Origin of the sequence: Gordonia sp. 852002-10350_SCH5691597 (assembly GCF_001665715.1) — a bacterium.
GTDB classification, from domain to species: domain Bacteria; phylum Actinomycetota; class Actinomycetes; order Mycobacteriales; family Mycobacteriaceae; genus Gordonia; species Gordonia sputi.
The window spans coordinates 1-48,612 of record NZ_LZMO01000113.1 but is presented as its reverse complement, the minus strand read 5'-3'; the positions used below and the strand labels follow the sequence as shown (position 1 = coordinate 48,612).

The window sequence follows — 48,612 nt, the reverse complement described above, 5'->3', positions numbered from 1 at the left end:
GGGCATTCCCGGAGGACCGATGGACTGCTGGAGCGACCTCTCCGGCCCCGCGGAGCATCTCGAGAGAGCAAAGTGGGTCGTCGACACCTTCGTCCCGTGGGAGTCCGAGCGCACCGCGAACATCGAACTGACCGACCCCAACGGCGTTCTCGCCGGCCGCTTCCCGCCCACGGTGCGCCATCCTGTCGCCACCCTGCCCTCGGGTGCACCGGTACTGGGAATGGCCGACGTCGTCGTGCTCAACGATCCCCTCACCGGTCAGGGCAGCAACAACGCGAGCAAGTGTTCGTCGTCGTATCTGGCCAGCATCCTCGAACACGGTGACGCACCCTTCGACACCTCCTTCATGCAGTCGACATTCGAAAAGTATTGGGACTACGCCAAATATCCTACCGCGTGGACCAATGCGCTGCTCTCGCCACCGCCCGAGCACGTGCTGGCGCTGCTGGGCGGTGCCGTCGACGAGCCCCGCATCGCCCGCCGCTTCGCCAACGGCTTCGACGATCCGCGCGACTTCTTCCACTGGTTCATGGACCCCTCGCTCGCGGCGACGGAGTACCTGCAACCGGTTGCGTCATGAGTCGCCGTGTGGCCGTCGTCGGCGCGGGTCAATCGGGCGCGCTACTCGCACTCGCCCTGCGGCGCGACGGATACGATGTCACGCTTGCCACCGACCGCACCGCCGACCAGGTCCGGCACGGTCCGGTGTTGTCGAGCCAGTGCATGTTCGCCTCAGCGCTCGCCGTCGAGAGCGATCTCGGGCTGACCCACTGGCGGGGCGAGGTGCCGGTGATCGACACGATGTCGATCACCGTGTGCCCGCCGGGGAACACCCACCTGGCAGATCAGAACACGCTGAGACTTCTCGGCGCACTCGACGACCCTGCCGCCTCGGTCGACCAACGCCTCAAATGCGCGCTGTGGATGGACGAGTTCGTCGAGCTCGGCGGACGACTCGAGGTCTGCGAGGTCGACGCCGCGCGGCTCACTGATCTGCAGTCAACACACGACCTGACAGTGGTCGCCACCGGAAAGGGTCAACTGGCCGAACTGTTCGCCGTCGATCACGGACGCACAGTCTTCGACACTCCACAGCGAGTGTCGACGATGGCCTACGTCACCGGGATGTCACCGAGTCCCGACGGGGCGGAGCTGACCATGACCGTCGTGCCGGGCGTCGGAGAGTGTCTGACGATGCCCGCACTCACCGACAGCGGTCAGTGCCACATCGTCCTGATCGAGGCCGTCGTCGGCGGACCACTCGATCCGGCGCACGGATCAGGTGACAGCACAGACCATCTCGCCTACGTCCACTCGGCACTGACCGGCCACTTCCCCGAGATCGCAGCCCGTGCGGAGAAGGTCGAGATCACCGATCCGCACGGTTCGTTGCGCGGCGCACTGACGCCGACGGTTCGTCGACCCGTCGCCTCACTCAGCTGCGGCGGGCGTGTCCTCGGCATGGCCGATGTCGTGGTCCTCAACGATCCGATCACCGGGCAGGGCAGTAACAACGCGGTGCAATCGGCCCACATCTACCATCAGGCGATCGTCGCACGCGGCGAGCGCGCGTTCGACGAGGCGTGGATGCACCGGACATTCGAAAAGTATTGGCGCGGTTGGGGACAATGGTCGGTCGCCTGGACCAACAGCATGCTGTCCGGCATGCCGGCCCACGTCGAGAAGGTGTTTGCCGAGGCAACCGCGCTGCCCGCCGTGGCCACCGCGATCGTGCGTGCGTTCGACGATCCGCGCACCGCTGCGGACTGGTGGTTTCACCCAGACGATGCCACACGTCTTCTCGATTCGGCCCGCCGAGACGCCCAGTCGGTGGTCGACCGTCGCGAACTGCGGCGTGCGCTGGGACATTACGCCACCGGGGTCACGGTGATCACGGCAACGACACCTGAGGGCCGCAAGGTGGGGATCACAGCCAACTCGTTCACATCCGTGTCGCTCGATCCACCACTGGTCTCGTTCTGTCCCGCGCGCACGGCGCCGAGCCTGCCGGACTTCCATGCGGCAGGACGATTCGCGGTGAACATCCTCGCCGCCGACCAACATGACCTGTCTCGCCAGTTCGCCACCCCCTCACCCGACAAGTTCGCTGGCGTCGAACACAGTCTCAGCGAGCACGGCACTCCATTGCTCGACCGCGTCGTCGCCCGATTCGAATGCCGCACCGTGCAACATGTCGATGCCGGCGACCACGTGATCGTCCTCGGCGAGGTAGAGGATTTCAGCGCGTGCGGTGGCGAACCGCTGGTATTTCATTCCGGCGGTTATCGACTCGTCACCACCCATCCCGACTACTCGTGAGGGCGACACCTCGTCGCCGAACGAGGGACGTTACGACGCCGTAAAACGTTCTCTATCGCTATTGCGACGATGGTCAAATAACCGCAATATAGACGCATGCCCGACACCCCCGGAGAACGACCATGACAACAGCCACCCCGTTCTGGAATCCCAAAACCGAACTGCTCCAACGTGATCAGCTCAACGCCCTGAAACTGACAAAGCTACGACGACTCACCGAATGGGCCCAGGCTCGCAGCCCCTATTATCGTCGCTCGTTCGCCGCAGCGGGGTTCAGCCCGGAGCAACTGCAGACGCTGGCCGACATCGAACGCATCCCCTTCCTCACCCGCGAGGACTGGATGCGCAGCCAGGAGAAGTTCCCGCCGTACGGCGAGCTTCCCGTCACCGACCACGTCGGAGCGATCCGCATGCACACCACGAGCGGCACGAGCGGAAAGACCCCACTGCGGGCACTCGACAGCCGCAAGGACTGGGCGTGGTCGGCCGAAATGTGGTGCTACGCACTATGGGGAGCAGGTGTCCGCCCGTCCGACATCGGCTATGTGGCGTTCGGCTACGGCTCGTTCATCGGCTTCTGGGGTCTGCACAACGGGCTGGAGAAGATCGGTGCGCTCACCATTCCCGGCGGGGCGCAGAACACCACCCAGCGGGTCCGGCAGATCATCGACTTCGGCGCAACGGTCGTCGCCTCGACACCGACCTACGCGCTTCGGCTCGCCCAGGAGGCGAACGAACTCGGGATCGATCTACCCAACAGCTCCGTCCACACGGTGATCCTCTCCGGAGAGCCGGCAGGATCGATCCCCGAGACCAAGTCGCTTATCGAAAAACAATGGGGCGCGAAGTGTTTCGACACCGCGGGGATGACGGAGATCTCCACCATCTTCATGTTCGAACCGGCGGAGCAACCCGGTGGGTGCCACATCATCGAAGACCACTTCATCGAGGAGGTCATCGATCCCGAGACGGGAGCACCGCTACCCTACGGCGAACGCGGAGAACGTGTCTGCACGTCGTTCGGACGCTCGGCGATCCCGCTGATCCGGTATCGCACCGCCGACATGGTAGTCAAGGTGCCACACACCGCGACCTCGAGTGGTCGTACGTGGGATCTGTACCAGGGCGGCATCCTCGGTCGGGTCGACGACATGAAACTCGTTCGGGGCACCAACGTCTACGCCCGTGCAGTGGAATCGATTGTGCGCTCGTTCGACGAGATCGACGAGTTCCAGATCCGCATCGAGCGACAGGGTATCCGTGACGAGATCACTCTCGCAGCAGAACCCCACGGTCACGTCACCGACGACGTATGGTGCAGCGTTGCAGGCGAACTCGCGCGAGAGCTGGCCGACGCCCACGAAGGCCTGCGGTTCCGCATTCGTCGCGCCGACCCCGGCAGCCTGCCGCGTTTCGAGCTGAAGGCCAAGCGCCTCGTCGACACCCGCTGACCGACCCACATGAGAGGCATCATCACCATGTCCGCGACCACCGACCTAACCGTCACCAATCCCTCATCGATCACCGATCTGCTCGGTAGCACGTTGACTCCCGCCGAGGCGGCACTGCTCGACACCTATCGAGCACTCAAAGCCATTGCCGCACAGGATCTGCCACCAAGCACCGCAGCCAACGTGCGAGTAGCCCTGTCGGCACTGGGCATCGCACTGACCGATGCCGTGATCGACTTCGAGCACCTCACCGACCTCGGCTGCTGAAAGGATTCCGCGTGAAATACTCGATCATCGGCGGTGGTCCCGGTGGCCTCATGTCCGCCATACTGCTCAAGCGCGACAACCCCGCCCACGAGATCACCGTCTACGAGCGCAACGCCGAGGACGACACCTTCGGCTTCGGCGTCGTCTTCTCCGACGACACACTGGGCAACCTCCGCGACGCGGATCCCGTTCTATTGGAACGGATGAGTGAGCACTATCGGCATTGGTCGCCCATCGACGTCGACTACCTCGGTCATCTCGACCGATCCGACGGGCACTCGTTCGCCGCCATGGCACGCAAGAACCTACTGCTGCTTCTGACAGCACGTGCGCGTGAGCTCGACGTCGACCTCCGGCACCGCACCGCCGCGCCGCCGTTGGCGGACCTGCAGGCTGATTCTGACGTCGTGATCGCCTCCGACGGCGTGCGTTCGGCCACTCGGGCCGCTCTGGTCGACGTGCTCGGGTCGAGCCTCGACGTTCGCCCGTCGAAGTACGTGTGGTTCGCGACCACACGCCCGGTTGACTGCTTCCGCTTCGTCTTCCGCGAGACAGAGCACGGATTATTCTGGGCCCACATCTATCCGTTCGATGAGCACACCTCGACCTTCATCGTCGAGTGTTCACCGCAGACGTGGCACAACGCGGGTCTCGACGCCTACGCCGCACAGCCCCGCAAGCCCGGGCAGAACGACGAGGCGTCGCTCAAATTCTGCACAGAGGTCTTCGCCGACTATCTCGACGGACATCCGTTGTTGGGCAACAACTCCGGATGGCTGAACTTCACCGTTGTGCGCAACAATCGGTGGCACAGCGCCAATACTGTGCTGATCGGCGATGCCGCCCACACCGCGCACTTCTCGATCGGCTCGGGCACGAAGATGGCTCTCGAGGATGCCATTGCACTGACCACCGCACTCCGCGGTGTCGACGATCCCACGCAGGTGACCGCGGCATTCGAGCAGTACGAATCCGAGCGCAAGCCCGTCGCGGCGTCGTTGCAGAGGTCGGCGCAGACGTCGATGGAGTGGTTCGAGGGCATCGAGCGTTATCGCGACATCCCGGCCGAACAGTTCGTATTCCAACTCCTCACACGCAGCCAGCGGATCACCTACGACAACCTCAAGATGCGCGACGCCGAATTCGTCGGTCGGCTCGACGAGTGGTTCGCTCACTCGGACAACCACGCGGGTGGCGACGTCGACGCGGCGACACCGCCGATGTTCTATCCGTTCACGGTGCGCGGGATGAGCCTGGCCAACCGCATCGTCGTGTCACCGATGGCGCAGTACAGCGCGGTCGACGGCGTTCCCGGCGAGTGGCACCTCGTCCACCTCGGTTCCCGCGCGGTCGGCGGTGCCGGATTGGTGATCACCGAGATGACATCCCCGACACCCGAGGGCCGTATCACGCCCGGCTGCCCGGGACTGTGGAACGACGAGCAGATGCTGTCCTGGCGGCGCATCACCGACTTCGTCCACGCGAACTCGGCGTCGAAGATCGGCCTCCAGCTAGGCCATTCGGGACCGAAGGGTGCGACGAAGGTCATCTGGGAGGGGATCGACGACCCGTTGGAGGAGGGCGCCTGGGAGATCCTCGCCCCGTCGCCGCTTCCCTACCGCCCCGACAGTCAGGTGCCGACGGAGATGTCCGTCGACGACATCGGTGCGACGGTCGGGCACTACCGACACTCCGCGGAACTTGCCGTCGATGCTGGATTCGACCTTCTCGAACTGCATTTCGCACACGGATATCTGCTGTCGGCCTTTCTTTCGCCGCTCACCAACCAGCGCACCGACGAGTTCGGCGGGAGTATCGAGAATCGGGCACGCTTCGGCGCCATGATCCTCGACGCCGTCCGCGAGGTGTGGGGGGATCGTCCGGTCAGTGTGCGCATCAGTGCAACCGATTGGGTCGACGGCGGTATCACCGACGCCGACGTGCTCACGATGTCGAAGATCTTCGTCGACCACGGCGCCGATTTGATCGACGTCTCCACCGGCCAGACGTCGATCAAGGCCCAACCCGCCTACGGTCGGCTCTATCAGACGCCGTTCAGCGACCGCATCCGCAACGAGGTAGGTGTTCCCACGATCACCGTCGGCGCGGTGTCGTCGGTTGACGACGTGAACACCATCGTGCTCAGCGGTCGCGCCGACCTGTGTGCCATCGCGCGACCGCATCTCGTCGACCCGTACTGGACACTCAACGCAGCACTCGACCTCGGCCATCGACCGGTCCCACTGCCCCGCCAGTACGGCTCTGGACGGTCGGCGCGGCGTCGGGCACAGGTCCCGTGACGAGCACCGACATCGTCGCCGACACCCTCGGCTACCCCTCGGGTGCGCTCGCGGCGACGATGGGCATCACGGTCACCGAACTGCGAGCCGACCACAGCAGTGCGCACATGCGGGTGGCAGGTAACACACAGGTCACCGGTCGAGTACACGGCGGCGCGTATGCCGTGCTCGCCGAGACGCTCGCGTCCCTCTCTGCGAATGTGCATGCGGGCGAGGGGCGCGTCGCGCTCGGCATCGAACTGTCGGCGAGTCACGTCGGCGGAGCTGCGTCGGGCGATGTGCACGCCGAGTGCACCGCGGTGTCGCTGGGCGCCAGGATCACCGTTCATCAGGTGACTCTGACCGACGACGACGGCAGACTGTTGTCGACGGTGCGCGTCACAAACTATCTCTCCTCGTCATCGAAAGGCCGCCACCATGAACCCGACCAGCATCTCTGATTCGTCGACCACCACTGCCATCGGCGCGTTACTCGGCTCCCTGGCGTCAGGGGCCCTCGAGGTGGTCGACCTCACCACGAGGCTCAGCAGTTCGACACCCGCGCTGCGCCTACCCGAACCGTTTGCAAACCTGATCGACTTCAGCCTCGAGGAGGTCAGCGCCTACGACGAGCCGGGTCCGTTCTGGCGGCACAACAACATTCACACGGGCGAGCACATCGGTACGCACGTCGACGCCCCGATCCACTGGGTGACCGGACGTGACGGCGACGACGTCTCGCAGATCCCGGTGTCCCGATTGATCGGCGCTGCCGCAGTTCTCGACCTGCGCGACAAAGTCGCCGCCAACCCCGACTACCTGCTGACCGTCGCAGACATCGAGGACTGGGAGAACACACACGGCCCCCTGACCGCGGGCACCTGGTTGCTACTGCGTACGGGCTGGGAGACCCGAGGAGGTTCAGAGGCAGAATTCCTCAATGCCGACGAGACCGGTTCCCACACACCGGGAGTCGACGTCGAGTGTGCGCGGTGGCTGGCCACTGAGCGCCCGATCGCAGGCCTCGGCGTCGAGACCGTCGGTGTCGACGCGGGCCTCGCAGGCGGATTCGATCCCGCCTTCCCGGTCCACAACTTCTTCCTCGGCAACGACAAGTACGGACTCACCTCGCTGCGCAATCTCGGCGCGTTGCCCGCCACCGGAGCCATGATCGTGGTGTCACCACTGCCCATCGTCGGCGGAACAGGCAGCCCTGCAAGAGTTCTCGCGGTCGTCGACACGACACCTGGAGCAGGACGGTGAGCAGCCGAAGTGATGTGGTGGTTATCGGCTCGGGTATCAACGGGTTGGTCGCCGCAGCAGAACTCGCACTCTCCGGTAGATCCGTCACGATCGTCGAACGCAACCAGACGCTGGGCGGGTTCATCGATTCCGGGGAACGGACCGTCAAGGGCTTCACCCACGACACCTTCTCGTCGTGGCATCCGCTGTTCGTCTCCGGCGCGGCCTACGAAGTGCTCGGCGACGAGCTCGCCAAGCGCGGACTCCGCTACTGCAACAGCGAGCACGTCGTGACGGCCGGTGTCGGCTCGAACGGTGCTGTGTCACTTGCCTATCGCGACGCCTCCCAGACGGCTGCGGGCTTCGCGGAGGCGCAGGACAAGGACGCATACCTGACGATGCTCGGCGATCTCGACGGTCACGCGCCCGCGGTCTTCGGTGCCCTGGGGAGCGAACTCGATCCGCGCGGCGTCGGCGCGCTCGCCCTCACCACGCTTCGGTCACAACGCCTCTCAGGCGTCGAGAGCCTCGTCCGAGAGGCGCTGACGTCGGGACGCAGCTACCTGCACAGCAGGTTCCGTGGGCACGAAACCGACCAGCTGTGGTCGCCCTGGCTACTGCACGCGGGTCTGACACCCGATTCGGCGACCGGCGGAGTGATGCTGCCGGTGATGGCCGCGACGATGCACCAGTTCGGCCTGCCAGTGGTCGAGGGCGGCGCGCGTCATTTCATCGACGCGTTCCAGCGACTCTTCGACGACACCGGCGTCGCGGTGGTGACAGGATCCGCTGTCACCGAGATCGTGCTCGACGACGGTCGCGCGGTCGGCGTCCGCACCGCTCACGAGGAGTGTCTCGCCGACATCGCAGTGATCGCCGGTGTCACCCCGCAGGCGCTCTACACCGAATTGCTCCCCGCTTGCGCCGTGTCGGCAGCCACGACAGAGTCCGCGAGGCACTATCGATACGGCCGCGGTGCCATGCAGATCCATCTCGCGCTCGACCGGCCCGTCTCGTGGTCGGATGATCGCCTCGACGCGGTGCCGCTCATCCACGTCTCCGACGGAGCGGCGTCGATCGCCGTCGCGTGTGCCGAGGCCAGCGCAGGACTCCTGCCCCGACGCCCGACGGTCGTCGTCGGACAGCAGAGCCTCCTCGACCCGTCCCGTGCCCCGGAGGGCAAGGCGACTCTGTGGATTCAACTGCAGGAGGTGCCCTACGCACCTGTGGGCGACTCCGCCGGCGAGATCGACATCACCAACGGTTGGGCAGGCCCGGCGCGCGCGGCGTACGCCGACCGGGTCATCGACCAGATTGCACAGTCCGCACCGGGACTCGTCGAGACGATTGTCGCTCGCGACATCATCGCCCCCAGCGATCTCGAGGCCCACAACTGCAATGCGGTGGACGGCGACCCGTACGCGGGCAGCGCCGAGATCGACCAGAACCTCCGGTGGCGGCCGGCGACATCGAACGGACGCCACCGCACATGCATCGACGGACTCTGGCACATCGGCGCATCGACACACCCCGGCCCAGGACTCGGCGGCGGATCGGGCCACCTCAGCGCGCAGCAGATCATCTCCCGCGGCACACGCCGTAGTCTGACGAGGTTCTTCTCATGACCATCGACACCCCCATGCCGCATGCCAGCTCGGCTCCCGGCACAACCAGTTCTGCTGCAGTGCAGGCACTCTCACCACGGCGTTACGGCCCCACCGTCGCCGACGTCGTCGGGCACACACTGGCAGATCTCGGCGTCGGCCACTGCTTCGGCGTTGTCGGCAGCGGCAACTTCGTCATGACCAACGCGCTCCGCGCAGGCGGTGTCGGCTTCACCGCCGCCAGGCACGAGGGTGGCGCCGCGACGATGGCCGACGCCTACGCACGTATGTCGGGTCTGGTCGGTGTGGTGTCGGTACATCAGGGCTGCGGACTGACCAACGCGATCACCGGGATCGGCGAGTCGGCGAAGAGCCGGACCCCGATGCTGGTCCTCGCCGCGGACTCTCCCGCCGCTGCGCTGCGCTCCAACTTCCGCATCGACCAGGAAGCGCTCGTCCGTAGCGTCGGCGCCCTCAGCTTCCGCGTGCACTCTGCGGAGACTGCAGTCGCCGATGTGACCCGCGCCGTGCGCGCAGCAGTCACCGGTCGACGAACGGTGGTGCTCAATGTGGCCATCGACGTCGCGGCGGCGCCTGCCGAGGTGTCCGGTCCGATCTCCGCCGACATCGAGAAGGCACGTACCCGTCCCACGTCGGAGTCCGTCACCGATCTCGTCGAACTCCTGCGCCGCGCCGATCGTCCGGTGTTCGTGGCCGGCCGAGGCGCGCGTGACGCGGGACCGGTTCTCGCCGAACTGGCCTCTGCTGCAGGTGCTCTCGTCGCCACCTCGGCGGTGGCCAATGGGCTGTTCGTCGGCGACGACTTCGATCTCGGTATCTCCGGCGGCTTTTCGTCGCCGACGACCGCCGAACTCATCGCAGAGGCCGATCTCATCGTCGGGTGGGGATGCGCGCTCAATATGTGGACGATGCGCCACGGGCGTCTGATCGGCGACGGGGCCACAGTGGTGCAGGTCGACGACGATGCCGACGCACTGGGGGCGCACCGGCACATCGACCTCGGCATCCTCGGCGACTGTGCCCTCACTGCGGCAGACGTTCTCGACGAGATCGGCCCCGCCCCCACAGGCGGGCGAACCGGGTACCGCACGCCCGAGATCGCCGAACGGATCCGTACCTCGGCGCGCTGGCGTGATGTACCCCTGGCCACCTCCACCGCACACGAGCGGATCGATCCGCGAGAACTCACCCTCGCACTCGACGGCATCCTTCCGAACCAGCGCATCGTCGCGATCGACTCGGGCAATTTCATGGGCTACCCGTCGACGCACCTTTCGGTTCCCGACGAATTCGGTTTCTGCTTCACCCAGGCATTCCAGTCGATCGGACTCGGCCTGTACACGGCGATCGGCTCGGCCCTGGCACAGCCGGACCGGATGCCGGTACTCGGAACCGGCGACGGCGGATTCCTCATGTCGATCTCGGAGTTGGAAACCGCAGTGCGCCTACACCTTCCGCTGCTCGTGATTGTGTACAACGACTCCGCCTACGGCGCAGAAGTCCACCACTTCGGCGACGCCGACATGACGACCGTGACGTTCCCCGACGTCGACATCGCCGCCATCGCCCGCGGATACGGCGCGACCGGCGTGACCGTTCGCTCGATCGCCGATCTCGAGCCCGTCCGTGCGTGGGTCGCAGCAGTGACATCAGGTACGGCGAGCACGCCGCTGGTGATCGACGCCAAGATCGCCGACGACGGTGGCGCGTGGTGGTTGGCAGAGGCCTTCGCCGGACACTGACCCGCCCCGCGCGATCCATTCGCGACGAGCAGGCGGATAAATCGCGAGGTGCGAACATGACGGTATGGTGTGAATATGACGACCGTCGCCACACAGCGGAGCGCCAACCTCACCGCTCCGGCGCCCCGCCATCTGATCGTGACGCTGTTCGCGATGTATGCACGGCCAGAAAGCAATTGGTTGTCAGTCGCATCCGTCGTGCGGCTGATGGACGAACTCGGCGTCGACGGCCCCTCGGTACGCTCGTCGATCTCGCGACTCAAGCGCAAGGACATCCTGTCCAGCGTCCGCCACGACGGCCAGGCCGGCTATTCGCTGTCGCAACCTGTCCTCGACACCATCAACGACGGTGACGACCGCATCTTCGGACGCCGTCGCGGCGCACTCGACGACGGCTGGGTGATCGCGGTCTTCTCCATTCCCGAATCCGAACGCGACAAGCGCCACGCACTCCGCACAGCACTCACTCGACTCGGGTTCGGCATCGCCGCTCCAGGCGTATGGATCGCCCCGGCCGTCATCCGTGACGAGGTTCAGAAAATGTTGCGCCGCAACGGGATGCAACAGTATGTCAGTCTCTTCGACCACTGCGAACTCGCCGAGGACGCCGCGGCGAAGGTCTCGACGTGGTGGAACCTCGATGAGCTGTCAGCCCAATACGACGAGTTCCTCGGCGCGTACTCGTCACTGACTGCCGAGATCTCAAAGCAGACCACTCCACGCAAGGCATTCGCAGAGTACGTACCCATGTTGACCACATGGCGACGTCTCCCGTACCTCGACCCGGGCCTGCCACTCGAGTTGCTTCCCGATCGCTGGCCCGGCGTCGACGCCGCATCGCTCTTCAGCGAACTCGATGCAGCGCTACAGCCTCTGGCCCAAGAGTACGTACAGACCATCGTGCACCCAGACTGAGTGAACGAGACTGGGCAAATCAGTCTGGGCAAATCAGTCTGGGCAAATCAGTCTGGGGCCGAACACATCAGCTCACGCCGCGGCAATCCCCGCGATCTCGATCATCGCCTCGCGCTGCCATAACGCGGTGACGCCGATCCCCGCCATCGCCGGATACTCCTCGACACCGGTCATCTCGCGCCAGATCCGTCCGATCTCTTTGCCGTGCGCCTGATAGCCAGGGATGTCGGTGAGGTAGATGGTCACCGACAACAGTCCGGCCGCGCTCCCACCAGCGGCCTCAAGCGCGGTCAGGAAGTTCGCGAAGGCCTGCCGGAACTGCTCGACTATTCCTCCCTCGACGATCGTGCCGTCTGTTGTGAGAGCAGTCTGACCCGCGAGAAAAATCAGATCGCCGTGACGAGTTGCGTGCGAAAAGCCGGAGGGCTTGAGCAATTCAGTGGGATTCACAAACGAGACGGACATGGACTTCTCCTCAACTGGTGCGGACCGGACGTGATTGCTATATCGTAGTTGTCACGGGCGTCAATTGCACGCTATATGCACTCCAGGAGATCCTGTGACCCGAACAACCACTCCCTTCGGTACCGGTTATGACAGTCCCGGTCATGATCAGGGCGAAAGCGCACCCCTCACCCTCGCAACCCTGCGCACGCCGTCGGGAACCCGTTGCGGGGTACGCACCGGTGCCTCGTACTCCCTGACCGAGGCCGACGACGTCGGGACGCTGCTGGCCCATCCCGACCGGACCGCACTCGTCGAGGACGCGGCGGCACATCCCGAACAGACCATTCCCGTGCGCGACGCAGACTACGCACCGCTGGTCACGGCGCCAACGAAGATCCTGTGCTGTGGCCATAACTATCGCGGCCACATCGCCGAAATGGGCAGGCCTACACCGCAATACCCCACTCTCTTCACCAAGTTCGCCGACACCTTGATCGGCGCGAATGACGACATCACGCTTGATGCATCCGTCGCTGAAGGACTCGATTGGGAAGCCGAACTCGCCGTTGTCGTCGGCGCCCCGATCAGAAACGCCGACCGCGCTACCGCCCACGCAGCCATCGCCGGATACTCCGTCGCCAACGACATCTCGGTGCGGCCCTGGCAACGACACACCGGACAGTGGTTGCCAGGCAAGGCATTCGACGCGACCACACCACTGGGGCCGGTCCTGGTGACATCGGAAGGGTTCAATCCTGCCGACGGACACGACATCCGATGCACCCTCAACTCCACCGTCGAGCAGAAGTCCGACGTCGCCGACCTCGTCTTCGACGCCGCCGACCTGCTCGGCTACATCTCCACTTTCACCACGCTACGTCCGGGCGACGTTGTCCTGACCGGAACACCCGCAGGCGTCGGCGCAGCATCGTCTCCTCCCCGCTACCTGAGTCACGGTGACATCGTTGTCACCGAGATCGACGGACTCGGACGGTGCGAGAACCGCATCGTCATCGCCTCCACAACCGAAAGGTAACCCCGTGTCACCGACCGAACCACTCACCGCGACAACCGAATTTCCCTGCGGTACCGTTCCCGTCGTCACCAAGCAGGGCTCCGAGTTTCAGGCGACCGCGCAGTCGGGCGGAGCCGTCCGCGTCTCGGGCGTGAGTCCGCAACATACTCCCGCCACCAAGATCTGGTATGGCAAGGTCTCCAATGAGCCGGGATACCGTTCGCTCCCACATCATCACGGTGAGGCCGAGACCGGCGGCTACGTGTTGACCGGCCACGGTCGAATCTACTTCGGCGACAACTATTCCGACTACGTCGACATGTACGCGGGCGACTTCGTCTTCGTGCCGCCCTACATGCCGCACGTCGAAGCGAACATGAGCACCACAGACGAACTCGTCTGGCTGACCGCACGCACCCCGGACAACATCGTGATCAATCTCGATGACGTCGACGACTCGACACTGGAAGGGTATTCACGCGCATGAGCACCTCGACATTCGGTTTGCTCGACGCCTTCGACCTGCAGCCCGGCGCAGTCACCGACGACGGCACAAGGACTTTCACGGCACGGCACCAGGTGATTCCGTCGGCACGCGCCTACGGCGGCGAGGTCGTGGCGCAAGCGGTGACCGCGGTGTCGACGACTGTCGGCGCGGACAAGGCCATCCACTCGTTCCACGGATACTTCCTCCGTCCTGGCGACGTCAACGAACCGACCACCTGGACAGTCGATCTCACACGTGACGGTCGCGGGTTCTCCGCACGCGCCGTCACCGGAGTCCAGAAGGGCAAAGAGATCTTCACCGGACTCGCGTCGTTTCACACCGGCGCGTCATCGCTGTCACATCAGGAGCCGGCGCCCGAACTGCCCGACCCGCTCTCGCTACCCACCTCCGCCGACCTACTCGCGGGCTCCGACGTCCGTGATGCACACTACTGGTCGTACGAGCGGCACTTCGATATCCGGCATCATCCCGGCGCGGTCTACACCAGCGTGGCTGGGCCGCGCGTCCATCGACAGGTGGTGTGGCTCAAGGCGTTTCAAGCACTACCCGACGATCCGGCGGTTCATCGTCAAGCTCTGGCCTACCTGTGCGACTACACCCTGCTCGAGCCGGCGCTGCGCCACCACGGCTTCGCCTGGGCCGACGAGGGAGTGCAGACCGCGAGCCTCGACCACGCGATGTGGTGGCACAACGACGGTCGGGCCGACGAGTGGATAGCGTTGGTCCAGGAGGTTCCGATCAGCGGCCACGGCCGAGCACTGACACAGGGACGCATCTACTCGGCCGACGGACTTCTACTGGCAAGCGTCGTCCAGGAGGGCCTGCTCGTACTACCGCGCTGAGATGCGACCCGTCGTCGACCGGTCGCGGGCCGAGGATCGGTGTGCCCGTATCGCCGCTGCGGGGTCCCACGCCTCGCCCCGACCGCGCGTGATCGGATACCACGCCAACCCGACCAGCGCGGCGCTCAGATGGCCGATGTTGGTGAAACTGAGATCGGTGATCACCGGAACGCCGTAGTAGATGAGCACTCCCGCGAGGTAGATCCACCGCCACGGGCGAGCGATCCGATAGGTGAGTACCCCGACCACCCCGGCGAAGAAGTAGCTGACACCGACGTCCTGCACATGGATCATGTCGGCGCTGCGGACGCCCTCGCGGATGGCGAGCCCGAGCACACCCTGACTGACAAAGGTCGCCATGATGTGCGCCGACGCACCGACGAGTAGCCAGCGCCACGACCCCAGCCACCGCTCGGCCGGCACATGGAAGACGCAGAAGGCCACCGCCCACGGCAGCCAGAACGCGCCGTCGATCCAGAACAGGCTCGTCCACAGGACGTGGATGGGATCGTGCGTCAGGTGTTCGAGGTTGGTCGACCGGGCGCCGAGTACTCGGTCGAGGTCGGCAGGGCTCATCAGGTGCTGTGCGATGCTCGTCGCCAACAGCACCGCGAGCCACAGAAACGTCAGGGGTGCGCTGCGCAGGCAGGACACCACGTGGGCGGCCACACGTCGTGTCAGCCCCCGCGTCCTCACATCACCGGTTGCCTGCGTCATCGTGGTCAAGTGTGACGCACCGACGGTTACCGCGCCCGCGATCGACGCCTGCCGGTCATCCTCCGAGGAGACTCACAGCTCCGACAGCCACTCGACGACCAGGCGAGGTGCGACCGCGTCGCGTGCCCAACGGTTGTGTCCGAGGGGCGCCCCGATATGTCGATGGTCGACGGCGCCACGCGTGAACTTCGCGGTCAACGCGCCCATGACGGGCGGCGGTGCGTCGGAGTCGGCGCCGATCGTCACCGCCAACACCGGGATGTCGATCTCGCCGAAAGCGGCCTCGTAGTCGATGTCGGCACCGCGGGGACTGAATCGGCCATGCCTGTTCAGGTACGTCCAATCGCGGATGAGCACGCGGGACTGCCTGCCGTAGCCCTCGACGACCGTCCCCGGCCAGAAGCCGACGGCGTGCGAGATGCGGTACATCGCCAGCGGCCCCAGTGAGGCCCGCAGACCCGAGCCGCCGCGGTAGAGCTTGTGGAACGGCACACCGGAGGCGATCAGGATGAGTCCACTCAGTCGGTGACTGTCGTCGGTGCCGAGTCGTCGGCCGCCTTCGGCGGCGCGGTGAGCCTGCCGCGCGGCATACAGCGACGTGATGTGCCCGCCCATCGAGTGGCCTGCGAGGTACAGCGGGCCGTCGGGAACGTGTCGTCGGGCAACGGCGATGGCCGACGGCACGTCGTCGACAACCATCTCCTGCTGGCCGAACACGCTGGCGCGTGACGGGCGTGGCCTGCTTGCGCCCTGCCCCCGCAGGTCGGCGCACGCGACCGACACCCCGGCGGCGGAACAGCGGGTGGCGAACAGGTCGAAGTAGCTTGCCGGAGTTCCCAATCCGGGAAACAGGACGACCAGCGGGTTCGGGGCGGCCGAGTCGGCGACAAAGACCCGCAGCGGTGTGCGGGTGCCGTCTGTCAACACGATCTCGTCGACGACGTCGGGGGGCCGCTGCGGGATGGTGAAGTCGGCGCCCTCGGTGCAGAAATTCAACGCGGTCCGCCGGAGGCGAGCATTCAACGCGGTCCGCCGGAGGCGAGCATTCAACGCCTGCCGCCGAAGGCGAGACGCACCACGACGCCGAACACGAGGATGCCCGCGCCCACGAGCATCGAGATCACGCCGGTCCACTGCAACTCGTGCGAGATGGTGTCGATGACGACGTCGGCAACTGGTTTGGCGTTGTTCTCCGACGAAGCGATGTCGTTCTTCAGGTAGGTCCCGTAGAGATTCGCGCCCGCCCAGCACACCACACCCGCGATGACCGTCGCGATGCCCAGCCACGCGATCACGGTCCCGCGTCGCCTCGCCACAAGCAGCGCGATGACCGCAGCGATGATCCCGACGATCACCGACACCTTGGCGATCGTCGTGATCTGCTCCCCGGCTCGGTGATACGCGCCCGCGTGCAGGCCGGTGTCGCCGCTGGACACCGGGATGGTGATCGACGCGGAGACTGTGACACCGACGCGCGCGCTCGCGAGTACGCGGTTGACCATGGCCGTGATGTCGAGTTCCATCGGCGCATTGGGGTCCGACGCCTCGTCGAACAGCCACTGATGTTGCTGCTTGGCGACGTCGGCGAAGTCGGCGGGGAACTGCGAGCTGTTGGTGTAGGCGTTCGCGAGCGGCCGCACAACGGTGTCGGCTCCGGAAATCGACGTGCGCGAAGCGATCTGGTCGGTGATCTCACCCGCGAGATAGTCCTTGACCGCCTGGTCGTGGCCGACCGGCTCGATCAGTGAGCTGAAGCCGGCGTCGTCGACGATTCGTTCGCTGATCCACACAGCGGGTACCGCAAGGATGATGGCCACGACCGCGACGATCGTCGCCAGACCGCTGAGGAAGGTTCGCACGGCTATGACGCTACCGCTCGAAGCTGACCTCTCGATGTGTGTTCCGTGGCCGTCACTCCCCGACCAGATCGCGGGCACGCCCGACGATCAGCGGATCCGGCCGGCCGACGATCTCTTCGTCTTTGCCCTCGTAGTCGAACAGTGACAGCACGTAGCGCATCGCATTGATGCGGGCACGCTTCTTGTCGTTGCTCTTCACGACAACCCACGGCGCATGGTCGGTGTCGGTGCGCTCGAACATGTTCTCCTTGGCCGCGGTGTACGCGTCCCACTTGTCCAGGGAGGCGAGATCCATCGGCGAGAGCTTCCACTGCCGCACGGGGTCGATCTGCCGGATCGCGAACCGGGTGCGCTGCTCGAGCGGCGTGACGGAGAACCAGAACTTCACCAGGCTGATGCCGTCGTCGACGAGCATCTTCTCGAACCCGGGGGCCTGTCGCATGAACTCGTCGTACTGCTCGTCGGTGCAGAATCCCATGACACGCTCGACGCCGGCCCTGTTGTACCAGGACCGGTCGAAGAAGATGATCTCGCCGCCCGCGGGCAGGTGCTGCACGTACCGCTGGAAGTACCACTGCGTCGACTCGCGCTCGCTGGGCTTCTCCAGTGCGACGGTGTGCGCGCCACGCGGGTTGAGGTGCTCGTTGAATCGTTTGATGGTGCCGCCCTTGCCCGCAGCGTCGCGGCCCTCGAAAAGCCACAGGTGACGCTGGCCGGTCTGCTTGGACCACTTCTGCATCTTCAACAGTTCGATCTGCAGGCGACGCTTCGTGATCTCGTACTCACGACGGCTCATGCGTTCGTCGTACGGATAGTCCTCGCGCCAGGTGTCGACGACGTTGCGCTCGGGAAGCGTGAGGAGGATCGGGTCGTCGTCATCATCGTCGTTCACCGTGAACTGCGTGGTGTCCTTGAGATCGACAAGCTGTTGAAGGGCTTCACGTCCGTTCAACTTGCTGAAATCGGGGCCGACGGCTTCGAGATCGTGTAACTCGGTCACTACCCAACGATATGCGTATCCGGCAAACGCTGCGTGGCAATGAGGTGAACTCGGCGTCGGCCAGAACGTGGGGTGGCTCCCAAAAAGCCGACTGCCGACGCTCCCTCGGGACGTCGGCAGTCGGCCGTGTGCGTGAAGTTCAGTAACGCGTGTTCAGTCGAGGCACACGCTTCAGTTGCGCAGGCTGATCGATCCCGAACGCAGGCATGCCTTGCCGCTGCCCGAATCAGCTGCCGCCGCGAACCCACCGGTGCACGAGACACCCTGCTGCGTCGCGACCGCCTGGCCACCCCATCCACCGACGGCGACCGAGTTGCTCCCGCGACGCGCCTGCGCGATCGCCATCGAGCCGGGGCCGGTGGTCACCGAGTAGGCGTTGCCGCCGGAGTTGGCTCCGGCCAGCGCCGTCGACCCCGGCTGCAGATTGTGTGCGCGGGCGTGCCCTCCGCCGTCTGCGACTGCCACTGCGGTGCCGCTCGACGAGGCATCACTCGCACTGGCCGTGCTACCTGCGCCCGCGCGTGCACCGCAACCGCTGGTGCCCGAAATGTGCTGCACCGAAGTGCCGTTGGCGGCACTACATTCTGTGGCCGCGTGCGCATCACCGCCGCCGAGCGTGAACCCGGCAACTAATCCCGCACCTCCGCAGACGACGGCGAAGACACGGACGGCAAAAGTGTTGATACGCAATTTGTTTGGCCTCCAGAAGACGATCGGGCGTCGCGCAGACGCGGACAGCCCCGTCAGCGTACCCCGCCACAGTCCTCACGAATACCGCGGAACCCACGTTCTCAGGTAACGGATAGGAAACGACGCCGGAACCCCCGAACGGGAGCTCCGGCGTCGTTGTCAGGAAGGACGAAAAGCTATGTGGCTCAGACCTTTGCGCGACGCTCAGCCTCGGCGGTCAAGCCTTTGCGCGCGGTGTCGACGGCGACCTTCTGTCCCCTCTTCACGATGAGTCCGGGCAGTTTGATCTTGAGGTCGACGAGCAACTCGAATTCGACGTGCGTGCTATCACCGTTCTCGGTCAACGTGTACTTGCCCTGCTGCTCCGAGAGCGTCGTCGACTTGATCAGCGTCCACTCGCAGGTGGTGTCGGTCCACGCGTAATTCACGGACTGGTCGTCGTTGATGCCTGCCGCGTTGACGGTCATCGAGACCTCGTCGGGCGTGCCGTCATCGTGGGTGCTGACGATTTGCGCTGCCTTGTGGGGGCCGGACCATTCCGGGAGTGACTCGATGTCCATCAGGACTTCCATCACCACCGATAACGGTGCGGCGATATCGAATTCGGTCTTTGCTGAGACGGCCATGATGAGCAACCTACCCTGTGCGTGTGATCGGGATGACGTCAATCCTCGCGGTCGACGAGATGGAGCGGCCATGCCTCGTCGGGGATGTCGCGCAGACCGCACGCGACGTCGACAGCGGTGAACCAACCGCGGAAGTGGATGACCTCACCGATGACGGGGTTGCGCACGGTGGCGTCGCAGCGAAAACGCTCGTGCTCGTCGTCCCACCCCTCGATGTACTTCATCTGCGTCGCGAACATGCCCTTCATTCCGACCTTGGGTCCGCGACCGAGCCAGCGCATCGGCCCGCTCTCGAGCAGCAGTTCGCCTGCCCGCGTCACCGACGGCTCGATGGGCCACAGCAGATCGGGGCCGTCGCCGAAGTAGTCGACGAGTCCCGACCTGCCGTCGACCAGAAGTGAGTTGAGCGCGCGGTCGCCGTTGCCGTACGAGAAGGTGCGCAGCACGGCCAGCGATTCCCGGCCGAGCTCGTCGACGTAGCAGTACTGATTCTGGGTGAACGGCACCATTCGACTCGACCGTGCCGGAAAAGCGTTGCGCTTGGCGTAGAACCAGACGAGCGGGGGCGGCAGCGCCGACGATACGTAGACCGACTCGTAGATTCCGCTGCCGAGTTGGGCGATACCCGACGTCGAGTCGATCGAGTACCGCCACGCGACATTGGGGTGCAGTTTGTCGAAGTCGGAACCCAGCGCCTCCCGATACACCGGCGTCACGATTCCACCTCCCCTGGCCGTACCGACGGCAACCCCTGCCCCGGACCTGTGGGAGAACCTACTATGTGGCGCACGACACCGTGTAGAGACCTCCGGCCCGAGTTCGGCGAGTGATGCCCGTGGCGCTCGAGAGAGCCGGTGGTTTCAGGCCACGACCACCGCGGATTCGCATAACCGCGAGAGCTCACCGATCACCAGATCAAGAGGTTCGACGCTGCGCTGGGTCATCGACAGCCCGACAGCCCCCTCGATACCCGCGATGATCAGATTGGCCAGCGAGCCGGCGCGCGCGTCGTCGACTCCCTCGTAGACGAGGCGCGCCGCGATCTGGTGGCTCCAGCGTCGAAAGATCTCGTCGGCCTCGTCGGCGGTCGCCGGCTCGGCCCGCCGCGCGAGTCCGCCCGCGAGCACCGGGCAGCCGCGCTGGAAATCGGTGCTGACCAGCATCTTGCGCCAGACGTCGCCGATTGAGACCACGGCATCGGCGGCAGAACCGGCGTGGGTGTCAGCGATTCGCGACGAGATGAACTCGCCCGCATACCGCACGGCCTCGGTCATCAACTCCGACTTCCCGCCCGGGAAGTGGTGATAGATCGAACCGCGTGGCGCCTTGCTGGCCGCGAGAACGTCGCCGATGGACGTTCCCGGCACGCCGTCTCGACCGATCAGGTCTGCCGCGTACACGATCATCCGGTCCCGGGGGCCGAGTTCGCCGTCATCGTGAGCCACCGTCACCCCGCCTTTCCCAGAACTCGACTATGTAGGCCTTCATAGTTGATCGCTTCTATGCAAGGATACATAGTCATGAAGCAATCCACTTCAGATACGGCAGCGCCGAGCGATCCGACAGCCATGTCAGGACTGCAGCTGCTCCGCGCCTGGGCCGACAATCCCGACGACGGACGCCCCAGCATCGGCCGACTACTCGGCATGCGCCCGGTCCGCGTAGACGAGGGTTCGGTCAGTTTTGCGGTCACCCCGCAACCCGACTTCGCCAATCCGCTCGGCACCGTCCACGGCGGTATCTGTGCGACGCTCCTCGACTCCGTGATGGGCTGCGCCATCCACACAACCCTTCCCGCGGGCGCCGGCTACACGACGCTGGAACTGAAGGTCAACTACATTCGCGCCGTGCAGACCGACGACGGCGAACTCACCGGCGTCGGCGAGATCATCCACGTCGGCGGGCGTACCGCCACCGCAGAGGGCAAGGTGTTCTCGTCCGACGGCAAGCTCGTCGCGCACGGCAGCACCACGTGCATCGTGTTCCGCTAGGTCCTGACGAGGTAGGTGTCGCGCAGCGTGGCGAGCGCGGCGTCGTCGAATCCGAGTCCGGTGAGGAAGTAACCCTCGATGTCGGAGAACTTCTGCCGTACCTCGTCGAACGCGCCGTCGAGGTAGGCGGGGTCGACGCCGAGGACCGGAAGTAGCACGTCCGGGTCGCCGCCCGCTGCCGCGAAGTCGTCGAAGATCGGCTTCAACGAGGGGATCAGGCGCTCGTTGGTGAGCAGATAGTCGTGATAGATGTCGTCTTTGTCGACGCCGAGCAGCGCCAGCAGCGACGCTGCCGCCCAGCCGGTGCGGTCTTTGCCTGTCGTGCAGTGGAACAGCGACGGACCGTCGTATTCGCCGAGGAGCCCCTGGAAGTAGCCGCGGTAGGAGCGCACAGCGCTCGGTAGCGAGACCATTCCGCGGTAGGTGGCCGCGATGGCTTCGGCGGCCTTACCGCCCGCGAGTTCACGTGAGGCCATCTTCACGGTCTCCGGGTCGGAGAAGAACCGCTGCAGATTTGCCGGTACCGCGGTCTCCGAATCGGCAAGGACGTCGAGGTGGATGTCTGCGACGTCGGGAAGCGCGGGATCGGGAAGTGCGGTCCGCTCAGCCGTCGACCGCAGGTCGTAGATCGTGCGGACACCGAGCTTCTCGAAGGACGGGAGATCGGCGGTGGCCATGGACCGGAAATCCGTCGAACGGTACAACCGATCGGATACGACGACCCTGCCATCGTGTCCTCGGTACCCACCGAGGTCGCGCAGGTTGGGCAGACTGGAGACGGGGCTCGGCGCACCGGGTCCAGAAGACGGCTCAGAGGACATGGCACCGAGTCTTCCAGATGAATGGTCGCACTTCAGTGAGGGCCGGGCCCCGCGGGCGGATTCGGATTGGCGGGCACGAGATACGGGAATGTGTCGCTCGCGCGGCGCGACGGCGAGTCGACGTGGTCGCTGATGCGCGGACCCTTCGCCGCGTTGACGAGATACGTGTACAGGGTGTCCATGCAGTCGTCGTTGAGTGAGCGCCCGCCCATCGTCTCGTGCGGACGCCCATCGCGGACAGCGCGCTCGATCTCGAGAAAAGTGTTGTCGCCAAACGGCTTCCACGCGTCGACGATCATGAAGTCGGCAAGAAGCATCTCGGCGAGCGGGTGGTTGCCGTCGGCGTCGACAGGCCAGTCGACGTTGCCGTCGAGACCATCCCAATAGGAGAGGTTTGCATTCAGTCGCGCGCGGTAGGCGCCGAGATAGTCGGGGCCGAGTGCAAACGCGTCCTCGGCGTTGAACAGGTCGCGGATCTCCAGATCGCGATTGACGGTGTCGTAGTTCTTCATCCCGAGAATCGCGTTCTCGAACTCGGGCCGACCGAACCGCTCCCACCGGACCGGGATCTTGCCGCCGATGACGCTCTCCCCGACGACCGCGACCGGTGTGCCTGCGCCGACGAGTGGCTCGAGGTCGATTTCGACGACGATGCTCATCACGTTCTTGCCGTCACCGAGGATGCTGCCGTGATCGGTGAACGACAGCTTTCCCGTCGAAATCGTGTTGACCAGCGCGGTTGCGTCGCTGAAGAACGGGTCCCACCGCGGACCTCCGAAGGCGCGTAGCCCGTCGGTCGCACCGCCGGCCTCGTCGTCGACCGCGAACGTGACCGACGTGCCCGTCTCGTTTCCTCCGACGGACACCGTGCAGGTGCCGGTCTGGGCGTCGTCCGGGTTGGTGAAGGTGCAGTCGATCGTGATCTCAGAGGCCGAATCGGCCGGCGAGAACAGAGCGGGTTCGGATGTGTCGACGGTGATCGGACGGATGCGGAACCGGTAGATCAGTGCATCAGAGAAGCGTCCATCCGGGGGCGTCCACGGTACGAGATTGAGGACGAGACCCAGTCGTCCCTCCGCCCCGGGGACCGTGAACGCATACATGTCGGTGATGTCGGCTTCGGGAAGTTGATGGGCCCGCGGCCCAGAATTGTGGTGCGACATGGGAATTCCCCTCGCTGGCTCCGCTGGCGGTTTCAGAGACCAACGCTACCGAGGAATATCGACGACGGCCCTGTGAGCAGCTCACCACACACAGGTTAGTAAGGCAAGGCTAAGCATGATTAGATGGCGCGCATGAGAATTCTGCGCCGCCTTACTGCGATCGTCGCCTTCACCGCTGCCGCCGCCGGCGTTGCAGCGGCAGCGCCGACGACCACCGCACATGCAGCAGCGCCCCGCGGGACGCTGCTCATCGTCCCCGGCCAGTCGTTCGGAGCCACTCCGTACACGCTGATGGCCGACGCGCTGCGCCGTGATGGCTACCGGGTGCGCGTCCTCGACCTCATGGGAACGCAACTCTTCTCCGACGCTCACGCCATCGGCAGGGCCGTCGATGCGGAGAAAGCGGCCAGGCCGTCGACGCCGGTGTCGCTCGTCGGACACAGCGTCGGTGGCGTGACGACGCGCTACTACGTGAAGAACCTCGGCGGCGCGTCGAAGGTGGCGAACGTAATCGCCGTCGGCACACCGGAATACGGCTCGCCGGGCGGATGCAACCAACCCGGCACAGACGGACAGTTGTGCCCGGGCAGTGCGTTCCTGCGCGATCTCAATGCAGGAGACGACACGCCAGGGCCCACCAAGTACTACCGCATCCGCAGTGCATACGAATGGGTGACCGGCGACCTCGACGGCGGTCAGTGCCGTGTCACGCCGTTGCCCGCATTCGTCGCGCCGACCGGCTACACCGAACACACCGCCGAGGCCGTCAATCCCACAGTCTTCCAAGCTGTTTCGCGTGCAGTGGCCGGACACTGCGACGGACAGTTCGTCGATCAACCCGACGGCCAGTTGACCGCCAAGAACTCACTTCGACCACAGCGCTGATTTGATTCAGCGCGGGCAATGACCGTGTAATCCCAGGCAGTCCCGCTCTGGGCCTCTCGGTCGGATTACATCAGGTTTCAGCGCGCTCGGAGAGAACCTGACCGATGGCTTGGGCAAGCACCTCCGGCGGTTGCGCTCCCGAGATCCCGTAGCGACCATCGATCACAAAGAACGGCACACCGCTGATCCCGTAGGCGCTAGCCTGGTCGAGATCGGCGTCGACCGCGTTCGCGTACGTCCCTGTGCGCAAGGCATTTTCGACGTCATCCCGGTCCAGGCCGATCTCGGCTGCGAGGTCGGTGAGTTCATTGACGTCGCCGAGGCGCTTGCCCTCGGTGAAGTGTGCGGCAAACAAACGCTCGGCCATATCAGCCTGCTGCCCAACGCTTTTAGCGTAATGCAGCAGCTCGTGAGCCTTGCGGGTGTTGGCGTGTCGGGCGATGTCGAAGTCGTAGTGCAGACCGGCATCGGCGGCGACCTGGGTGACGTGGGCAAACATCTGCCTGACCTGATCGGCAGGCATCCCCTTGCTCTGCACCAAGAAATCGATCTCGGGAGCGTCCGTCTCCGGCGGCGTGTCGGGCGCGAGTAGGTAGCTGTGGAAGTCCACGGAGACAGCGCTGGAGTCGACAGCGTCGGAGTCTTGGAGGAGCGCGAGCGCGGCGTCAAGGTTCCGCTTGCCGATATAGCACCACGGGCAAGCAATGTCCGACCACACGTCGATAGATAAAGTACTCATGCTCTGTGCAACGCCGGGTCGGCGGTGCCACATTCCGCTACGCAATGCGTACCGCCGAATGTGTAGGCAACGTGTGACCCTTCAGGCCACACCGACTCACGTCGCGTCGACGAATTCGTCGAGCGTTGCGTCCACCTTTTCCTGGACCGCCTTGATGCGTTCCTCGATAGGCTTCGCCGAATCCAAGCCTTCTTTTGCGTTGGCGGCTACTTCGCCGATCAGTTTCGCCTGCTCGACCGAAACTATATGGAACTTATGCTTCTCGAACTTGTGGGCCACATTGCCCGAAAGCCCATTCTCGACCGCGAGACCTTTGACCAGATCCAACTTGGCGTCGCCGGAACCCTCGGTGAAGTCGAGGTCTTTCAAATCCACCCACACGACGTTCGGGCACGTGACGGACTCAAAGATGTAGCGGGGGTTGGTCAGGTCGATGACGACCTGCCACAGCGTCGTCGAGGCATCCGGCTTGCCGGGTTCGGGAATCCGGTACGGCTGGGCAGCATTTCGGATAATGCTCGCCATGGCGGCCGTGGCCTGCACGCGTGACTTCGGCTCTGGTTGGTTGTGCACGTAGAAGGTGGCGCGAGCGAAACGGTCGGGAGCTGCGCATGTACCCGGAAGTGGTTGGTCGCCGCCGAGACCCTCATACTTCTTCACGAGTTCGAGTTGTTGGTCGTAGCTGGGCGAATTCGTCATCACCCAGTAGTCCTCGCTGTGATAGATGTCCAGCTTGCCGTCGATGTACTCGAAGATCGCCGAATCGCCCGACGCGTCATCGATCGCGAGGTGGATCGCGGGTTTGCTGCCACCGGTCGGATCCGTCATGGGGATCACCTGCGGGTTGTTTTCCTCTGCCCACCGGACGGCTTCTGCCACCGACGCGAAATTGTCGAGGAAGAACTGCAGCCAGATCGACATCGCGAGCTGAGGGCGGTCAGGGTCGGGGTCACCGTACTCGGATTCGGCAAGCCACAGAATGTGGCCCGCCAACCCTTTCTCGTTGACTCCGTCGGTCGAGAGGATGTCATAGACGCCTGCGATCACACTGCCGTACTTCGACGTCCACTTCAGCTTTCCCTCGACGCGATCATTGCGCTCGACGCCCCGTGGGAGCTTCCAGAGATTGGTGTGGAGATCCTGATGGAAATCCATGTTGCGGCCGACGATCACAGAACCGTTGGCCTCTGGCCACATCACCCGTGTGCACACGTCGAATCCACTTCCGTTCGTTGTTGACAACACCGACAAGGCTTCTCCGCGACTCACGAAATATCGCTTCGAGCATCCCACGGATCACCATAGGTAGCTTTCTTCACGGTAGCGGCGTCAACCAGCCGGGCGCGCGAGAAGTCTCAGAATCATTCCGCGGCGTCTCGAATTCAGTCATACGCCGAAGGCCGGCCACCCTCTTGGGTGACCGGCCTTCGGTTGTGTTCGCTATGCAGCGGGTGGGATCAGAATCCCATTCCACCCATCTCGTCGGCGCCGGGCATGGCCGGGGCCGGGTTCTTCTCGGGCTTGTCGGCGACGACGGCCTCGGTGGTGAGGAACAGAGCCGCGATCGACGCTGCGTTCTGCAGGGCCGAGCGGGTGACCTTCACCGGGTCGTTGATGCCTGCGGCGAGCAGGTCCTCGTAGGTGCCGGTGGCGGCGTTGAGGCCGGTGCCCAGCGGCGAGTTGAGGATCTTGTCGGCGACAACGCCGGGCTCGAGCCCTGCGTTGACGGCGATCTGCTTGGCCGGAGCCGACAGCGCGACGCGCACGATGTTGGTACCGGTCGCCTCGTCGCCCTCGAGGGTCAGCGAGTCGATGGCAGGCTCGGACTGCAGCAGAGCCACGCCACCACCGGCGACGATGCCCTCTTCGACGGCAGCCTTCGCATTGCGGACGGCGTCCTCGATGCGGTGCTTGCGCTCCTTGAGCTCGACCTCGGTGGCCGCGCCCGCCTTGATGACTGCAACGCCGCCGGCCAGCTTGGCCAGGCGCTCCTGCAGCTTCTCACGGTCGTAGTCGGAGTCGCTGTTCTCGATCTCGGTGCGGATCTGCGACACGCGTCCGGCGATGGCGTCTGCGTCGCCCGCACCGTCGACGATGGTGGTCTCGTCCTTGGTGACGACGACCTTGCGCGCCTGGCCGAGCTGCTCGAGTCCGGCGCCCTCCAGCGAGAGGCCGACCTCTTCGCTGATGACCTCGCCACCGGTGAGGATGGCGATGTCGGCGAGCATGGCCTTGCGGCGGTCACCGAAGCCGGGAGCCTTGACGGCAACCGACTTGAAGGTGCCACGGATCTTGTTGACCACCAGGGTCGAGAGGGCTTCGCCCTCGACGTCCTCGGCGATGATCAGCAGCGGCTTGCCCGACTGGATGACCTTCTCCAGCAGCGGCAGCAGGTCCTTGACGGTCGAGACCTTGCCCGAGACGAGCAGGATGTACGGGTCGTCGAGGACGGCTTCCTGGCGCTCCGGGTCGGTCACGAAGTAACCCGAGATGTAGCCCTTGTCGAAGCGCATACCCTCGGTGAGCTCGAGCTGGAGTCCGAAGGTGTTGGACTCCTCGACGGTGATGACGCCTTCCTTGCCGACCTTGTCCATCGCCTCGGCGATGAGCTCGCCGATCGAGGGGTCGCCAGCCGAGATACCAGCGGTGGCAGCGATCTGCTCCTTGGTCTCGACCTCCTTGGCGCTCTTCAGCAGCGACTCGGTGACTGCGTCGACAGCCTGCTCGATGCCGCGCTTGAGGCCCATCGGGTTGGCGCCTGCGGCCACGTTGCGCAGACCTTCGCGCACGAGTGCCTGAGCCAGAACGGTTGCGGTGGTGGTGCCGTCGCCAGCGACGTCGTCAGTCTTCTTGGCGACCTCCTTGACGAGCTCGGCACCGATCTTCTCGTAGGGGTCCTCGAGCTCGATCTCCTTGGCGATGGACACACCATCGTTGGTGATCGTGGGGGCGCCCCACTTCTTCTCCAGAACGACGTTGCGACCCTTGGGTCCCAACGTCACCTTGACTGCGTCGGCGAGGGTGTTGAGACCCCGCTCGAGGCCGCGACGGGCCTCTTCATCGAACGCGATTTGCTTGGCCATGGGTAAGTGATCCTCCGATAGGGGGTGACACTAGGTTTGTATGGCCGGACTCGGTGCCCGCGACGGACGACCGGTGTGTCATTCGGTACCGATCTCACCGTCCCGACCTAGCACTCACGATCCGTGAGTGCCAACGTCCGTTTTAGCACTCGACCCCGGTGAGTGCAAGGTCGACGGTGAGCCAGCGCTCGAGGAGTGGTTCGCGGGATCGTTGCCGATCAGCAGCGGCACGAGCAGTTCGTCGGCAGTCCAGCCCCCATGGTGTCCGAGCATGCGCGACTCCCCCTGCTCGGCGGCCGGTCGGGTGAGCACCGTGCGGTCTTTCGCCACGACGACGAGGTCGCCGATGCGCGCAGCGGTGTGATCGGTGGCGCGGGGTCCGTACCAGTGTTCGGCGAGAACCTGTTCGCGTGACGCGATGTGCACGTCGTCGCCAAGAAGATCGCGCCAGGTATCCGCGACGTCGTCGACCGCTCCGTCGATCGCGTAGACCTGCCGCACCCGCGCCTCGCCCGCTACGCGCGCGACGCCCGACGACAACGCGGGCTCGGCGTCGAGGTCGATTGTCTTTCCCGCGCGCAGCATCCCGTGATCGCCGGTCACGACGAGCCTGGCGTCGGACGGAAGGTCGGCGAGGATGTCGACGACGAGGGAGTCGACGGTCTGCAGTGCGTCGCACCACTGGTCGGAGCCCGGACCGTGAATGTGACCGGCGGTGTCGAGGTCGGCGAGATAGGCGTAGACCATTCGCGGCCGGTGTGAGCGGGGCAGCGTCCGGGTCAGCGCGGTGGTGATGCCCGCGCGAATCTCGGCCGGGGCTTTGGCGGGCAGGTGCCTGCCTGCGGTACCGGAGGCGACGGTGGTGAAGCCCGTGTCCTTGAACTCGCCGGGCATCACCTGGAATACGCGAACCCCCGACCGCTCGAGCGCCCCGATGACGCCCTCACCCGAACACAGCGTGGTGGGTGGATAGACGTCGTAGGCCGACGGTCCGGCGGCGCTGTCGAGTGTCCAGCGCAGCATGTTCAGCGTGCGGGCCGGACCGTGACTGCGCGCCGCGTCGTCCGGCACGAAGCTGTAGCCGATGATCCCGTGCCCGCTTGCTGGTTCGCCGCGCATCAGGCTGGTGATCGACGTCGCCGTTGTCGACGGGAAGCCCGCGCGCAGCACGCTGCCACGCAGCCCGGTGAGTGTCGGTGCGAGGTGCGCATGGGCGGCGAGCTGTCGTTCACCGAGGCCGTCGACGAGCAGGAGCACCACCGACGCCGCGTCGAGTTCGGGAAGGCGGGTGCGCCCGCTCGCTCCCGGCTCATCACCGCTGACAGGGTCGACGCCGAGGCACCGCCCGATCCACGGCATGACGTCGGCGAGCGTGTAGGGGTACGCGCTCCACCGGCTTGGCGGAAGTTCGGTGAGCTCGCTTGTCCCCGTCACGATCTGAGCAACCGCACCAAGACCCCGGCGGCGTGGGCTTGCGCCGCGGTCTGTGCTCCCGCGGCATCGCCCGCTTCCAGCGCGCTGACGATTCGATGGTGCTCGGCCACCGCGAGACGTCGGTTCACGTCGTGCTGCCACATGTCGGAGCGGTAGAGGTGCGACTGCGTGTCGAGTTTGAACAACGCGTCGCACAGCGGTTTGTTGCCCGACAAAGACCGCACCGCGGTGTGGAAGTCGAGGTCGAGCTGGGAGTCGCGGTGGTGATCTGCTGCTTCGGCGAGCAGGGACTCCTGGGTCCGCACCTGCTCCCACAGGTCGTCGATCTCGGCGTAGGTGACCCGTTCGACGGCCTGCCGAGCGGCCAGACCGTCGAGCACCTCGCGGACCTCGAAGACGTGGCGCAGACTCGTCTCGTCGAGCGCGGCCACCTTGGCGCCGACCCGCGGGGTGTATTCGGCAAGACCTTCGACGACGAGCTGTTGCACCGCCTCGCGGACCGGGCTGCGTGACACCTCCAGACGCGCGGCGAGGCCCGGCACGCTCAGTGGGGTGCCCGGGGCCATCTGACCGGCGAAGATCTCGTCGCGCAGTCGGCGCACCACCGACTGCGTCAGCAATGCGCCCTCACCGCCTCCAACCGTCACGGTCATCGAGCGTAACGCCCTACCGCGCCGCGCGCGCCGACGTCAGACGCTGCGCCTCCCGGTCGACGGCCTTCGGCGCCACCCCCTGCTTCATTCCGGCCAGTTTGGCGTTGATGTTGTCGGCGACGGTGATCGGCGGGTATCCGGGCTGGTCTGTGCGCGAGCAGCCGGGCAGTGTTTCGATGACGGCGTCGAAGTTGCCGTCGAAGAAGAAGGCCGCGGAACGTCGTCGGATGATCCGCCCGTCGACGACGGGCGGATCGACCCGATGGATGGTCGACATCCAGCGGTCGTTGGTCCAGCGGGCCATCGCGTCGCCGAGGTTCACGATGAGCGCGCCGGGCTCGGGTTGGACGTCGTGCCAGGTGCCGTCCCGATCGAGCACCTGCAATCCCGGCACACGGTCGGCCCACAACACGGTGAGGATGCCGAAGTCGGTGTGGGCGCCCATCCCCGTCAACTCGCCCGCGAGTTCGATCTCGCCTTCCGGCAGCGTGTAGTTGTTCATCTTCAACGCGTCGATCGAGTGATCGGTGAGCGCGTCGAAGTAGCCGTCCGGAAGTCCGAGTGCGTCGGTGAAGGCACGCAACAGGATTCGCGAGACATCTCGCGCCTGTGCGAACCATTCCTCGACGGCGGGCCGGAAGCCCGCCACCGCGTCGTCGGGCCAGGTGTTCTCGGGATAGCTGGACTCGGGAAGATCTGTTGCGGCATACCAGGATTGCTCAGACCCGACCGTGAACGCCTCGTAGAAGTCGTTCATCTGGTTCGCGGCCGCAACACCGAGACTCATGCTCAGCGACTCACTCTTGGGCGGACTGTAGCCACGGTTGGCACCCGGCCGCGTGTAGTTCTTCTTCACGTCGAGCGGGAGTGCATAGAACGCATCGAGGGCTTCGGTGAGACCGTCGACGACGCTCTGGGAGATCCCGTGTCCGACGACTTGCATGAATCCGACTGTGGCAGAGGCTTCGTCGAGTTGACGCGCAACCTGTGCCCGTTGCTCGGGGGTGCTCTGCAGGTCGGCGTAGGGCGAGATGTCGATGATGGGGACGGTGAACATGCCTGAATTTCCTTCTTCGGGTGGCGGTTAGCGGGCTACGACTACGAGTGGGAGGTCAGCGGCGGCGGGCGACGGCAGCGTTGAGCATGCTGAACACCGCGAAGACGGCGATGCCGAACAGCGATGCGAGCACGATGGCCGCGATGAGATCATCGGACTGCAGACGCGCGCGGTAGACGTCGAGCAGGGTGCCGATCCCCGGTTCGCCCTTCGCGAAGAACATGTCGCCGATGATCGCACCCACAACCACGAGCCCCGACGCCGTGCGGAATCCGGTCATCATCGCCGGAAGTGCCGCCGGGAACTCGAGTTTCAGCAACCGCTGGGTGCGCGAGGCCTTCGACAGCGTGAACAACTCGTGCATTCCACGGTCGACGGAGGTGAGTCCGAAGTGGGTGTTGGCGATGATCGGGAAGATGGCGATGATCACACACACGATGGTGCGGGCCACCATGCCGTACCCGAACCACAGACCGATCAACGGGACGATCGCGAGAACCGGAATCACCTGCAGCACAACGGCCCACGGGTAGATCGCCCTCTCCATCAACGAGCCGCGACTCATCAGCACGCCGATGGCGATACCGATGACGGCGGCGAACAGGAAGCCGACGAGACTCACCTTCGCGGTGACCCAGAGTGCGTCGAGCATGGGGTTGACGTGAGCCTTGTCGAGCAACGAGTTGGTCAACACCTCGTGCGGCGGCGGAAGAAGGAATCGCCGCTGCGGAGAGAGGATCACCATGCTGACCAGGTACCAGAGCCCGATCGCCGCGGCCAGCGACACCGCGGGCGGTGCGACCATGCGCACCACCGTGCGCATTCGAGATCTCGCCGACGATGTTGCGCCGCCACCCGATGCGCCACCTGGTGCGTCTCCCGAGGTCGAGGCGGCCGGCGCCGCTGCGGCGACAGCGGTGCTCGACGTCGAATCATGAGTCATTGCAGTCGTTGTGATGGTCATCAGGCACCTCGGAGTGTTTCGGAGATCGCGGCGACGTACGACGTGAAAGCCGGGTCGAAGCGGATGTCAGGTTGACGGGGATAGGGCAGGTCGATGCGGATGTCGGCAGCGATCCGGCCTGGTCGGGCAGACATCACGATCACGCGGTTGGCGAGGAACACGGCCTCGGGCATCGAGTGGGTGATGAACAGCGCGGTGAATCCCCTATCGCCGTAGAGCCGCAGCAGTTCTGCCTGCATGTCGAGGCGCGTCATCTCGTCGAGCGCGCCGAACGGCTCGTCGAGCAACATCACCTCTGGTTCCTTGGTGAGCATGCGCGCCAACGAGACTCGCATCTTCATGCCACCCGAGAGCGTGCGCGGAAGCTGCTTCTCGAAGCCGGCAAGGCCTACGGCGTCGATCGCCGCGGCGGCACGTGCCCGACGCTCCGAGCGTGGCTCGCGCGCGATCTCGGCACACAGTTCGACGTTGGCCTGCACGGAACGCCACGGCAGCAGTGTCGGCTCCTGGAAGATCACTCCGACCGAATCGGTGGCCAGTGCGACGCTTCCGGTGGTCGGCGCCTCCAGACCCGCAGCCATGCGCAGGAGCGTCGATTTGCCGCAGCCGGAGGGTCCGACGATCGCGACGAAGTCGCCGCGGGCGATGTCGAGGTCGACGTCGGCGAGAGCGATTGTGCCGGAGTCGAACTGCTTCGATACGCCCGACGCCGAGATCATCACACCCTTGGTGAGATGCCTCGCGTCAGCGTCGTTGACGGTGTCGATCAGGTTCATGGGTACATCCATCAGAGCCACGGCACATGAGAGCGCCTACATGTAAGAGTCGGACTTAATTCGCTTTCCGATTGTTGGTTACATGCATTGCGGGCGCGTGACCTGACGTAAACAGTATGTGACAGAACCCCGGGACTTGACCCCGTCTACGCAGGTGAAGAACCGCCAAAGTGCATGTCAAACGCAATTTTCCTGCACCAGATCCGCTCAGCGACGCTACATGCACCGGACTCGCAGGTTTCGCCGCAAGCCCCTACATTTACATGTAATCCACTCCAGGGACCGGCGACGTCGGTCTCGTTCACCCTTCCGCAAGAGGAGCTCTACCGTGTCCACAGATTCGTCGTCTCACGTCACCTCGCGACGTCGCAGACTGTCAGTACGCGCAGCAGTCGTCGCGGCAACCGCCTCCGCCTGTGTCGCCGCGCTCGCCGGGTGTACCGACTCGTCGTCGACGTCGTCGGGTTCAGCGCAGTCGCTGCCGCCCGCACCCGCCGAGTACAACCTCGCATCCGTGTGCCCGAAAAACGTCGTGGTGCAACTGCAGTGGCAGCCACAGTCGGATATGGCGGGCGTGATCGGACTGATGGGTCCCGGCTACACCGTCGACGCGAACCAGAAGTCGGCCACCGGCCCGCTCGCGTACGACGGCAAAGACACCGGCGTCGACATCACCCTGCGAGCGGGAGGCCCCGCGATCGGCTTCCAGTCGGTTCCCTCGGTGATGCACGCCGACGACAACATCGACCTCGGGCTCGTCCACGGCGACCAGCTCGTCTCGGCTGCGGCGAAGCAGCGGGTCGTCGCACTCACCCCGTTGCTGCAGTACAACCCGTCGATCCTGATGTGGGATCCGGAGAAGCACCCCGACTGGCGCACCATCGCCGACATCGGCAAGTCTGACGCGACCGTCGTCGTCTCGAAGGAGCAGGTCTTTCCGCAGTGGCTGGTGGCCAAGGGGCTACTGAAGCAGAGCCAGCTCGACACCGGGTACGACGGCGCGCCAGCACGATTCGTCGGCGACCCGTCGATCGCGCAGCAGGGGTTCGTGAACTCCGAGCCCTACACCTACGAGCATGAGACACCGTCGTGGGACAAGCCCGTCGCCTACGCGATGGTCCGCGACGCCGGCTACGACGTCTACGCGTCGAACGTGAGTGTGCGGCCCGACAAGATGGAGAAGCTCTCGCCCTGCTTGGAGAAGCTGATCCCGATGATCCAGCAGACCGGCAAGAACTACGTGAACTCCCCCGATGCGATCAACAAGACCATCACCGATTGGGTCTCGCAGGACGTCTCGTTCAGTCCGTACAGCGCGGGCGAGGCGTCGTATTCGGCCAAGATCCTCAAGGAGAAGGGCGTGATCGGCCCGGACGCCGCGGGCGTGTGGGGCGGCATCGACATGGCCAAGGCGCAGGAGTCGATCAATCAGCTGATCCCGGTGCTGAACAAGACCGGATCTGATCTACCCGCGCAGATCCCCGCGACCGACCTGTACTCGACCCGGTTCATCGACACGAAGATTCAGTAGAGCCGGGGTTCAGTGGGGCCGGCTGGACGTCATTCGGGGCACCGAGTGTCGGTGCCCCGAATGTCCGACCCGACCCACTATCCTCTGAGCAATGGAATTCGTGCTGATCATCGTCATCGCTCTGTTGGCGATCATCGTCGTCGTGCTCGTCTTCAACGTCTTGACCAAACGCAAGCGCGAGCAGGCCGAGCGGGACGCGTTGTATTCGCGCACGTACCAACCGCGTGACCCCTTCTCGACCGCAGACGACGACGCCGTCCACGGCGACCCTCGCCAGCTCAAGCCGGGCGACCTCGTCGAGATCCGCGGAGAGACATTCGCGGTCCGGGGCACGCTGAAGCTTTCGCAGGACGGCTTCTCGTGGGCAGAGAACTTCCTCGACACCGGCCTCGGTCGGAAGGCCTGGATCTCGGTCGAAGACGATCCGGACCTCGAGGTGGTCCTCTGGCAGGAGCTCAGCGGCGTGACCCTGACCCCCGGACCGGCATACGTCGACCTCGAAGGTCGGCGCTACACCAACGACGAGGCCGGCACGGCGCAGTTCACATCGTTCGGAACGACGGGCCTCGCCCAGGTCGGTCGGATGCGCTACCACGATTACGCGGCGGGCAGCGCCCGACTCTCCTTCGAGGACTACGGCGGCGGGTGGGAATGCGCACGCGGCGAGGTGCTCGCCCATTCGGAGTACCGCATCTACCCGTCGAATCCCGGCCCGGGGCAGCGGTGAGCCCGTTCACCGACCTCGACGTCGCGTTCTCCGATACTCGGGCCGGTCAGCTCGGTTTCTCGCTGACCGCGCCCCAGCGTGAGCCGCTCGCCACGGCAGATCACACCATCGGGTCGTTGACGTTCTCCATCCGGCTGCTCGGTGCCAGCCACCAGATCGTCGTCACCGACGACGCGCACGAACTGTGCGAGACGGTCGCCTGCCTGCCCGACATCACCACCGCACTGCCGGACAGTTTCCAGGCCGACGGCTACGTGTTCTCCTCGCGCGTCATCGAGTGCAGCTCCGATGCGATGGCCGAGATGGTCGAACAGATCGAGTCGGAGGTCGATGGACATGCGCGCGACGGGCTGCCCGCGTTACTCGGACGATTCCCCGGCAACGAGCTCGCGGTGACGGCGGTGACCGCCGACATCTACGACGACGCGCTCGTCTGGCGCACCTGGCACACCTATCCCCAGGCAGGCGAGGTGGTGGTCACGTCGAGCCGAATGGACCGGGACGCCCTGGCGGTCCGGCCATGACCTATCCGACGGCAGGAAACAACCCGGAAGGCCAACGGCATGGCCCGCAGGGGCCCAGCTGGTCCGGCGGGCCTCCGGGACCGGGTGATCCGACCCGCAGGCTGCGGCGGATACGCAATACCATCATCGCGCTCATCGTGATCGTCGCGTTCATAGTGCTCGGCTCGTGCGCGGTCAGCGCGCTTCGCGGATCAGGAGGTGGGGATGCGAAGGCGTACGTGACGTCGCATTACCAGCGCGACAGTTCGCTCGACGAATCCGACGTCGACGCATACATCGCCGACGGCGACCCGTCGACTGTGTCAGCACAACTCGCGTCCGCACAGAGCCCCACCGATCAGCGCGCGGGCGACTCTGCCGGCGCGGGAAACATCGCAGGTACGCAGTTTCTGCAGTATCCCGGCTACCTCATCGGCCTTTTCCCTTATGCCACAGGCAAAACCAAGGTGATGGTCAGTCGCGACTACCGATCCGGGTACAACCACTATCACAGCTACGTCGGCGGCTATTGGGTCCCGACACCCGACTTCTCGGGATCGGGAAGCTCCAACCGCGGCGGTGGCAGTGGAACCGGAAAGTAAGGCGCACAAGCGCAGAGCGGGATGCACGTTCCGCCCACACACAGCAGTCCGACCAGAGCAAGCATGAGACACGGGAGTACACACATGATCTCGGCCGACGCGATCCTCACCAACGCCTACTATGCCGCCGCCTACGCGGGTGTCGGGGTGTTGCTGATGCTGATCTCCTTCGCTGTCATCGACGCTCTGACGCCGGGCAATCTGCGTCATCAGCTGTGGATCGACCGGAACCGCAATGCGGGAATCCTCGTCGGCTCCAACCTGATTGCGGTCGCGATCATCGTCACCGCTGCGATCGCGGCGAGCGAGGGGCGCCTCGCCGTCGGGTTGACCTACACCGTCATCTACACACTCATCGGCCTCGCGGTGATGTGCGCGACGTTCTTCATCATCGACCTGTTCACTCCGGGCAAGCTGGGTGAGATCGTCATCGGGGCAGAAAGCCACCCCGCGGTGTGGGTTCACGGCATCTCCCACGTCGGCATCGCCGTGATCGTCGCCGCCGCAATTCTGTGACGCTCCTGGCCGACGACGTCGCTCCGCGATCACGGTTTGCCCGTGTCGGATTGCTCGCGGTCGTATTCGTCTGCGCGGCATGCGGTCTCGTATACGAACTGGCACTGGTGTCGCTCGGCTCGTATCTGATCGGCAACACCGCGACACAGGCGTCGATCGTCCTGGCGGTCATGGTCTTCGCGATGGGCGTCGGCTCGCTCGCAGCAAAACCCCTGCAGCGGCATGCGATCACGGCGTTCGCAGCCATCGAACTCACCCTGGCACTGCTTGGCGGACTGTCGGTCTTGGCGCTGTACGCGGCGTTCGCGTATCTGTCGCTGTACACCCAGGCACTTGTGGTGGTCGCCTTCGTGTTGGGTCTGCTGATCGGCGCGGAGATCCCGCTGCTGATGGTGCTGTTGCAGCGTATTCGCAAGCAGGAGGCGGGTTCTGCGGTCGCCGACCTGTTCGCCGCCGACTACATCGGAGCACTCATCGGCGGACTGTGCTTCCCATTCGTACTGCTGCCCGTGTTCGGACAATTGCGCGGTGCGATCGTCGTCGGCCTCGTCAACGCCATCGCCGGCTGCTTCCTGGTCTTCGTGATGTTTCGGAAGTCGCTGACGCGCAACGGGTTCGCTGTGCTGAGTGTGGCCGCTGTCGCGGTGATCGCGGTATTGGTGGCCGCGCTGGTCTATGCCGACCGTTTTGAGGTGACCGCTCGTCAGGCGATGTACCGAGACCCGATCGTCGCAGCAGAACGTACGCAGTATCAGGACATCGTGATCACCGAGCGACGCATCGGGTCCGGGCGCGACACGCGGCTGTATCTGAACGGGGACCTGCAGTTCGCATCGAGCGACGAGTACCGCTATCACGAAGCACTCGTCCACCCCGCGATGGCCGACGCGGTGGCCCGCAGCAGCATCGGCGGGTCAACGCCTACGTCGGTACTCGTCCTCGGTGGCGGCGACGGCCTCGCCCTACGAGAAGTGTTGCGCTATCCCGGTGTTCGGCCGACGCTCGTCGAACTCGATCCCGCGATGATTCACCTCGCACGCACTGATTCCCGACTGCTCGAGTTGAACCGCAACTCGATGAACGATCCGCGCGCGAACATCGTCACCGCCGACGCCTTCACATGGTTGCGACAGCAGCACGAGCGGTACGACGTGATCATCGTCGACATGCCCGACGCAGACGAATCAGCAACAGCCAAGCTGTATTCGACCGAGTTCTACTCACTCGTGAAGGCCCATTCCGCACCAGGCGGGCGGATCGTCGTGCAGTCCGGCTCACCGTATTTCGCGCCGAAGTCGTACTGGTGCATCGGGTCGACGCTGCGTTCTGCCGGGCTCGCCGTGACGCCGTACCACGTCGACGTCCCGTCGTTCGGCGACTGGGGATTCTTTCTCGCCGATGAGGGCGCGGCCCCGAAGCTCCACCTGCACGCTCCGGGGCCGATGCGCTTCCTCAGCGAAGCCGAACTGTCTGCGGCCGCGGTGTTCCCACTCGACCGACAACCACTCGACATGCCGCCGTCAACCCTGATGGACCCGCGGATTCTGCGCTACGCCCAAGGCGAGTGGGCCACCTACTGATTCGGGAAAGCGGCTACTGCGGGTCGACGAAGATGTCATACTCGATCGGGTCCTGCCCGCCGTAGATCGAGAAGTCGGTGACACCGTCCTCAGCCAATACCTCGACGTCGAGGTAGCACCGGCCGGTCTGCGTGGAGTCCTTGGAGAGCACAGCGACAGCGGCGTCAGCCATGATCTGTGGCGATCGGGAGTGCGCGACGGCGTCGTCGCCACCGAGCAGGTTGCGGACTGCGGCGGTCGCAATCGTCGATTCCGGCCACAGGCAGTTGCTCGCGACGGCGGCGTCGGCATATTCGGCGGCGAAACCCATTGCCGCAAGCGTCATTCCGTACTTGGCCAGCATGTAGCCGGGGTGCTTGCCCAGCCACTCTGCGCTCATGTTGAGCGGCGGTGACAGCGTGAGCACGTGCGCGTTCGGCGACTTCCGAAGGTACGGAAGGCATTTCTGGGTGAGCAGGAAGGTCCCACGGACGTTGACCTGCTGCATGAGATCGAACCGGTTTATCGGCAGATCTTCGGTCGGCGTCAGGTTCAACACGCTCGCGTTGTTGATGCAGATGTCGACGCCGCCGTAGGTATCGACCGCTGTTTGGACGGCACGCGCGACGTCGTCCTCATTACGCACGTCGCCGACGATGCCCGTCGCCTGGCCACCTGCTGCCTCGATCTCCTCGACGGCCGTGTGGATGGTGCCGGGTAGCTTCGGGTGCGGTGCGTCGGTCTTGGCCAGCAGCACGATGTTGGCTCCGCGTGCTCCAAGGGCGGTCGCGATCGCGAGGCCGATGCCGCGGCTACCACCTGAGATGACGGCCGTCCGTCCCGCGAAGGTCTGGTCGGGTGTTGACGACGATCCTGTAGCCACTGTTGACCCCTCTCGTGTGGTGATTGCACGGGCATACGCACATGTCACCACGGCACCAAATCCGCGAAATACGTTGTGCGCCCTGCACAATCGTATTCCATTTCGAAGAGCGAGCTGTCAGGCTGCTCCCGGGAGCAGGTTCGCACATGCACGGCAGAACGTCAAGACCGAGCGCTCGGTCGGGAATCCGATCAGGTGTGCACGCCCGGCGGTCGCGACCGCATTGCCGGCGTGGCCTACCAGCTCTCGGCGGCGACGCGTCGAAAATTGCTGCCGAGCACTGCCGCGATGTCGGAGTCGCCCCAGCCTCGCCGCGACAGGTGGGCCCCCAGGGTGATGAACACCTCGGGAGCCATCCACTGGATCGGCCCCCAACGGGTGTACGAATCGTCGAAGGAGTCCGGGTGATCGCGGACCTCGGCGAGGAAGTCAGCGGCGTCAAACGAGTGGTCGGTGCTGACGCCGACGTGGTCGATCCCGATGAGGTCGACGGCGTATTCGAGGTGGCGGGTCATCGCGTCGAGGGTGGGCGTATTGGGGCCGAGGAAGATCCCGACGCCGGTGATGCCGACGACACCACCGGTGCGGGCACATTCGCGTGCCTGATCGTCGGTGATGTTGCGCGGATGGTCCCAGACCGAGCGCATGCACGAATGGCTGTAGATCACCGGCTTGGTCGACGTGTCACACAGGTCGAGGCCGGTACGGACACTGCAGTGCGAACCGTCGGGAACCATTCCGGCAGAGTTCATTTCGGCCACCAGCTGTCGCCCCCACCGAGTGAGTCCGGTGTCCGTGGCGTCCAGACAACCGCATCCCGCCGCGTTGGCGTGGTTGTAGGTGGGCAACATGGTGCGCACGCCGAGTTCGACGAAGCGGCGGACGTTGTCGAGGTCGCCGTCGAGCGGGTTGGAGTCCTCGAGATCGAAGCCGACGGCGATCTGTCCGCGGTCAGCCGCGGCGTCGATGTCGTCGAGCGATGCGACAACCGTCAGGTCACTGCGGCGCGAGATGGCAGAACGAAAGTGCGCCAACAGGTTTGTCGAGTCGGCATGGGTCTGTGGCGCGTAGCCGACGTTGACCGAGACATACGTCGTGCCCGGCCGCGAGAACCTGGTCAGGTAGCCGACGTCGGCGTCGGGTTGCAGCGGCAGACACGCGTGCTGGTCCCAGAGGAGCGTCATCGTAGCTCCTCTCCCAACTGGTCCGTCGTCGCACATCCGTCATCGCAGACACTCGTTTCTGCCACATACCGCTCGCATGCTCGCAAGAATGGTCGCATGAAAAGTGCTGACCCCGCCGAGGCGCCGTTGGGGTCGATGTCTGATGTCTGATGGTGTGGCCGTACTGATCGCGGTGCTCGCCATTGCCGCGATCGCTATGGTCGCGGTGCTGCTCCGAACGCGCCGCGTCGTAGCGACACCCACCGAACGCGCTGTGCACTCCACGCTGAACACCGCGTCGAGGGCCGCCCGCCCGTTGCGGCGGGGTCTGACAACCGAGTCGGCGCAGGAGGCGCTCGGTCCGCTGCGAACCCTCACCGCCACCGATGCGATCGCCCTGTACGACGCGGATGGCACACGACTCGCCCGCGACGAGCCGCACATCTGGGACGAACGGCTGCTGAGCCGGGCCAACGACATCGCCGCGACCGCGGGTGAAGAACTGCGGCACGTGTTGCTCCGCGATCCTGTCGGCGTCGACGCGCGCATACGTGCGCTGATCGCCCAGCCGCTCGTGGTGGACGACGTCGCCGTAGGCGTACTCGTCGTCGCATCCGTTCGGCTACCGGGTCCGGGCATGCTGAGCGCGATCTCGGAGGTCGCGCGCTATGCGTCGAGTCAACTCGAGCTCGCAGACCTCGACGCGTCACGAGCTCGTCTGGACCGCGCGGAGGTTCTCGCACTACGCGCACAGATCAGTCCGCATTTCATCTACAACGCGTTGAGCACCATCGCGTCGTTCGTACGAACCGATCCGGACCGCGCACGCGAGCTCATCCTCGACTTCGCCGACTTCACCCGCTATTCCTTCCGCGCCGCGGGCGAATACACGGTGCTGGCCGACGAACTGCGCAACATCGACCGCTATCTCACGCTCGAGCGTGCTCGCTTCGGCTCGGCGCTCGACGTGCGGCTGCAGGTCGCCCCGGAGGTGCTCGGCGTCGTACTCCCCTTCCTCGCCCTGCAACCCTTGGTGGAGAACGCGGTGCGGCACGGCGTCGCGGCGCGAGGTGGTGGAACGATCTCGATCGTCGCCCGCGACGAGGGCACCGACTGCGTCATCGCCGTCGAGGACGACGGTGTGGGAATGGACCCGGAGTTGCTGCGCTCTGGAGCTATCGACGCACTCGACGCGACGTCGACCGAACCCACCGAGGAGACGTCGGGCGCGCGGGTGGGGTTGACCAACGTTGACCATCGCCTGCGCGCTGCGTTCGGCAACAACTACGGTCTAGTGGTCGAGACAGGTGTGGGTGCCGGCACGAAGGTCAGCATGCGGGTGCCGAAGTTTCGCGCAGGTGTGCGTGTGGAGCAGTCGCCGACGCACCCAGCAACGCCGACACAGGAGGCGAACCCGCGATGACCCTGACCGTTCTAGCCGTCGACGACGAACCTCCGGCGCTCGACGAGTTGGTGTACCTGCTCGAACGGAGAACAGATGTCGGCGAGGTGATCCGCGCGGGTGACGCCACCGCCGCTCTGCGCGAACTCGCCGAGAACTCGGTGGAGGCGATCTTTCTCGACATCAATATGCCTGGACTCTCCGGAATCGAACTTGCCCGTGTACTCGGCAACTACTCCGACCCGCCGTCGATCGTGTTCGTCACGGCACACGAGGATCGTGCGGTGGATGCGTTCGACGTCGGCGCCGTCGACTATCTGTTGAAGCCACTGCGCGAGGAGCGGCTCGGGCAGGCCGTCGAACGTGCGGTTGCCGCGCGGTCAGCTGTCGGTGCGGACTCACGTCAAGACGTCAACGACGATGTGATCCCCGTGGAGCTGTCCGGGGTGACCTCGTTGGTGCGGCGTGATTCGATCTCCTGGGTCGAGGCCGTCGGCGATTACGCCCGACTACATTCGGACTCCGGTGCACACCTGGTGCGCATACCGCTTTCCACGCTCGAATCCCGCTGGCGTGAGCACGGTTTCAGCCGCGTGCACCGTTCGTACCTGGTGAATCTGCCGATGGTCGGTGGAATGCGCACCAGCGGGTCTCAGACCCTGGTCTGTGTACGGGCAAACGGCGCGTCGCCTGCCGTGGAGCTTCCGGTGAGTCGACGTCAATCCCGGGAGTTGAAGGAGCGCCTCGTCCACGATCCACTTCGTGCCTACCGGACGCCGTCCGGCGACGACACATGAGCGAGCCGTCGACTCCCCGCCGTGAGCGCGTCGTGTTGGCACAGAGACGGGGTGCCAGGAGGGTTCGCACGCGCGTCGAGGTCCGGGAGCAAACCGAGGTCGGCGATGCATTGGTGCGGGGTCTGATGCGCGCCCAGCTCGGTCTCGCGCTTCGGCTCGGCGTCACGACGGGTCTGCTCATTGCCTCCATTCCGTTGCTGGGCACCGTCTTTCCGACGTTGGGCGAGGCGACGATTGCCGGTGTCCGACTGAACTGGCTTGTCCTCGGCGTGCTGATCTATCCACTGCTCTACCTGGTCGGCCGGGTGTACGTGCGAATCGCGGAGCAGGCCGAGGACGACTTTCTCGGACTCATCGAGGAGGACACCGACGCGAGCGTCGACGGCGGCACCGATGCGAGCGTCGACGGCGGCACCGACGCGAGCGTCGACAGCGGCACCGACGTTGTCGTCGAGAATGGCGAGAACCCGTGACCGACTACGGTATTCGCATCGTCACCGCGGCGGCGCTGCTCCTCGCTGCGCTCGCGACGGTGGCGGTCGGTGTCTACGGTGGCAGGAGATCGCGCACGACCTCCGACTTCCTCGTCGCCTCGCGCGCGGTCAGTTCGCGGCGCAACGCAACGGCGATCTCAGGCGAATACCTCTCTGCGGCATCGTTTCTGGGAGTGGCGGGGTTGGTCGCCAAGTACGGCGCCGATGCGCTGTGGTACCCGGTCGGCTTCACCGCGGGATACCTCGGCCTGTTGATGTTCGTTGCGGCACCGCTGCGCCGATCCGGTGCGTACACGGTGCCGGATTTCGCGGAGTTCAGACTCGGTTCGCGAGCGGCACGCCAGACCGCGATGGTTGTCGTCGTCGTGGTCTGCCTGATGTATCTGATTCCCCAGCTCCAAGGCGCGGGACTGACTTTGAACATCCTGCTCGGCGCACCCGTGTGGGTGGGGGTGGTTCTCGTCGGAGCGATCGTCGTCGTGAACGTGGTGGGCGGCGGCATGCGGTCGATCACCTTCGTCCAGGCGTTTCAGTATTGGCTCAAGCTGACGGCCATCGGGATTCCGACGATTGCGCTTCTCGTGGTGTTCTTCGCAGATCGGCCCGCACTTGGAGAACCCGCACCCCCTCGAGTGTCCGAAGCGACGACGGTCGACGTCACCACGGATGTGGTTGTGGCAGTACCGGAGACCGACGGTGTCGAGGTGACAGGCATCGTCGACGGCGAGCCCGTCAACGACGCACCGTTCGCGTCGGCGGGTGAACACACCGTTGCGGCGGGGAGCACGATCCACCTGCGCGCAGGAGCAGCGACGCCCGTTGTGGCAGGCACACCGTCGACAGGCCGGCGATGGCTCGCGTCCGGCGGCGGATTCGGTGGCCCGCACGCACTTTTCGCCGTCTTCTCGCTGATCGTCGCAACGTTCCTCGGCGTGATGGGGCTGCCGCACGTACTGGTGCGCTTCTACACCAACCCGGATGGACGCTCGGCGCGTCGAACCGCGGTAACCGTCATCGTCCTGCTCGCCGTGTTCTACCTCTTCCCCCTGCTCCTCGGCGTGCTTGCCCGGGTGTACGTCCCCCAACTCCTCATCACCGGAACCGCCGACGCCGCGGTGCTGTTGCTCCCGAGCGCAGCGGTCGGAGGCATTCTCGGCGAACTGTTCGCCGCGCTGGTCGCGGCAGGCGCCATCGCGGCGTTCCTCGCTACGTCGTCTGGTCTGCTCATCAGCGTTGCGGGGGCACTGTCGACCGACGTGCTGCCAGGTCGGGTCCGCGACTTTCGACTCGCAGCCGCGATCGGTGGTGCACTCGCGATCGTCATCTCGTTCGCCGCGTCCGATCTCGAACTGTCGCGGACCGTCGGGTTCGTCTTCGCCATCGCCGCGTCGACGCTGTGTCCGCTTCTCGTACTCGGCATCTGGTGGCGCGGGTTGACGCCCGCGGGCGCCATCGCGGGCCTTGCCGTTGGCGGGCTGTCGTCCGGCATCGCGACGTCACTGGCGATCGCGGACGTCGTGGACGACGAGCTCGGCAACGGCTGGCCGTCGGCGATCATCGGCTACCCGGCCGCTGTCACCGTTCCACTCGCCTTCGTGACCATGATCTGTGTGAGCGCGATGACCCACCGCCACAGGATCGCCGACGTGTCGCAGATCTTCGCGCGGATGCATGTGCCGGAACGGCTCGGCCTGAGCGTCGAACGGGTGCCAGAGGAGCCATGACACCGCGGCGACAAGGTTGTACGAGTATTTGACGACGCCCAGAGGGCAACCGTTCGTCGGCCCGTAACGACCGCTCGGCGCACGATTCGCGGTCTTCATCGTGTGACCTGCGACACCTCTTGTGAGTGATCTCCGTCTCTTCGAGAGTTGACGGGTATCCACATCACACGAGTTCTTTCGGAGGCACGGTGTCAACCACAGAGCACGTACCCGAAGCGCATTCCGCGCCGACGGGGCAACAGTTCATCGACATGCAGCGCAGTGACCAGTTTCAGGATCTTCGTACGACGTTGCGCCGGTTCGTCTTTCCGATGACTGCGTTCTTCCTCATCTGGTACGGCCTCTACGTGGCCCTCGGCGCCTTCGCGCACGACTTCATGGCCACTCCGGTCTGGGGCAACATCAACGTCGGTCTGATTCTGGGTCTGCTGCAGTTCGTCTCGACCTTCGTCATCACCGGGGCCTATGTGCGGTTTGCCAATCGTGAGCTCGACCCCAGGGCAGCCGCTCTCCGCGAAGAGATGGACGCAGAATGCGCGGGCGCCGCACAGCGCTCCAACGCCACACAGGGCACCGATGAGGGAGTGACCCGATGAACTCCTCTGCCACACTTCATCTCGCCGCCGGAACGGTCGGGAACCCCGTCGCCAACATCGCGATCTTCGCCGCGTTCGTGGCGATCACCATGTTCGTGGTGATCCGCGCGAGCCGAAACAACTCAACCGCCGCGGACTATTTCACCGGTGGCCGAGCATTCTCCGGCCCGCAGAACGGAATTGCGATCGCGGGTGACTACCTCTCTGCGGCAAGCTTCCTCGGCATCGCGGGTGCCATCGCCGTCTATGGATACGACGGGTTCCTCTACTCCATCGGCTTCCTCGTCGCATGGCTGGTCGCACTCCTCCTCGTTGCCGAATTGCTGCGCAACACAGGGAAGTTCACCATGGCGGATGTACTGAGTTTCCGATTGAGGCAACGCCCCGTCCGACTCGCCGCCGCGATCTCGACGCTGGTTGTCTCCCTGTTCTATCTGCTGGCGCAGATGGCGGGCGCCGGAGGCCTCGTTGCGCTCCTCCTCGACGTCGAATCGCGCACCGGCCAGTCGATCGTGATCGCCGTGGTCGGCGCACTGATGATCGTCTACGTGCTCGTCGGCGGAATGAAGGGAACCACGTGGGTGCAGATCATCAAGGCCGTCCTGCTGATTGCGGGCGCGGCCATCATGACCCTCATGGTACTCGGCAAATTCGGGATGAACTTCTCGGAGATCCTCGGCTCTGCGCAGCATGCCATTTCGGGGTCGTCGAGTGAGAAGATCGCCTCGCATGACGTGCTCGCGCCCGGAGCCAAATACGGCGGCTCGGTGGAATCGAAGATCAACTTCATCTCGTTGGCTGTTGCACTCGTGCTCGGTACCGCGGGGCTCCCGCATGTGTTGATGCGTTTCTACACAGTTCCCACCGCCAAGGAGGCTCGACGCTCCGTTGTCTGGGCCATTGCTCTGATCGGCGCTTTCTACCTCTTCACGCTCGTGCTCGGTTACGGCGCTGCTGCGATCGTCGGTCCGGACCGCATCATGGCCGCAGCGGGCAAGGAGAACGCCGCAGCACCGCTACTGGCCTTCGAACTCGGTGGTGTCATCCTGCTCGGAGTGATCTCCGCGGTCGCCTTCGCGACGATCCTCGCCGTCGTCGCGGGATTGACCATCACCGCGTCAGCGTCCTTCGCGCACGACATCTACGGCAGTGTCATCAAGCGCGGCAGGGCAAGTGAAGCCGACCAGGTGCGCGTATCACGGATGGCCGCGGTGACTCTCGGTGTGCTCGGCATCGTGCTCGGCATTCTCGCCAACGGTCAGAACGTCGCCTTCCTCGTGGCACTCGCGTTCGCGATTGCAGCAGCAGCCAACCTGCCGACGATCCTGTTCTCGCTGTACTGGAAGCGATTCAACACCCGCGGTGCGCTGTGGAGCATCTACGGCGGGCTCGGGCTGACGTTGATCCTCATCATCTTCTCACCGGCAGTGTCAGGCAAGGCGACATCGATGCTTCCCGGCTCCGATTTCGCGTGGTTCCCGCTGGAGAACCCGGGGATCGTGGCAATCCCGGTCGCGTTCCTGCTCGGGATCGTCGGAACGCTGACTGCGCCCACGGATCGGGGCACTCCGGAACGCAATGCGGAGATGGAGGTGCGTTCACTCACCGGGATCGGCGCCGAAAAGGCTGTGGCGCACTGATGTAGCGGAGCTGTACAGCCTGGTAGGGCCAGCGATGCCGGGCACTCGATCGACAACCGAGTGCCCGGCATCGTGCTGTGCACAGGCAAGTTCAACCGGCCGTCGTGCGCGCGTCCTGAATCCGCGCGAACGGCCGGGCCGCCTCGAGTTGGTATGCCAGTTCCAGCAGCGTCCGTTCGTCGCCGATGTCGCTGCAGAAGTGCACTCCCACAGGCAATCCCGTCGACGACTGTGCCAGCGGCAGGCTCACTGCGGGCGTACCGGAGGTGTTGTTGATCGGCGTGAACGAGACGTATCGCATCAACCGCTCGAAGACGACGTCGAAATCGCCTGCGGGGTCGAGGTATCCGATCTCGGGGGTGGTATGTGCGAGTGTCGGCGAGAGCACCACGTCGAACCGTGTGAACATCTCCCGAAACGTCGCGGTGGAGCGTGTGAGCGCGCGGATCATCGCGGGGGTGTGCCACATGCGACGCAGATACTTCCGTGACAGTCCGCGCGTGAACGCATCGAGCTGTGATCGCTCGAATCCCTTGCCGTAGGACCGCTTTCCGAAATGGTCGATGAAGAAGGCCAGCAGCGCCCAATACTCGGTGAAGTCGTCGACGTATCGTCTGTCGACGGGGACCGGCACATGTTCGACGCCGTGCCCGAGCGTCTCGAGCAGTTCGGCGACGCCTGCCACGGCGGTCTCTGTGTCGCGGTCGAGCAACTGTCCGGTGATCGGTTCGGTCATCATCGCGATGCGGAGCTGACGTCGACTCTCGCCGGCCACGAGTCCGATGGCGGGCAGATCGGCTGCAGGTCGGTACTTTTCGGTATCGGCGAGGAAGTGTGCGGTGTCGCGCACCGAGCGGCTCACGATTCCGTTGGCAATCAGGTCGATCGGCATCTGCTTGGATTCGGCCGTCAGCAACAGCCGTCCCCGACTCGGCTTGAAACCCACCAGGCCGCACGCGGCCGCGGGGATACGGATCGACCCGCCTCCGTCATTCGCGTGCGCGATAGGAAGCGCGCCTGCCGCGACCAGAGCGGCCGACCCTCCCGATGAAGCGCCACAGGAGAATTCGGTGTTCCACGGATTGCGGGTGGGCGGCCTGTCGACGAACTCCGTTGTCGCGGTGAGCCCAAAGGCGGGCAAGGTCGACGCACCGACGATGTTCACACCGGTTGAGACGAACTGTTCGAGGAGCGGTTCGGTGGTCGACGCGGGGGTGCCCTCGATCGTCAAGAACAACACGGACTTTGCCGGGATTTCGACTCGTAACGGCTCTGCCGCTACTCCTGACACCCCCGCGCCGACCACCGAACCGCTCCTCGAACAGTTCGTCTCAACCGGTGTGAACATCGTCGGTGCGTCGACCT

Annotated in this window: 50 protein-coding genes; 28 read left to right on the top strand and 22 right to left on the bottom strand. The window is 65.0% G+C overall.

What is annotated here, in order from left to right; translation table 11 throughout:
• From A5777_RS08550 to A5777_RS08505, 10 genes are all read left to right on the top strand, one after another.
• The coding region (locus A5777_RS08550) for a styrene monooxygenase/indole monooxygenase family protein (RefSeq protein ID WP_331710582.1) at positions 1-580 on the top strand (580 nt) is incomplete at its 5' end.
• The gene (locus A5777_RS08545) at positions 577-2,319 is read left to right on the top strand and encodes a flavin reductase (RefSeq protein WP_064862322.1); all 1,743 of its coding nucleotides are present in this window, start codon (positions 577-579) and stop codon (positions 2,317-2,319) included. The genes A5777_RS08550 and A5777_RS08545, both read left to right, overlap by 4 nt.
• A gap of 122 nt (positions 2,320-2,441) precedes the next feature.
• Entirely contained in the window at positions 2,442-3,770 is a 1,329-nt protein-coding gene (locus tag A5777_RS08540; RefSeq protein WP_064862321.1) for a phenylacetate--CoA ligase family protein, read from the top strand.
• Positions 3,771-3,797: 27 nt separating this feature from the next.
• Entirely contained in the window at positions 3,798-4,037 is a 240-nt protein-coding gene (locus A5777_RS08535; RefSeq protein WP_156529321.1) for a DUF6052 family protein, read from the top strand.
• 11 nt (positions 4,038-4,048) lie between these two features.
• Positions 4,049-6,337, top strand: coding sequence for a bifunctional salicylyl-CoA 5-hydroxylase/oxidoreductase (locus tag A5777_RS08530; protein ID WP_156529320.1), 2,289 nt, complete (start codon positions 4,049-4,051; stop codon positions 6,335-6,337).
• A complete protein-coding gene (locus A5777_RS08525) occupies positions 6,334-6,777 on the top strand; it encodes a PaaI family thioesterase (RefSeq protein WP_064862318.1) in 444 nt (147 codons plus the stop codon). Before A5777_RS08530 ends, A5777_RS08525 begins: the two co-directional genes overlap by 4 nt.
• The gene (locus tag A5777_RS08520) at positions 6,755-7,579 is read left to right on the top strand and encodes a cyclase family protein (RefSeq protein WP_082933594.1); all 825 of its coding nucleotides are present in this window, start codon (positions 6,755-6,757) and stop codon (positions 7,577-7,579) included. Before A5777_RS08525 ends, A5777_RS08520 begins: the two co-directional genes overlap by 23 nt.
• Positions 7,576-9,183 carry a phytoene desaturase family protein gene (locus A5777_RS08515; RefSeq protein WP_064862317.1) on the top strand — a complete coding sequence of 536 codons (1,608 nt, stop codon included), beginning with the start codon at positions 7,576-7,578 and terminating at the stop codon, positions 9,181-9,183. The genes A5777_RS08520 and A5777_RS08515 overlap by 4 nt, the downstream gene beginning before the upstream one ends.
• 14 nt (positions 9,184-9,197) lie before the next feature.
• Complete coding sequence (locus A5777_RS08510) at positions 9,198-10,925, top strand: thiamine pyrophosphate-binding protein (RefSeq protein WP_082933596.1); 1,728 nt, start codon at positions 9,198-9,200, stop codon at positions 10,923-10,925.
• A gap of 75 nt (positions 10,926-11,000) precedes the next feature.
• Positions 11,001-11,840 carry a PaaX family transcriptional regulator gene (locus A5777_RS08505; RefSeq protein WP_064862316.1) on the top strand — a complete coding sequence of 280 codons (840 nt, stop codon included), beginning with the start codon at positions 11,001-11,003 and terminating at the stop codon, positions 11,838-11,840.
• Positions 11,841-11,912: 72 nt separating this feature from the next.
• On the opposite strand, the gene A5777_RS08500 is transcribed toward A5777_RS08505, so the two are convergent.
• Positions 11,913-12,305, bottom strand: coding sequence for a RidA family protein (locus A5777_RS08500; protein ID WP_064862315.1), 393 nt, complete (start codon positions 12,303-12,305; stop codon positions 11,913-11,915).
• 94 nt (positions 12,306-12,399) lie between these two features.
• On the opposite strand from A5777_RS08500, the gene A5777_RS08495 reads away from it, so the two are divergent.
• The 3 genes from A5777_RS08495 to A5777_RS08485 are packed head-to-tail and all read left to right on the top strand — an operon-like array spanning position 12,400 to position 14,652.
• Positions 12,400-13,323: a fumarylacetoacetate hydrolase family protein gene (locus A5777_RS08495; protein ID WP_082933593.1), complete on the top strand. Its 924-nt coding sequence runs from the start codon at positions 12,400-12,402 to the stop codon at positions 13,321-13,323.
• Positions 13,324-13,327: 4 nt separating this feature from the next.
• Positions 13,328-13,789, top strand: coding sequence for a cupin domain-containing protein (locus tag A5777_RS08490; RefSeq protein WP_064862314.1), 462 nt, complete (start codon positions 13,328-13,330; stop codon positions 13,787-13,789).
• Entirely contained in the window at positions 13,786-14,652 is an 867-nt protein-coding gene (locus A5777_RS08485; protein WP_064862313.1) for an acyl-CoA thioesterase, read from the top strand. The genes A5777_RS08490 and A5777_RS08485 overlap by 4 nt, the downstream gene beginning before the upstream one ends.
• On the opposite strand, the gene A5777_RS08480 is transcribed toward A5777_RS08485, so the two are convergent.
• The 8 genes from A5777_RS08480 to A5777_RS08445 all read right to left on the bottom strand — a co-directional run bounded on the left by A5777_RS08480 (position 14,641) and on the right by A5777_RS08445 (position 20,950).
• Entirely contained in the window at positions 14,641-15,369 is a 729-nt protein-coding gene (locus tag A5777_RS08480) for a rhomboid-like protein (RefSeq protein ID WP_231894993.1), read from the bottom strand. The two genes, A5777_RS08485 and A5777_RS08480, sit on opposite strands and share 12 nt — an antisense overlap.
• A 72-nt stretch (positions 15,370-15,441) precedes the next feature.
• Positions 15,442-16,365 carry an alpha/beta fold hydrolase gene (locus tag A5777_RS08475; protein WP_231894992.1) on the bottom strand — a complete coding sequence of 308 codons (924 nt, stop codon included), beginning with the start codon at positions 16,363-16,365 and terminating at the stop codon, positions 15,442-15,444.
• A gap of 50 nt (positions 16,366-16,415) precedes the next feature.
• A complete protein-coding gene (locus A5777_RS08470; RefSeq protein ID WP_064862312.1) occupies positions 16,416-17,228 on the bottom strand; it encodes a hypothetical protein in 813 nt (270 codons plus the stop codon).
• 52 nt (positions 17,229-17,280) lie between these two features.
• The gene (ppk2, locus tag A5777_RS08465; protein ID WP_064862311.1) at positions 17,281-18,228 is read right to left on the bottom strand and encodes a polyphosphate kinase 2; all 948 of its coding nucleotides are present in this window, start codon (positions 18,226-18,228) and stop codon (positions 17,281-17,283) included.
• Between the two features lie 171 nt (positions 18,229-18,399).
• The gene (locus A5777_RS08460) at positions 18,400-18,918 is read right to left on the bottom strand and encodes a DUF6764 family protein (RefSeq protein ID WP_064862310.1); all 519 of its coding nucleotides are present in this window, start codon (positions 18,916-18,918) and stop codon (positions 18,400-18,402) included.
• Between the two features lie 185 nt (positions 18,919-19,103).
• The gene (locus tag A5777_RS08455) at positions 19,104-19,544 is read right to left on the bottom strand and encodes an SRPBCC family protein (protein ID WP_064862325.1); all 441 of its coding nucleotides are present in this window, start codon (positions 19,542-19,544) and stop codon (positions 19,104-19,106) included.
• A 38-nt stretch (positions 19,545-19,582) separates the two neighbouring features.
• On the bottom strand, positions 19,583-20,260 hold the full coding sequence (locus A5777_RS08450) for a DUF4166 domain-containing protein (protein ID WP_064862309.1): 678 nt from the start codon (positions 20,258-20,260) through the stop codon (positions 19,583-19,585).
• Between the two features lie 144 nt (positions 20,261-20,404).
• A complete protein-coding gene (locus tag A5777_RS08445; protein ID WP_231894994.1) occupies positions 20,405-20,950 on the bottom strand; it encodes a TetR/AcrR family transcriptional regulator in 546 nt (181 codons plus the stop codon).
• 96 nt (positions 20,951-21,046) lie between these two features.
• On the opposite strand from A5777_RS08445, the gene A5777_RS08440 reads away from it, so the two are divergent.
• Complete coding sequence (locus tag A5777_RS08440; protein WP_039855164.1) at positions 21,047-21,535, top strand: PaaI family thioesterase; 489 nt, start codon at positions 21,047-21,049, stop codon at positions 21,533-21,535.
• Here the strand turns inward: A5777_RS08440 and A5777_RS08435 are convergent.
• Positions 21,532-22,356 (bottom strand): tyrosine-protein phosphatase, encoded by an 825-nt coding sequence (locus tag A5777_RS08435; RefSeq protein ID WP_064862307.1) that lies wholly within the window; start codon positions 22,354-22,356, stop codon positions 21,532-21,534. The two genes, A5777_RS08440 and A5777_RS08435, sit on opposite strands and share 4 nt — an antisense overlap.
• 32 nt (positions 22,357-22,388) lie before the next feature.
• A complete protein-coding gene (locus A5777_RS08430; protein WP_064862306.1) occupies positions 22,389-23,519 on the bottom strand; it encodes a DUF4331 family protein in 1,131 nt (376 codons plus the stop codon).
• Positions 23,520-23,642: 123 nt separating this feature from the next.
• Between A5777_RS08430 and A5777_RS08425 the strand changes: the two genes are divergently transcribed.
• Complete coding sequence (locus A5777_RS08425; RefSeq protein ID WP_064862305.1) at positions 23,643-24,404, top strand: esterase/lipase family protein; 762 nt, start codon at positions 23,643-23,645, stop codon at positions 24,402-24,404.
• Between the two features lie 70 nt (positions 24,405-24,474).
• Here A5777_RS08425 and A5777_RS08420 read toward each other — a convergent pair whose 3' ends face one another.
• The 7 genes from A5777_RS08420 to A5777_RS08390 all read right to left on the bottom strand — a co-directional run bounded on the left by A5777_RS08420 (position 24,475) and on the right by A5777_RS08390 (position 32,175).
• Positions 24,475-25,143, bottom strand: coding sequence for a DsbA family oxidoreductase (locus A5777_RS08420; RefSeq protein WP_156529319.1), 669 nt, complete (start codon positions 25,141-25,143; stop codon positions 24,475-24,477).
• Positions 25,144-25,239: 96 nt separating this feature from the next.
• Positions 25,240-26,355, bottom strand: coding sequence for a linear amide C-N hydrolase (locus A5777_RS08415; protein WP_082933592.1), 1,116 nt, complete (start codon positions 26,353-26,355; stop codon positions 25,240-25,242).
• 245 nt (positions 26,356-26,600) lie between these two features.
• Positions 26,601-28,226: a chaperonin GroEL gene (gene groL, locus A5777_RS08410; RefSeq protein ID WP_007238086.1), complete on the bottom strand. Its 1,626-nt coding sequence runs from the start codon at positions 28,224-28,226 to the stop codon at positions 26,601-26,603.
• 114 nt (positions 28,227-28,340) lie between these two features.
• Complete coding sequence (locus A5777_RS08405; RefSeq protein WP_064862302.1) at positions 28,341-29,660, bottom strand: alkaline phosphatase family protein; 1,320 nt, start codon at positions 29,658-29,660, stop codon at positions 28,341-28,343.
• The gene (locus tag A5777_RS08400; protein WP_064862301.1) at positions 29,657-30,313 is read right to left on the bottom strand and encodes a GntR family transcriptional regulator; all 657 of its coding nucleotides are present in this window, start codon (positions 30,311-30,313) and stop codon (positions 29,657-29,659) included. The genes A5777_RS08405 and A5777_RS08400 overlap by 4 nt, the downstream gene beginning before the upstream one ends.
• A gap of 13 nt (positions 30,314-30,326) precedes the next feature.
• Positions 30,327-31,370, bottom strand: coding sequence for an isopenicillin N synthase family dioxygenase (locus tag A5777_RS08395; protein WP_064862300.1), 1,044 nt, complete (start codon positions 31,368-31,370; stop codon positions 30,327-30,329).
• 55 nt (positions 31,371-31,425) lie between these two features.
• Complete coding sequence (locus tag A5777_RS08390) at positions 31,426-32,175, bottom strand: ABC transporter permease (protein ID WP_005204836.1); 750 nt, start codon at positions 32,173-32,175, stop codon at positions 31,426-31,428.
• On the opposite strand from A5777_RS08390, the gene A5777_RS25670 reads away from it, so the two are divergent.
• Entirely contained in the window at positions 32,174-32,308 is a 135-nt protein-coding gene (locus A5777_RS25670; protein ID WP_269446992.1) for a hypothetical protein, read from the top strand. The genes A5777_RS08390 and A5777_RS25670 overlap by 2 nt on opposite strands.
• 25 nt (positions 32,309-32,333) lie before the next feature.
• Here A5777_RS25670 and A5777_RS08385 read toward each other — a convergent pair whose 3' ends face one another.
• Complete coding sequence (locus A5777_RS08385) at positions 32,334-33,110, bottom strand: ABC transporter ATP-binding protein (protein WP_005204835.1); 777 nt, start codon at positions 33,108-33,110, stop codon at positions 32,334-32,336.
• Positions 33,111-33,438: 328 nt separating this feature from the next.
• Here A5777_RS08385 and A5777_RS08380 point away from each other — a divergent pair, with 328 nt between their 5' ends.
• From A5777_RS08380 to A5777_RS08355, 6 genes are all read left to right on the top strand, one after another.
• The gene (locus tag A5777_RS08380) at positions 33,439-34,641 is read left to right on the top strand and encodes a hypothetical protein (RefSeq protein WP_064862298.1); all 1,203 of its coding nucleotides are present in this window, start codon (positions 33,439-33,441) and stop codon (positions 34,639-34,641) included.
• A 91-nt stretch (positions 34,642-34,732) separates the two neighbouring features.
• Positions 34,733-35,368, top strand: coding sequence for a DUF4178 domain-containing protein (locus A5777_RS08375; RefSeq protein WP_064862297.1), 636 nt, complete (start codon positions 34,733-34,735; stop codon positions 35,366-35,368).
• Entirely contained in the window at positions 35,365-35,892 is a 528-nt protein-coding gene (locus A5777_RS08370; protein ID WP_064862296.1) for a DUF2617 family protein, read from the top strand. The genes A5777_RS08375 and A5777_RS08370 overlap by 4 nt, the downstream gene beginning before the upstream one ends.
• Complete coding sequence (locus A5777_RS08365) at positions 35,889-36,473, top strand: DUF4247 domain-containing protein (RefSeq protein ID WP_082933591.1); 585 nt, start codon at positions 35,889-35,891, stop codon at positions 36,471-36,473. Before A5777_RS08370 ends, A5777_RS08365 begins: the two co-directional genes overlap by 4 nt.
• Positions 36,474-36,557: 84 nt before the next feature.
• Positions 36,558-36,989 carry a DUF350 domain-containing protein gene (locus tag A5777_RS08360; protein ID WP_197502322.1) on the top strand — a complete coding sequence of 144 codons (432 nt, stop codon included), beginning with the start codon at positions 36,558-36,560 and terminating at the stop codon, positions 36,987-36,989.
• On the top strand, positions 36,986-38,569 hold the full coding sequence (locus A5777_RS08355; RefSeq protein WP_064862295.1) for a polyamine aminopropyltransferase: 1,584 nt from the start codon (positions 36,986-36,988) through the stop codon (positions 38,567-38,569). The genes A5777_RS08360 and A5777_RS08355 overlap by 4 nt, the downstream gene beginning before the upstream one ends.
• 13 nt (positions 38,570-38,582) lie before the next feature.
• Here the strand turns inward: A5777_RS08355 and A5777_RS08350 are convergent, their stop codons facing one another.
• Positions 38,583-39,431 carry an SDR family oxidoreductase gene (locus A5777_RS08350; protein WP_064862294.1) on the bottom strand — a complete coding sequence of 283 codons (849 nt, stop codon included), beginning with the start codon at positions 39,429-39,431 and terminating at the stop codon, positions 38,583-38,585.
• Between the two features lie 236 nt (positions 39,432-39,667).
• Positions 39,668-40,615, bottom strand: a complete 948-nt coding sequence (locus A5777_RS08345; RefSeq protein WP_064862293.1) for a dipeptidase — start codon at positions 40,613-40,615, stop codon at positions 39,668-39,670.
• Between the two features lie 142 nt (positions 40,616-40,757).
• On the opposite strand from A5777_RS08345, the gene A5777_RS08340 reads away from it, so the two are divergent.
• From A5777_RS08340 to A5777_RS08315, 6 genes are all read left to right on the top strand, one after another.
• On the top strand, positions 40,758-42,017 hold the full coding sequence (locus A5777_RS08340) for a sensor histidine kinase (RefSeq protein WP_197502321.1): 1,260 nt from the start codon (positions 40,758-40,760) through the stop codon (positions 42,015-42,017).
• Positions 42,014-42,793 carry a LytR/AlgR family response regulator transcription factor gene (locus A5777_RS08335; protein ID WP_064862291.1) on the top strand — a complete coding sequence of 260 codons (780 nt, stop codon included), beginning with the start codon at positions 42,014-42,016 and terminating at the stop codon, positions 42,791-42,793. Before A5777_RS08340 ends, A5777_RS08335 begins: the two co-directional genes overlap by 4 nt.
• A complete protein-coding gene (locus A5777_RS08330; protein WP_064862290.1) occupies positions 42,790-43,266 on the top strand; it encodes a hypothetical protein in 477 nt (158 codons plus the stop codon). Before A5777_RS08335 ends, A5777_RS08330 begins: the two co-directional genes overlap by 4 nt.
• Entirely contained in the window at positions 43,263-45,011 is a 1,749-nt protein-coding gene (locus A5777_RS08325) for a sodium/solute symporter (protein WP_064862289.1), read from the top strand. Before A5777_RS08330 ends, A5777_RS08325 begins: the two co-directional genes overlap by 4 nt.
• A gap of 188 nt (positions 45,012-45,199) precedes the next feature.
• The gene (locus A5777_RS08320; RefSeq protein ID WP_005206665.1) at positions 45,200-45,607 is read left to right on the top strand and encodes a DUF485 domain-containing protein; all 408 of its coding nucleotides are present in this window, start codon (positions 45,200-45,202) and stop codon (positions 45,605-45,607) included.
• Positions 45,604-47,247 carry a solute symporter family protein gene (locus A5777_RS08315; protein ID WP_005206667.1) on the top strand — a complete coding sequence of 548 codons (1,644 nt, stop codon included), beginning with the start codon at positions 45,604-45,606 and terminating at the stop codon, positions 47,245-47,247. Before A5777_RS08320 ends, A5777_RS08315 begins: the two co-directional genes overlap by 4 nt.
• Positions 47,248-47,338: 91 nt before the next feature.
• On the opposite strand, the gene A5777_RS08310 is transcribed toward A5777_RS08315, so the two are convergent.
• Positions 47,339-48,612 (bottom strand): amidase (locus A5777_RS08310; protein WP_231894991.1); only part of this gene is annotated, 1,274 nt, incomplete at its 5' end.

Coding starts and splice junctions, on each gene's coding strand:
- A5777_RS08435 (WP_064862307.1), bottom strand. CDS start 22,356: ATGTCCTCTGAGCCGTCTTCTGGACCCGGTGCGCCGAGCCCCGTCTCC.
- A5777_RS08445 (WP_231894994.1), bottom strand. CDS start 20,950: ATGATCGTGTACGCGGCAGACCTGATCGGTCGAGACGGCGTGCCGGGA.
- A5777_RS08485 (WP_064862313.1), top strand. CDS start 13,786: ATGAGCACCTCGACATTCGGTTTGCTCGACGCCTTCGACCTGCAGCCC.
- A5777_RS08315 (WP_005206667.1), top strand. CDS start 45,604: ATGAACTCCTCTGCCACACTTCATCTCGCCGCCGGAACGGTCGGGAAC.
- A5777_RS08505 (WP_064862316.1), top strand. CDS start 11,001: ATGACGACCGTCGCCACACAGCGGAGCGCCAACCTCACCGCTCCGGCG.
- A5777_RS08455 (WP_064862325.1), bottom strand. CDS start 19,544: ATGGCCGTCTCAGCAAAGACCGAATTCGATATCGCCGCACCGTTATCG.
- A5777_RS25670 (WP_269446992.1), top strand. CDS start 32,174: ATGCGCACCACCGTGCGCATTCGAGATCTCGCCGACGATGTTGCGCCG.
- A5777_RS08420 (WP_156529319.1), bottom strand. CDS start 25,143: ATGAGTACTTTATCTATCGACGTGTGGTCGGACATTGCTTGCCCGTGG.
- A5777_RS08480 (WP_231894993.1), bottom strand. CDS start 15,369: ATGACGCAGGCAACCGGTGATGTGAGGACGCGGGGGCTGACACGACGT.
- groL (WP_007238086.1), bottom strand. CDS start 28,226: ATGGCCAAGCAAATCGCGTTCGATGAAGAGGCCCGTCGCGGCCTCGAG.
- A5777_RS08545 (WP_064862322.1), top strand. CDS start 577: ATGAGTCGCCGTGTGGCCGTCGTCGGCGCGGGTCAATCGGGCGCGCTA.
- A5777_RS08385 (WP_005204835.1), bottom strand. CDS start 33,110: ATGAACCTGATCGACACCGTCAACGACGCTGACGCGAGGCATCTCACC.
- A5777_RS08345 (WP_064862293.1), bottom strand. CDS start 40,615: ATGACGCTCCTCTGGGACCAGCACGCGTGTCTGCCGCTGCAACCCGAC.
- A5777_RS08510 (WP_082933596.1), top strand. CDS start 9,198: ATGCCGCATGCCAGCTCGGCTCCCGGCACAACCAGTTCTGCTGCAGTG.
- A5777_RS08425 (WP_064862305.1), top strand. CDS start 23,643: ATGGCGCGCATGAGAATTCTGCGCCGCCTTACTGCGATCGTCGCCTTC.
- A5777_RS08500 (WP_064862315.1), bottom strand. CDS start 12,305: ATGTCCGTCTCGTTTGTGAATCCCACTGAATTGCTCAAGCCCTCCGGC.
- A5777_RS08535 (WP_156529321.1), top strand. CDS start 3,798: ATGTCCGCGACCACCGACCTAACCGTCACCAATCCCTCATCGATCACC.
- A5777_RS08375 (WP_064862297.1), top strand. CDS start 34,733: ATGGAATTCGTGCTGATCATCGTCATCGCTCTGTTGGCGATCATCGTC.
- A5777_RS08400 (WP_064862301.1), bottom strand. CDS start 30,313: ATGACCGTGACGGTTGGAGGCGGTGAGGGCGCATTGCTGACGCAGTCG.
- A5777_RS08440 (WP_039855164.1), top strand. CDS start 21,047: ATGCAAGGATACATAGTCATGAAGCAATCCACTTCAGATACGGCAGCG.
- A5777_RS08360 (WP_197502322.1), top strand. CDS start 36,558: ATGATCTCGGCCGACGCGATCCTCACCAACGCCTACTATGCCGCCGCC.
- A5777_RS08520 (WP_082933594.1), top strand. CDS start 6,755: ATGAACCCGACCAGCATCTCTGATTCGTCGACCACCACTGCCATCGGC.
- A5777_RS08335 (WP_064862291.1), top strand. CDS start 42,014: ATGACCCTGACCGTTCTAGCCGTCGACGACGAACCTCCGGCGCTCGAC.
- A5777_RS08390 (WP_005204836.1), bottom strand. CDS start 32,175: ATGGTCGCACCGCCCGCGGTGTCGCTGGCCGCGGCGATCGGGCTCTGG.
- A5777_RS08540 (WP_064862321.1), top strand. CDS start 2,442: ATGACAACAGCCACCCCGTTCTGGAATCCCAAAACCGAACTGCTCCAA.
- A5777_RS08340 (WP_197502321.1), top strand. CDS start 40,758: ATGTCTGATGGTGTGGCCGTACTGATCGCGGTGCTCGCCATTGCCGCG.
- A5777_RS08365 (WP_082933591.1), top strand. CDS start 35,889: ATGACCTATCCGACGGCAGGAAACAACCCGGAAGGCCAACGGCATGGC.
- A5777_RS08430 (WP_064862306.1), bottom strand. CDS start 23,519: ATGTCGCACCACAATTCTGGGCCGCGGGCCCATCAACTTCCCGAAGCC.
- A5777_RS08330 (WP_064862290.1), top strand. CDS start 42,790: ATGAGCGAGCCGTCGACTCCCCGCCGTGAGCGCGTCGTGTTGGCACAG.
- A5777_RS08395 (WP_064862300.1), bottom strand. CDS start 31,370: ATGTTCACCGTCCCCATCATCGACATCTCGCCCTACGCCGACCTGCAG.